The sequence below is a fragment of the Rheinheimera baltica genome (assembly GCF_030731985.1).
Lineage (GTDB): Bacteria > Pseudomonadota > Gammaproteobacteria > Enterobacterales > Alteromonadaceae > Alishewanella > Alishewanella baltica.
Genome location: NZ_JAPJDY010000001.1, coordinates 288,443 through 336,043 on the forward strand (window position 1 = coordinate 288,443; position 47,601 = coordinate 336,043).

Genomic DNA, 47,601 nt, shown 5'->3' on the forward strand with positions numbered 1-47,601 from the left:
GGTCATGTCTGAGCGGTAGCCTTCTACCCGGGCGCCAAAATCCAGCAAGATCCAGTCGCCTTTTTCAAAGCAACGTAAGCTTGGCTTACCGTGGGGCAGGGCACTACGCGCACCACTCAGTAATATAGTAGGGAACGCCAGTTCGTCCGCACCCAGTGCATAAATTTTTTGCTGTAATAAATTGGCGGCATCGCGTTCTGTCATACCTACTTGCAGTTGAGGTAGCAACCAGGCCAGTGCGGTATCGCCAATCCAGGCTGCCTGGCGAATACACGCCAGTTCGGTAGTGTCTTTTATCGCCCGTAATTGCTCTGTTAAGTTAGTAGTTGCGCTAACAGTACAAGGAAGCTCTTGTTGTAACTGTATAAACAGTTCGACAGATATATGGTTGTATTCAAGTTGCAAGCAGCTAATAACCTCATGCTGTAATAGCGTGGCAATACATTGTGGCAAACTTTGAACTGAGCGATCTCGACAAATAATCTGACAGTCTGGGCACTCTAACGTTGCTTGTTCGAGATAGCGATAATCGGTAATTAAATAGCGCTGTTGTGCGCTAATCAACAAACTGCCTGCACTGCCACTAAAGCCCGACAGATAACGAATATTGATGGGGTCGGTGATTAACATGGCCTGATAAGACAGGCTGGACATCATCTGCTGTAATTTGGCTAATCGCATAGTGCATCCTTGATTGTTTTGTATACAATATCCAAAATTGGAGGGCGTAGCAAGTCTCGTTTGTGTGTTGCGACTAAGTTATTGCTGCGCCGACAAAAGCATTTGATATACTGCATACCATGTTAATGAAAATCAGGCGCTGATATGGTCGTTGAATATAAAACCCGCACTCAGGTCGTGGTAGAAGCTATCCGGGAGAAAATACTTACCGGGTCGATTAAAGCTGGCGAGCCGCTGCGTCAGGCAGCACTGGCAGACGAATTAAAAGTGAGTCGCATTCCGGTGCGTGAGGCTTTATTGCAGTTAGAAGCTGAGGGGTTGGTAGAGTTTGAAGCACATAAAGGTGCAACCGCCACTAAGCTGTCGGCAGAGCAGGTAACCGAGTTATTTGAATTGCGTGCCATGCTGGAGTGCGAGCTGTTGCGTATGGCTATCCCTAATCTTACCGAGGCGGAACTGGCGCAAAGTGAACAACTACTGCAGCAAATGAGTATGGCCTATCAGGCGGCAGATACCTCTGGTAGCTGGAGCGAACTCAATAGCCGGTTTCATATGAGTTTATATCGGGCGGCCAACCGACCGTTAACCTATGAAATGGTGCAAAATCTCAACAGTAATTCTGATCGCTATATCCGGGTACATTTAATGTTAGCTGGTGGGGTGAAAAAAGCTGAGCCAGAGCATGCCAATTTATTAAAACTGGTACGGCAGAAAAAAGCTGACGACGCCTGTAAGTTATTAAAACAGCATATCCTGGGTGCTGCGGCAGAAATAAAAGCCTTAGTAACTAAACTGGATGCGCAGTAACCTTAATGATTAAACCGGCATTAGGCTTAAGCTAATGCCGGTTAGTTAAGTACGCCCGCTTAATGTAACTTATTCCACCATAAATACGTTTAAATCTACGTTATTAAAGCCTTCTAGCGTGTTCACCATAATATGGTAGTAGCTGCCGGCAGTAATATTTTGCAGTTGTATTTTCTGGCTGGTGCCGCGGGTAATGCTGGAAGCCGCATCATAGTTGTTTGGCGCAGGCCAGCCTTGACGTTTAAGGTATAATTGCGCATCGCCGCTGCCGTTCTCCAGGGTAACATACAACGCTTTTGCCTGTGCAGGCACAAATACCCACTTATACACAGCATGGTTGCTGCTTAGTCCAGGCCATTGCTGTAAAGAGGTAAGGGTGCCTTCTTGCCAGTTGGCGGTCAGACGCACGTCATTAAACGGGCTATAACCGTGCAACATAACAAACCAGTCTGGTTGCTGTGGTTGCAGTACTGCGACACGTTCATTGTTGCCAATTTTATAAGGCCTAAAATCCCAATCTGTTAAGCTGGCTGGAGCTTGCTGATTAACATAAAGGTCAACGTCTCCGGTGCCGCCACTGGTGGTGATGTTCAGATCATAAGCATTGGCCGGTAAACTAAAACTAAAGTGCTGCTGTGAATCTTTGTCACCATTGACCAGCACTGGTACGCCGTTTTGCAGCGTCGCGCCCGGACCGGTTTCATTACTGCAATCGTCGTTGCTGATTATGCAATCCAGCCAATCATGAAACTCTGTGTCATATTGCGTGCCCCAGCTGGCAATAATGTCGGCATACGGGGTGAAATCAGGTAACTCGGGTGTATTGCCATCGTTTACCTGACCACAGGTCCACACCCAATCACCACTGCTCCAGGCGCTGTCGTCGTATAACCAACTCCAGTTATTGGCAATAGCGTCGTTTTTGCTTTGCCAGCCCCAATCAAAACTGCACGGCGCATCTGAAATAACATATTTCGCTGCACGCATGTTGGGTAACAACACCGTATCAATTTGCTGACGTTGACGTTCAAACATAAAACGGGTGGCTAAGTAGCCCCAGTAATAAATTCTGGCAGTATCTGCATTGGAATATGTGGTTTGAAACAATTCACTCAGTTGGTACGTTTTATCGCCAGCAACGCCCAGTGCATTCGCGTTGCTATCGCCTTGCGATAAATATTCCGCTAACCCTTCACCCCACCACACCAGATTTTCCGGTTGGTCGCTAAAACTACCCCATTGGTTAAAGCGGGCATCAAGATAATGAACATACTCATGCTCTAAATTCCACACCACAAATTCTGGTTGTAACCAGGTTGCCTGATAGGCAATAAAGCGGGCTTGATTTTCAGGATCTGACGGGGTGCCCTCCAGGTACATTCCGCCGTTGTCGGTATTGATATTAAAAAAGGTACCGGCGAAATTTTGATAGTCGGTAGAAGAGCTAAATATCACAATTTCTAAATCGGTATTGTTGTCATTCGCTACCGGATTAGCGGCATTGGTGGCAAACTCCTGATGAAACGCTTGCTCCTGCTGGGTTAAATTACTACAAATTTGTTGCAGGTTTACATTTGAAACCGGCAGTTGAAACCGGACTTTTAAGGTGTCACTACAGGTATGCCGGCCGGCCAGAACGGTGCTTTCTAAATCAAAGTCACAGGCATCGCCGTAAAGGCTGCAGTTGGCACTGTCGTAAAGCTTTACCATCCCTTGTGCATTTACCCAGCCATTAGAGCCAACACCACCAAACTGGTAGTTTGCTAATATGCTTTGCATTGCAGGGCGGACAGACTGAGCAATGCTACCACCAAATTTCAACATCCTGCCCAGCTCGGTTACGGCATCGGCCCATTGATACTGCCGGGTGTGATTTACCAGCCACAAGCCATCTGTTAATACAAAATCTCGAAGATTACTGATGATCTCGGGCTCGTTTTGTAATAGTTGCTGTAATTCAGTGCCACCCGCATTTACCGCATTAAAATAATGCGTCAGTAATTGTGTCATGCCGTTTTCTTCATAGGCAACACCCCAGGTATCGGCACGAGATACCGTGGCAGAATAGCCTTTTATGGCCTGGCTAAAACGTTTTAGGTAACGCAGCGAGTCGGTGTTGGAACTGTTGACCAAAATCAACATTTCATAGCGCAGCATAAAGTTGCGTGAAACGGCACCATTAAACTGTACAAAATGTGCACCGGCAAAATACTGATCAAAAGCCTGCTGTAACGTGGTCGTGTAGCTGCTGGGGAACTGTCGGTTTGACCCGGCCTCAACCCAGTGCATGGCGCGCAGGTAACTAACCAGTTTTTCCAGTTCAGCGGCACCAGTGGCATTGCTGCCATCAAAGTTGGCCATTCTGCTGTTAATCGCTTGCACGATGGTGTTGATTTTAGCGTCACTAAAATGCGCACTACCAAGTAGCGCATTGTTATATAGGCCATACAGGCAGGATGTCAGATCCGCGCTTACTACTGCGTCAACCAGTTCTGAGCCGTACAGTGGCAATAGGCTTTGTGGGCTGCTGCAGGTATTTTGCAATTGCTGCTGGTCGCTATTGCGCAGCGTGCTTAGTTCGGCAGCACTTTGCAGGGTAGTAACATGTTGCAAAGTACTATTGGCTTTTTCAGCGTCGGTTAACAGCGCTGAAATTTGCGGAAGCTGATGCCGCTTGGCATAAATATTGGCTTGCTGCTTTTCAAACTCATGCGGTGACATTTGGCGAGGAGGCTTAGGTGCGTGCAGCATATCGTTATGCACATGACCGGCTAACCGTTGGCCGTCGGGTTGTTCGGGGGTCGCAGCAGCGAGCAATTGACCGCTCCACATTGGGGTACTGCTTAGTAAGAGGCTAAGCAGCAAGGTGCGCTTTTTCATGTTGGGCTGTTCCTTCTGGTAGTTATCTTGTTGTTATATGCCTTAAGGCTCCAATAAATTAGCATATTAAATAATGTATACAATATATTTATCAGTTGATTTTAGTCTAAAAACTATTCAGAAATAGCCTTTAGCTATATAAAATTTGGGGACTAATTACTTTTAGTATTTAATATATTGTATACAATAGTGCTGGTTGTTATGCTGGAGGCCCTATTTATAAAGCGGAGATGTTATGTTAAGCCATTATTATGTCGTGCTGTTGGCACTCAATGCTGTGCCTGTATCCGGGGCAGAACAAGCTAAGATGCAAGCTGCGTATCAGCAGGCCAGCCAATACTTTTATCCGAATGTGCGGCCACTGGTACTAAATGCTGAATTGCCTTTTAGTTGGCAGGGAGACGGATATTGGTTTAGCCGCCAGGAAGCAACGGGCACCCAGTTGTATTTTGCCGACAATATTCAGCAGTCACCTACTCAGGTTAACGTAGAGGCTCTGACAAAAGCATTAGCAGCAGACAGCTTGCTGTCATTGGCAACGCTGCGGCCACGCATGCAACACACCACAGGTCGCTGGCAGCTGACATTACAGTATCTGCAACAGCAGTGGCAATGCGACATTGAACGCTATACATGTCAGCCGCAAACAGAAAAGGCCAGTGAGGTAGTATCTGAAGATAAACGTTGGCAGCTGGATAGCGTGAACTACAACCTGCAGTTAACCGATGTTAGCAGTGGCAACACACAACAACTGACTACTGATGGTAGTGCCGATTATGCCTGGGGCGAGTTAAATGACTGGTATCAACTGGATGCACTTGACGGCGCAGCCGTTACACCTAAGCGCAAAACACAGTTTGTCTGGTCAGCTGATAGCCGTTACGCGGCGACCTTTTTGTTAGACCGGCGCAATATGCCAACGCTGCATATGCTGCAAAATATGCCAGCGCAGGGCCACCGCGCTGTTTTACATTCTTATAAGCGTGCCTTACCGGGAGATGACCAGCGGCCGCTATATCATTTGGCTATTGTCGATGCCGCAGCGGGCAAGGTAATCATGGCACAGCTACCCGCACTGGAGGCGACGCAAAATTGGGCCGACATTCGCTGGCACCCTGATGGTTTTTATTACCTGGTGGCGCGAGACCGCGCGATGCGGGCGTTGACGCTATGGCAGATTAACGTCGATGGCAGCACCGAGCAGATTTATCAAGAGCGCAGTAACACGTTTTTAGACTACGCGAAACATGGTTTGGCATGGGTAAGCCGCGATGCCTTTGTGTGGAGTTCTGAGCAGGACGGTTGGAACCATTTATATCTGCAACAACGTGATGGCACAACACGCCAAATTACCCAAGGGCAGTTTGTTGTGCGCGAGCTACATGGCTTTGATAGTAAAAACCAACAGCTGTATTTTTCTGCCTCTGGTCGCGAGCAAGGCGACCCCTATTTTCGTTATTTGTACCGGATAGACCTTGATGGCAGCAACCTTACCTTGTTAACGCCAGAGTATGCCGATCACCACATTAGCTTTTCCGCTGACTGGCAGCATTTTTATGACAGCTACTCAAGGGTGGATTTACCTACTGTCAGCACCATACGCCGAAGCCAGAATAGCCAGGTGGTGCATAAGCTGGCGGTAGCTGACGATAGCGCATTGCGCGCCATTGGCTGGCAGCCACCAGAGCCGTTTTCGGTGCTTGCCCGAGATGGTAAAACCACCTTGCATGGGCTGTTGTATAAACCGGCTAATTTTGATGCCTCGCTACGCTATCCGCTGGTGCAACATATGTATGCCGGCCCACATACTATTGTAACGGCCAAGCGTTTTTCCCGGGCGTTTGCCAACACTGAAACACCGATAGCGCAACTGGGCTTTATCGTGATGAATTTAGATCCGCTGGGCACAGCACATCGTTCCAGAGCATTTCAGTTACATAGCTATAAAAATCTGGGCGATATCGGTGGCCCAGACTATATCGGCGCTTTGCAGCAATTGGCGCAAACGCGGCCTTATCTGGACATCAGCCGTGTTGGCGCCTATGGCCATTCGGCAGGGGGCTATGACGCGGCAAGAGCGCTATTAAAATACGGCGATAGCTATAAAGTGGCCGTGTCCTCGGCAGGTAACCACGATCATCGTATGTCTAAAGCCTGGTGGCCGGAAATGTGGATGGGCTTGCCGCAAGAAGGTGAGCATTATGCAGCTCAAAGCAATATGCAACTGGCAGGCTCGCTTACAGGCCATTTGTTATTGGCAACCGGGGACTTGGATAATAATGTGAACCCAGCGAACAGCTTTAGGTTGGCCGCGGCCATTCAGGCAGCAGGCAAGGACGTGGATTTATTGCTGCTGGCAAATAAAGACCATGACTTACGCGAGGATGCTTATTTTACCCGGCGACGTTGGGACTATTTTATACGCCATCTGATGCAGCAAACCCCTCCGGCGTATTATCAGATAGCGGTTAAGTAAGCCTGGTTAAAGAGAGCAAGCTCGCGCGGTTAGCGCGGCTTGCTATCGTGCATCCAAAGCACTAATTTATCGGCCAATAAAAACAGCAATAGCGCGCAGCACATCGCGGTTAGTGCTAACCCCCCAAAAATAGCCAGAGTGTTTGCTAACATGGCTTGTTCACTGTCGGTGTCGGTGGTGCCCACCATGGCGCCAATAATACCCGCGACTTTATTCGCCAGCGCCATAAACAGATACCAGGCGCCCATTAACAGCGACACCATGCGAACCGGCGATAGCCGGGTGACCATTGCCAGCCCGATAGGGGATACACACAGCTCACCCAACGTAAAAAATAAGTACGCCGCAACTAACCACAACATATTGGCTTTGCTGCCATCTTGTTGTTGTAATGTGGCGGCGACCATCAGTAAAAAGCCGATACTGAGCAGTAACAGCCCTAAGGCAAATTTCACCGGTGTGTTGGGCTCTTTATCAGCCAGGCGTAGCCACAGTAAGGCAATAAGCGGCGCAAACACCATAATAAAAAACGGATTAAGCGACTGAAAATAAGCCGGGTTAAGCTCTACACTGCCCAGCGTGCGGTCAGTAAAGCGCTCAGCGTAGATATTAAGTAAGCCGCCTGCTTGCTCAAAACCTGCCCAAAAAATCACGGTAAGCAGCCCCATGATCAGTACCACTTTAAAGCGGTCGATTTCTTGTTGTGTTAACGGCGTTTTGTTTTCGCATTTACTGCGGCGTCGCTCGCGTTTCGCGGTTGGCTCTACGCCAATATCCCCCAGCAGGCGCTGCGCCAGAGTTATTTGCAACAACAGTGCGAGTAACATACCAATGCCTGCTAGCAAGAAACCGGCTTGATAATTGCGGATCAGTTGCGTTGTGCCGGCGTCGGTTTGGCTAAAACCAAATTGCTCTATCACTGTGCCCACGGCAATACCAGCTAAGAACATGCCACTATTGATACCCAGATAAAAAATGGTGAAGGCGCCATCGCGGCGGGGGTCGTCACTTTGGTACAACTCGCCAACCATGGTACAAATATTCGGTTTAAATAAGCCATTACCTAATACCAATAAGCCAAGCCCGGTATAAAAGCTGTATAGCTCAGAACCGGCTATCCAATGGTGCGGCAACGCCAGGCTAAATTGCCCCAGTGCCATTAGCAAACTGCCCAGCATAATCGCGCGGCGCTGGCCAAGAATGTTATCGGCCAACCAGCCACCAAACAGCGGGGTAACGTAAATAAGCATGGTGAAGGTGCCATACAGTTGTAACGCACTGGCTTGATCCCAGCCCAGGCCACCACCGCGGCTGTGGCTTTGATCTACCAAATACAGCACCAACAAAGCGCGCATAGCATAGTAAGAAAAGCGCTCCCACATTTCCGTGCTAAATAATAAAAACAGCCCTTTAGGGTGGCCTAACCAATCAGTCGTTTTATTGTTATACATAAATAGGATGTCCGACAGCGTCGCCGTGAAGGTAAAGCATCACAGCAAAAGCGCGAGGAAAAAGGGGCTTTTATGGCAAAAGCCCCAATAGGGTTTGAACGGTGCTATAGCAGTAAATTAAAACTGATAGCGCACCACCAATGATACCGTGCGGTTACTTTGCAGTGCGCTGGCGGTATTCCAGTCTGGGTTTGGTGCAAAACTGCCGTCTGTTTGGGTAATTTGCGCCACTTCGTTGACATTAATGGGCGTGTCGAAATTAAACAGGTTGTACACAGTGGCCTTCACTGACAAGTCACCGTCAGCAACAGTGGTGTGGTAGCTTAAGCTTAAATCAAACTCGTACAACCAATCTAAGCGCCCTGCAGAGCCACGCGGGGCGGGTGTGCCGTCCCAGTCATAAAACGAGCTTTCGTCATACCATTGGCTGGCACACCAATCGGCCCATAGGCTTGGCTCAGCACAACTGTCTACACCGGTAGGATGCAGGCTAAATTTATTCAATGGCGAGCCAGATGTGGCCCGTGCTACAAAGCCCAATCTCCATTGCTCGGTAAGATCATAAACCCCACTGAGTTTAAACGCATGACGATGATCGTTTGGCAGGTCACCTGCGCCATGGTCCATTAAATCAGCATAATCATACGAGGTGGTCCAGCCCGGATCGGCCTGACCATTGTCAGTGCGCACTAAACCTTCGGTCATGCCCCAGCTGTGTGACCAAACGTACGAAAACCACAGCTGCAGATCATCGGTCGGTTGACCTTCAAGGGTAAATTCCCACGCCAGATATTGCCGTTCAGGTTTTGGTAACTGCAAGTCGGCGGCACTTAACGACACATGCTCTTTTTCACCATCTAAATCAAAATCATACAAAAAGCTGACATTGCGACCAGGGTTAAGTAGGGTATAGAAGTAATATTCATTGGCGTTATTCTCGACACCATTTTGTTCCAACCACTGCGCCACAACCGGGCCTAAATCGCTATCTTCAATAGATTGCTTTAAATCACGATAAACAAAACGTACCCCGCCTTTTACCCTGTCGGTTAGCTGCTGCTCATAACCCAGGGTAAATTCGTCTGAATACATTGGCCCTAAATCTTGCGCGGCAATACGCTGCACATCAACTTCGCCACTTTGAATTACGTTGGTAGCGACTAAATCACCACGGCTGGGCGAGCCATCGGCGTTGAGTACCAAAGTACCGTCGGCATTGAGTTCACCGGGCTGATAGTAAAAATGTACATCGCGCTGACCACTGGCTTGCTTAATGTTCATATTGGCAGAGATGGGTTGGAAGTAGCGGCCCCAGGTGGTATACCACTTGCTGTCACCGGTGCCTGTTGGGTCCCAAATAAGCTGTAGCCGCGGGGCTAATTGGTTTTCCAGCTTGGCATAGTCTTCACCAGTCGTGGCGGTATTAGTGAAGTTGCTGTAGCGCAGGCCCGCATTAAGCACCAAGTTGTCGTTTATCTGCCAGCTGTCTTGCAGGTACAAGGCTTTTGAGGTGACGTCAGTTTCGCCGCCGGTATCGCGTTGACGTTGACGCACATAAGTGCCAGCGTCTAAATCAATACGGGGTATTGCGGTGTAAGTACGATACTCCCACCAGCCCCGGGCATCGTCGGCGCCATTTTGATACTCCAGATAGTTAACGGTCAGCTTTTCCGTATCGATACCAAATTGCAGCGTGTGGTTATCCAACAGGTAGGTAAAATCAAGCCGTAGCTGGTCGCGCTGATACGACTGGGTGATTAAATTACTGGTAGTCCAGTCACCGAAGCGCTGGCCATTGAGGTTAACGTAGTCCCAAATACCTGGCAGGCGGTTAGTTGGCAACGTATTGGCGTTGTCTTCTAACCGGCCAATAGTGGCCGATACGGAAAAGTCGTCACTAATAAAGCCTTGATAGCGGGCCGAGTACATTTTGCCACCCGATTCGCTGGTGGTAACGCCGCTGGCTGAGCCCTTGCCTTGTTCCTGGTCCCATTGGTAGTTGTCATAGCGATAATCGGCGCTGTTATCCAGTGCGGTGAAAGTGACCACGTGGTCATCGGTAATAAACCAATCTAAATTAACAAACCAGCGTTTATCTTCTTTTTCATACTCGGTAAATACGGTGGCGGCCGAGTTGGCATATTGTGATTCAAAACGTCTGGGGTTAAACAGTGCATAGAAAAACAGTTTGTCTTGCACCAGTGCGCCACTGGCCCATACATTTACTTCGCTAAAGCTGGCGTCAAAATCTTTATTGTTAATGGCAATGCCACCACTTGGCAGATAGACCGTGTCATGTGCCGAGTGCAGTGCTGCTGGGTCGTAACGTACCTCAGCGCCAAATTGCAGCTCGTTACCCCCGGTTTTGGCAACGGCATTCACCACACCACCAATAAAGCGGTCATATTCAGCAGAAATGCCGCCGGTTTTTACTTGCGTTTGTGCAATAGCTTCCCAGGGTAAATCAATTGAGCCAATACCGGTGCGCAGGGCGCTAATATTCATGCCATTTAAAAAATAGCCGTTTTCGGCTGAAGAGGCACCACCAAAACTGGACGCACCAAACGCTGAGCTACGTGCCACACCGGGAGTAAGCAATGCCACGTTTTCAAAACCAGTATTTACCGGCATTGCATCCAAAATGTCGGCGTCAAAGGTTAAGCCAGCGGTAGAGTCGCTGGTGTCAACTTGGCGAATCATGCTGCCCATCACGGCAATACGTTCAATCTTTTCGCCACTGCTTAATACCGGCGCAAACACAGCGCTTTGGCCCAACGAAATATTGAGTTTGTAGTCATCTATTACTGTGGTGCCATCACGACTTACCGTAACGTGGTATTCACCCACCGGCAAAGCGCGCAAAAGGTATTCGCCGCGATCGTTTGTGCTAACCGTACGGCTAAAACCCTGGCTTAAATGGCGCACGCTAATGGTCACATTTGCCATGTTCTGTCCGGCATCGGAGGTAACAACGCCGCGTAATAAACCGGTGGTATTGTCTTGGGCTAGCACGGGGGCTGAGCTTAGTGCCAGCGCCAACGAACTGGCTAATAGCGACAGTTTTAAGCGGTTTGAAGTAGTGCTGATGTTCATAATCATCTCTCTGGATTGTTATAAGATATATTGTATATTTTACGTTTTTGCCTACAGCTGCAAAAATTCCGCCGTAACAGGGCGGAAAAAAATTAGAAGCGATTAATTCGAAACGGCGTCAAATTAAGCGCGGGTGTTTGTTTTAAAACGCAACTGGTGAGTAGCTCAGCGCTAAAAGCGGCCTGCGTAAGCCCAAGATGTTGATGACCAAAGTTATAAAAAATCCCCTGGTGCTTCGGACATTGGCCCAAGACGGGCAGGGAGTCAGGTAACGAGGGTCTATTTCCAGCCCATACACTGTCGGTGTTAACCGGAGCAGTAAGCCGGCGCAGTAATTTATTGGCGTGTTGCTGCAATGCCCGGGCGCGGCGGTAATCTGGCTTAGCCTTTAAGCCCGCAAATTCAGCCGTACCTGCCAATCGCAGGCCGTGTTGCATTGGGGTCATAATACATTTTCGCTCTAGTGAGCTAACCGGACGGCTAAGTGCAACCTGCTGTAGCATCAAATGGTAACCACACTCCGCTTCAAGCGGCACCTGCCAACCCAATTGGCGTGTTAGCGTCGCTGAATGCGCCCCGGCAGCAATAATAATTTGCTCGCTGTATATATCCTTATCCGAGCAAATAAGCCGCTGTTGCTGTTTACCGGGTATGACGTGATGAACATCAGTTCTGTGATAGCGACCACCAGCGTGGCAAAACTGCTGATACAGCTGTTGGCACAGAGCCAGCGGGTTGGTGCTATGTGCCACTTCGGTAAAATCTATGGCGCCACTGAGTGATGGTGACAACAAGGGTTCAAGCTGATTCAGTTGGCCGCTATCGCACCAGCGCACATCAATACCGGCGGCACGGTAGGCATTATATTGTTGCTTTAATGGGGTTAAGTGTTTGCTCTCGCTAACCAGCAGTGCGCCTTGGTGCTCGATCTGCTGGCTCAGCTGGCAGCGCTGCAATAGGTTTTGCCAACTGGCCAGGCTGGCATGGTTTAAACCGCTTAGCGCGCGTTGATGGGCGTCACGCCTGGCTTTGGGCATATTGGCAACAAAGCGGGCAAACCAGGGTAGAGCTTGCAGTAGATAGTTGGCACGAATACGCAGTGGCCCGAGGGGGTCAAGCAACATTGCGGGCAATTTAAGCAGTAGCGCAGGGTGCGCTAGCGGAAAAACCTGCTCAGTGGCAAAGTGGCCGGCATTGCCTGCTGAGCAGCCTTGCGCAATGCCTTTGGCGTCGAGCAAAAGCACATCAAAACCGGCTTGCTGCAAAAACAGCGCATTGGTTAAACCAATAACACCTCCACCGATAATACACACTTGCTGCACAGGAAAACTCCAAAATCACTTGATAATGTAGATTGTATACAATATTCTTTATCCAACATCAATGATAGAGGTTAAAAAAAATGCAAGTAAACTGGCAAGGTGTTTATCCGGCAATCTCAACGCAATTCCATAATGATGGCAGTATTAACTTTGAAGCCAATGCCCGAATGCTGAATCAGCTTATCGACGATGGCATTGATGGCATTATTGCGCTGGGTACCGTGGGTGAAAATGCGTCTTTAACTGCGACCGAAAAACGTGAGTTTTTGCAACAGACCGTTAAAACCGTGGCCGGGCGTATACCGGTGATCACCGGTTGCACAGAAAACAGCGCGGCTGCCGCCATCGACTTTATTAAAGCCGCTGAGCTAATTGGCGCTGACGGTGTGATGCTGTTACCTGCAGTGGTGTACCGCGGTACAGAACGTGAAGTTTTAGTGCATTATCAAACGGTTGCACGCGCAACACGCTTGCCGATTATGATTTACAACAATCCGGTAAGTTATGGCGTGGACATTACGCTTGAAATGACAGCAATATTGGCCGAAGAGCCGAATATCGTCGCCATAAAAGAGTCGACGACAGATACCCGGCGTATTACTGAACTACAAAGCCGGTTTGGCAACCGTTTTCAGATTTTTTGCGGCGTTGACGACATTGCGCTGGAATCGGTATTGCTGGGGGCTACTGGCTGGATCTCAGGCTTAACCAATGTATTTCCGCGTGAGTCTGTCACCTTATTCCAGCTGGCGCTGCAAGGCCGTATTAGCGAGGCACGTGAAATCTATCGCTGGTTTATGCCGTTACTGCGCCTGGATACCATTCCCACCTTAGTACAGTGCATTAAACTGGCTGAGCAACTGCTGGAACGGGGCAGTGAAAACGTGCGTTTGCCCAGGCTGGCACTAGAAGGCACTGAGCGGCAATACGTTGAACGCACCGTACAACAGGCACTGGCACAGCGGCCTGATCTTGCCAAATATGGCATAGATATCATTGCAAAGGTGCCGGAGCAACACGCATGATGTTAAGCGGAACCTTTTTTTGTGTCGATGCCCATACCTGTGGCAACCCGGTGCGGCTGGTCACCAGCGGACATCCACTTTTGCATGGCAACACCATGAGCGAAAAAAGGCAGGATTTTATTGCCCGTTATGACTGGATACGCCAGGCGTTAATGTTTGAACCCCGGGGCCACGCCATGATGTCAGGCGCTTTTTTATATCCGCCATGTACCGAAGGCGCAGATGCTGCGGTGCTGTTTATTGAAACCAGTGGCTGCTTGCCGATGTGTGGTCACGGCACTATTGGCACTGTAACCGCGGCATTAGAGCAGGGGTTGTTAAAACCGCGGATCCCGGGCCAGTTGTTACTGGATGTGCCTGCCGGACAAGTTCAGGTGAGCTACCAACAACAAGGCGACAAAGTCACCGCCGTCACCATTCGTAATGTGGCGTCGTATTTAGCGATAAAACACGCGCAAGTGCAGGTTCCTGGCCTTGGCAACATTAACTTTGATGTGGCTTACGGCGGTAATTTTTATGCCATTGTTGAGCCGCAGGCCAATTTTCCCGGTTTAGAACACTGGGGCGCGGGCGAAATATTACGCTTTAGCCCCTTGCTGCGAAAGGCGGCAAATCAGGTTTATCAGTGTCAACATCCGCTGGATGCCAGCATCAATGGCATTAGCCATGTGCAGTGGACGGGCAAGCCAAAAACGGCTGGCTCTGACGCGGCAAATGCGGTGTTTTATGGTGACGGTGCTATTGACCGTTCGCCTTGCGGCACCGGTACCAGCGCCCGCATGGCACAGTTGTTTAGCCGTGGTGAATTAAAACTGGGCGACAGCTTTGTTCACGAAAGCATTATTGGTAGTCAGTTTCACGGCAAGCTTGAAGCGGTTACTGAAATTGCCGGTCAGCCTGCCATCATTCCATCTATTCAGGGCTGGGCCCATGTCTATGGTTTTAACCAAATCAGGGTAGATAACAGCGACCCCTATGCCACAGGTTTTGAGGTGAAATAATGATAACAGGACAACATTTTATTGGTGGCCGCTGGCAAGGGGTGCCAGTGGCTAAGCATACGAGCTTTAATCCCGCGACCAATCAGGCGTTACTTTGGTGCTTTGCTGAAGCCGATTCAGCGGAGCTGCAGGATGTTACTGAGCTGGCTAGCAGTGCGTTTTTACAGTACCGCCTAACATCGCGCGCTGAGCGCGCGGCGTTTTTACAGGCTATCGCGAAAGAAATTGAAGCGCTGGGTGAAAGTTTAGTGCATACCGTTATGGCAGAAACAGCCTTACCACAGGCCAGAGTAGAAGGTGAGCGGGCACGCACCTGTAATCAGTTGCGCTTATTTGCAAAAAACTTAATGCAGCCAAGCGCAGATATTATTGAAGCGGCCGAGCCAGAGCGTGTGCCGCAAGCTAAACCCGCACTGCATTTGCAGTCGGTTGCACTGGGGCCAGTGGTGGTATTTGGTGCCAGTAATTTTCCACTGGCGTTTTCTGTGGCCGGTGGTGATACCGCATCAGCCCTCGCTGCCGGTTGTCCGGTCATTGTAAAAGCCCATAATGCGCATCCGGCAACGGCAGAGCTCGTGGCGCGCGCTATTGATAAAGCTATTGTGCAATGTGGTTTACCCAAAGGGGTATTTGCGTTAGTTCATGCTCGCAAGCATGCGTTTTCTGAGCAGTTAATTCAGCATCCGGCTATTAAGGCGGTGGCGTTTACCGGTTCGCAGCAGTTAGGAATGCATTTTCAGCGCTTAATCTGGCAGCGCGCAGAGCCCATCCCGTTTTACGGAGAGTTAGGCTCGCAAAACCCCCTTTTTGCCTTAGCGGATTATTTGCAGCAACATACAGACAATTTTGCGCAAAGCTTACTGGCGTCAGTATTAATGGGGCAGGGACAGTTTTGCACCCGGCCTGGCTTGGTATTTTTACCGCAAACTGATGCCGCCAAACAGTGTGCTGAAACAGTAGCGGTATTGTGTGCTAAACAAGGCAGCGGTAGTTTGCTAACGCCTAAAATTGCCCAAAGTTACCGAGAACAATGTCAGCGTTTAGTGCAGCAGCCAGGCGTTGAGTTATTAGCTCAAGGCGAAGGTAATGAGCAAGGCTGTCAGGTGGTACCCCGTATTTTTGCTGTCTCTGCCCAAACATTTTTAACCGCGGCCATACTGCAAGAAGAAGTGTTTGGCCCCGCCACCATATTGGTGCGTTGTGCCGACAGTACGCAAATGCAGATGCTGGCAACCACTCTGGCTGGCCAGCTTACTGCTACCGTATATGCAAAAGACGAAGAGCTGTGCCGGGAGCAGGCGTTATGGCAACAGTTGGCGTTAAAAGCTGGGCGTCTTATTGTTAACCAGATGCCAACGGGCGTTGAAGTATGTCACGCCATGCAGCATGGCGGTCCCTTTCCGGCATCAACCGATAGCCGGTATACTGCGGTGGGCAGTCAGGCTATACAGCGTTTTGTGCGCCCGGTGTGTTTTCAAAATATGCCCGAACAATTGCTACAAGATAAGTAAGTATAATGCGCTAACAATGCTCTTTAGTTATTGTTAAATAGCAAGTTAGCGTGTTTCTAATGGTTAATTTGACATTACCACTCCACGCGGGTGGCAAAAATAGGAGATAACATGGCCCTGGGTGTTGGTGGAGCAAGTCAGCAGCAAGCATTAGATCAGTTGTCGGATATGACGGCAGGCGTAACCCCTATTCCGTTGGCTGAGTATCAGCAGCGTATTGATAAAGCCCTGCGCTTAATGGCTGAACAAAAGCTGGATGTGATGCTATTAAATGCGGGCACCAATTTACGCTATTTTACCGGGGTAGACTGGTACGCCAGCGAGCGGCTGGTTGCGGCATTATTATTTGCTAATGGCCGTTTGGTGTATGTATTACCGCATTTTGAAATAGGCAGTATTGCGCCGTTAATGCTGATAAAAGGTGACATCTTAAGCTGGCATGAGCATGTTGACCCCTATGCCTTATGTGCCAATGAAATTAACACTGTTGCTGGCAAACAAGCCACGTTAGCCATGGACGAAAGTGCACAGTTTTTTATTGCTGATGGTATACAGCAGCATCTACCGACAATACGTATTGTCAATGCGCGCCCTGTTACAGCCGAGTGCCGTATGCATAAGTCGGCCAATGAGCTGGCATTAATGCAAAGAGCCATGGATATGACATTAGCCGTGCATAAAGCGACGGCGAGCATGTTGTATGCGGGTATTAGTACTCAAGAGGTGACGGAGTTTATTCATCTGGCGCATAAAAAAGTCGGAGCATCTGCTGGGTCTTATTTTTGTATTGTGCTTTTTGGCGCCGATACAGCATTCCCGCACGGTGTGGCTAAGCCCAAAGCGCTGGACGAAAACGACATGGTACTGATTGACACCGGATGTCGTTTACACGGTTATTTGTCTGACATTACCCGCAGCTATGTGTTTGGCAGCGCAACAGCGCGCCAACGTGAAGTCTGGCAACATGAGAAACAGGCTCAGCTGGCAGCCTTTGCCGCGGCACAGCCTGGTCAGCCCTGTCAGCAAGTAGACCGTGCCGCCCGGCACTATTTGCAGCAACATGGCTTTGGCCCTGATTACACCTTGCCAGGTTTGCCGCATCGCACTGGCCATGGTATCGGCCAAGATATTCATGAATGGCCGTATTTGGTGGAGGGTAATACTACCGCCTTGGCTACCGGCATGTGTTTTAGCAACGAGCCTATGCTGGTGCTACCGGGCGAATTTGGTGTGCGCTTAGAGGATCATTTTTATATGACCGCTACTGGCCCTCGCTGGTTTACTAAGCCTGCCAATGATATTGAGCAACCTTTTTGTTAGCAAAACGGTGTTTTTTAACGCAGCATTACTGGGGAAAATGCTGCGCTCATGCTGGACTATCGCGTTACAATTAAGCTCTACACGTTAACAGAACGGTAAAGTTTACCCTCCTGTTGCCGATAACCTGTTACCGATAAAAAGGGGTAACGAGAGGAGAGGTTGATGGATGCTTTTATGCCCTTTGTGCAGCGTGTACCCGGAACGCCGGTTGAGCCTGATCCCAAACAGGTAGTACCGGTGTTTAAAGATGCGCGTTTAACACCGGTAAAGCCGCATGAACAAAAATACCTCATTTTATCCCGCCCAACGCGCAAACGCGATCGCCGCCAGCAGGAGTATCCTGAAGCACCTTACACTACTCCTGAAGACGACCAACACGTTGATAAAGACGGTCACCTTGATATTTTTGTCTGAATTTTTCTGCTGTTCAAGGCATAATAGCGCACTGATTTTTTAGCCGGTTGTATATGTGTTGATATCTTTTGGTCACCCCATGCGAAGTTGCTATGCGTAAGCAAGTGAGTTCTGCCTTCGCGCCAAACGGCGCACTAGCCCAGCACATTAGCGGTTTTAACGCCCGTGATGCGCAAGTAGAAATGGCGCAGGCCGTGGCCGATGTTATTGAAACCCCCAGCGCTTTAGTGGTTGAAGCCGGTACCGGCACAGGCAAAACCTATGCCTATTTGGTGCCTGCGTTACTCAGTGGCAAAAAAGTGGTGCTATCTACTGGTACTAAAAACCTGCAAGAACAACTGTATTTTCGTGATTTACCCAAGGTGGTCAAAGCGCTGGCAAGCCCCCTGCAACTGGCCTTGCTTAAAGGGCGCAGCAATTATTTATGTTTATTTCGCCTTGAACAGCATTACAACCATGTACCAATGCAAGACGATCAGCTTATTCAGGATCTTAGCCTGATAAAAAAATGGTCTGCAGAAACGCAAAGCGGTGATATTGGCGAGCTAAGCTATATTGCCGAGGATTCTAAAGCCCTGCCTTACGTTACCAGCACCACTGATAACTGTTTAGGCAAAGACTGCCCGGTGTACGAAGATTGCCACTTACTCAAAGCGCGCAAAAAAGCGCAGGCAGCCGATGTTGTGGTGGTTAATCATCATCTGTTTTTTGCCGACTTAGCTTTAAAAGACACTGGGTTTGGCGAGCTACTGCCACAAATGGATGTGATTATTTTCGACGAAGCGCACCAGCTACCGGATATTGCCAGTGATTATTTTGGTGAAAATGTCTCCAGCCGTCTGTTACTGGATTTATGCCGTGATATCGAAACCGCCTGTAAAACCGAACTTCGTGAACATCCGCAACTGGCAAAAACCGCTGATAAAGTAGCCCTGCTGATTAAAGATTGGCGCTTGCAATTTGGTACCGAACCCGCCAAAGGTAATTGGCGTGATGCTTATCAAAATCCGCAGATGCAAACGGCATTAAATCGCGTGAGTGAAGCCATAGATATGTTGTATCTGGTGCTGAAAAGCAGCTTAGGCCGCAGCGATTTAATCGATAATGCCTTTGAACGTTTGGCACAGGCCAAAGCCCGTTTACTCAAACTAATGGATACGCAACAAAGCGGTGTTAGCCTGTGGTATGAGACCACGCGTTTGCATGTTAGCTTGCATTTGACACCGCTGAGTATTGCCGACAAGTTTCGCGCTATTGTCGCCGCTGATGAGCGTAGCTGGATCTTTACCTCTGCCACCTTATCGGTGAATCATGGCTTTAGCCATTACACCGATCAAATGGGGCTGCAACAAGCCAAAACCTTATTATTAGAAAGCCCATTTGACTACGCTGAGCAGGCATTATTATGTGTGCCTCGCTTTATGCCAGAGCCACATGAACCGGCCATGGCTAACACCCTATTGCAAATTGCCTGTCGCTTAATTGAAGCTAATAACGGCAGGTGTTTTTTCTTATTTACCAGCCATCGCATGCTGCAAATGGTAGCTCAGCAATTACCCGATCTTATTCGTCAGCCGGTTTTAGTGCAGGGCAGTACCGGCAAACGTTTATTACTGGAACAGTTTGTAACATTAGACAATGCAGTGCTGTTAGGCACCGGTAGCTTTTGGGAAGGTGTAGACGTGCGCGGCGACACGCTAAGCTGCGTGATAATTGATAAACTACCCTTTGCTTCACCAGATGAACCGTTGCTACAGGCACGCAGTGAAGATTGTGTTATGCGTGGCTTGGATCCGTTTGCGCAGGTACAATTACCGCAGGCGGTTATCACACTAAAACAAGGTGTAGGCCGCCTTATTCGTGACGTTACTGACCGCGGCGTGATGGTAATTTGTGATAATCGCCTGGTAACCAAACCTTATGGCGAAGTGTTTTTAACCAGTTTACCGCCCATGCGGCGTACCCGTTGTTTAGATACCGCGGTCGATTTTTTACAACAGATGAAACAGGACAATCCAACGTGATGCCAACTGCCGTAAAGTTACTTGCCTTAGATACTTCAACTGAAGCCTGCTCTGTCGCATTGCAGATCGGGGCCGAGAGGTTAACGCTAGACGAGGTTTGCCCACAGCAACACAGCAAACGTATTTTACCGATGGTGCAACAGCTACTGTCTCAGGCGGATATTGGTCTTAGCCAGCTTGATGGCATTGTGTTTGGCCGCGGCCCGGGAAGCTTTACCGGTGTGCGCATTGGTGTTGGCGTAACCCAAGGCCTGGCATTTGGTGCTGACGTGCCGGTGTATGGTGTTTCTACACTCGCGGCAATGGCCCAGGCCGCACATAGGTTGCACAGTGCCGAGCAGGTTATTGGTGCAATAGATGCGCGTATGGCAGAGGTGTATATCGCCAGTTTTCACTTACAAAACGGCCTGATGCTACCAAGCTCGGGCGAAGTGGCAATAAAACCTCATGATTTACCTGCTTTTGATATCGGTGGTGAAGTTTACGCTGTCGGCACCGGCTGGCAAACTTATGCACAGCAACTGCAACAAAAGCAAAACGCAGTTATCCTCAATGATGTGTTATACCCGTCAGCGCAGGATATGCTAAGTCTGTCACTGCCGGCACTGGCCGCCGGACAGTTTATTGCCGCCGAACATGCCGAACCGGTGTATGTGCGGGATGATGTTACCTGGCAAAAACTACCGGGCAGAGATAGCCGTCCTACTTGAAGCTGCAGCGGTGTTGGCTGCGCTAACAAGCTGGAGCGCCAGTCCGACCCGATCACATAGAGAACTATGCTCATGGGGACTAGTTAACTTGCCGCTTACCTGCAACTTCAATTAGTTTGGCTATCAGCTTATAAAATGCTTGGTTTGTTGGCTGCACTGGCTATAATTAGCGCTATGTCTGGATGAGTTTTGTACTATGACACTGAATATCAACTCTGCTGCTAATTCTACCCAAAGTATCAGTACCGTATTTAACGGTGCTGAGCCTCGTCGTGCGCTGCCGCGCAACGAAGAAGCAACAGAGCTGCCTAAAGGCAGAGGTATTCGTGCCAGCGCTGAAGTAACAGACCGGCTGGATGACGAGCGCCGTCAACAAACAAATTTCCGCTCTGCTACCGACAAGCGTAGCCAGCAAGCTATAGAGGCTTATCAAAGCCAGGCGAACGAGCAACGCCGTAGTGAAGTGCAATCTATGCTGGGTGTCGATCTTTACGCCTAAGCAAAAACGGGCTCTTAGCAAAACCCAGTTTATTTCTAAATCCAAACCACACCCTGCATCGTAGTCTTAAAGGTAAATTACTGTTAAGAGACGGTTATGACTTCTACCTGTTTAATTACCGGTGCCAGTTCAGGCATTGGACACGCGCTAGCGCTGTATTATGCCGCCAATGGCTGGACAGTTTATGCTGTGGCGCGCTCTGAAGATAAACTGAATCAACTTGCCCAGCACACTGGCATTAAAGCATTACCGCTGGATTTAACGGATACCGCAGCGCTTTGTTCGGCAGCTGAGCAATTGCTTGAAGAGGGAGTAGTGTTAGATCTGGTGTTGTTAAATGCGGGTACTTGCGAGTATGTTGACGCAACCGACTTAGATTTAGCCGCGTTTGAGCGCACCTTCGCCATTAACTTCCATGCCGTGGTTGCAGCAAGCAAATACTTTATGCCGTTGTTAAAGGCTTCTATGTCGCCACAATTAGCTATTGTTAGCTCAATGGCACATTTTTTCCCGTTTACCCGCGCCCAAGCGTATGGTGCCAGTAAAGCGGCAGTAAGTTATTTTGCTGACAGTTTACGCATAGATTTAGTCGACAGCGGTATATCGGTAAGTTTAATTGAACCGGGCTTTGTCGACACCCCTTTAACGCAGAAAAACGACTTTAGCATGCCCTTTTTAGTTAGCACTGATACCGCTGCAAAGCGTATATACACCGGTCTGGCTGCTGGTAAACAGCGTATTCGTTTCCCGCGTCGGTTAAGTATTATGTTGAAACTGCTGGCACTTTTGCCGTATCGGTTACGTAACAATGTGGCTGCCAGGATGAAACAATGACAACATCGCTAAGCACATTTCATTGGCGGGCCTTTATTGGTTTCCAACTAAGCTGGTTTGCATTGATAGGCTGGCAATACATCGCCATGTTGCCGGTGGTGGGATATTTTATATATGCCATGTTTAAGTTAACGTCGAAAGCACGAATCGCGGTTGGCGGTATTTTGCTGTTAGGAGTAAGCGTTGATGTCATCTTGCTGTTAACTGGCGTATTGCAGTTTGAGGGCAGTATGCTAATGCCATCATGGTTTGTGCTACTGTGGGCTATGTTTGCCTTGGCTTCAGTCGAATTTATGGCGTCAGTGCTAACCCGCCCTTGGGTTGCTGCAGTGCTGGGCGGCATTGGCGGGCCAATGTCGTATTGGGGCGGTGCAAAGCTAAGTGGTGGCCTATTGCAGTTTCCGCTGGCGGAATACTCAGCCATCGTGCTGGTAGTGGTATGGGCGGGTATTGCTATTGCTTTGGGACAAAGCAGGAGGTTTTATGCGCCGGCGTTGTAGTGCTATTTTGGCGTTGTTGTTTAGTTTTAATTTACTTGCCATGCCAGATTTCACTACGGTAGGGCAAGGCAGTTATCGCTACTTGTTTTGGCAGCTTTATGATGCGCGCCTTGCAACCACAGATGGCAAATTCATCGATTACGCTACCAGCAGCCCATTATTGTTAGAGCTAACGTATAAGCGTGATATCAGCAAACAGCAGTTTATTGATGCGACCGTAGATGAGTGGCAAAAACTTGGCTTTACCAGTACCGAACAACAACAGCAGTGGGCAAAGCTATTACAAACGCTATGGCAAGATGTTACAGAGGGCGATACCTTGGCTGCGCTGCTACAACCAGACGGTAAGGTGACATTCTATTTAAATGGTGTTGAGACCGGTGTCGTAGACGATGTCACTTTTGGAGCGGCATTTTTTGATATCTGGTTGCACCCTGATACCAGTGCACCCAAACTGCGCCGCGAACTTATCGCGGCGCCATAACAGCCTACTTGGTTTGTTGAATAAACTGGATAAGTTTTTTAGCTATCTCGGTATTGTCTTGAAAACCGCTAAAGTCATCACGCCATTTGCCATATGCTAGCACCGCCACATCTGTAGCGGTGTGCCCACCCGTGGTCCAACCGGTGTAAGAGTATTTGGCAACCAGCTGGTTAGACAAAACACGTAATGTCTTTTCATCTTGTTGCCGCGCCGCCAGTAATGCGGCTTGTTCTTCTTCGGTTAAGGTTATCGAGGTTAAATCAGCCCAAAGTACGAGTGCTGCAGTGTCAGACTCAGCCTGTTTTAATTGCGTAGCAATGCTTCTTCCCGTCGCCTTTACCTTTTGAACTACTTTGGGTAGCCACAGATATTCGCCTGCAGCACCCAATGTCATACCGCCGGTTTCGTGATCAGCAGTTATGATCAACAACGTATCCGGATGCTGATCAACGTAAGCTTTGGCTACAGCAATCGCTTTGGCAAAATCGTCCATTTCGGCCATGGCGCAGGCAATATCGTTATCATGGCCACACCAATCAATTTGGCTGCCTTCTACCATCAGCACAAAGCCTTTTTCTGCTGGGGTTAACAGCTTTAATGCCTTTGTCGTAAGCGTAGCCAACTGAGCGTTTTGTGAACTATTAAGTGCCGCCGGTAGCGCTGTTTCAGCGAGTAAGGCTAAAGCCGGTAATTGGGTTAGGGTATCCAGATGCTGCCAACTGTCGGTATATTGAAAACCCAGTTGTTTAAATTCACTGACTAAATCGCGGTCTTTGCGCTGAAAATATTTAATGCCGCCGCCCAGCATCACGTCAGCCACCGGCCTACCGTTAATCTTGTAATCGACATACATATTGGCAATATCATCGTAGTTACTGCGGCTTTTATTGTGTGCTAAGAATGAGGCTGGCGTTGCATGGTTAATTTGAGAGCTCGCAACTATACCGTTAGCTTTACCAAGGCGCTTGGCAAGCTGCATCATGGTACCTATAGGAATATGTTGGCGGTTTACTGATATTGCACCGTTATAGCTTTTTTCACCGGTAGCTAATGCGGTAGCACCTGCGGCCGAGTCGGTAACATAGGTATCATCATCTGGATAAGTACTGGCCATGCCTTGCCACAACTCATCAAAAATGGTGCTTTCAACCACTTTAGTACTGCTATCGTCCTGGTAATAGCGATATGCTGACAAATAGGTGGGGCCCATACCATCACCTATCATATAAATAATATTTTTTGGTGCTGCCAGAGCAAGAGAAGGGGCTAGCAACAATGACAACGATAACAAATGCAGGCGCATTCAGGTTTACCTTATTAGAGCTTGATGTTCTGGGTTGCTAGTGTACTTTATAGCGTTGTTATGACAAAGCGATGTCGACAAAGCGCTAAATGCATGCGCTCAATGTTTTACTTTGCGTTCGCTCGTTAGTGTGGCTAAATTAGGTGTAAATGGAACTGAATTAAAACTGAACAATCAAACGAATAATTCAGTTCCTTTTCCGGCATTAAACGCCCTGACGTCGTAGAGTCAGTAATCAGTAAGGTTTGAAGTATGTCAATTACAATTAGAACAAAGACAATAATTTTACCTTTATTTTTCAGCTGCTTATCTTTCGCTTCTGTACACATTTCTGCTGAGCAGTCGTTAACCAAGCTTGAACAGCTGGCGGCCGCACCACAGCGTAGTGAGCTTAATATACAACGTAATCAATATCGTAATCCGGTTGAAACGCTCGCGTTTTTTGGTATACAGCCGAATATGTCCGTGCTGGAGATATGGCCAGGACATGGTTGGTACACCGAAATACTGGCGCCATTTTTGAAAGATCAGGGGCAATTAACCCTGGCGCAGTTTAAGCAAAACGATGGTTCTTTCAAAGATGAACGCAGCATTTTTTGGGCGCGGGTAAGTGCACGTTTAGCTGAACGTTTAATTGAAGAAAAAGCCTATTTTGGTGAACCTGCATTGGTAGAGCTGGAACCGCCATTGCTGTACCCACAACAGAATGACCAGTTTGATATGGTGCTAACGTTCCGTAATGCCCATATTTGGAATGAAGACGGCAATTTATTTGCTACCTTGCAAAGCCTGTTTCAAGTGCTTAAACCCGGCGGCGTGCTGGGGATGGTTGAACACAGAGCGGCAAGGTTATCTGATATTTCAAGTTCAGCGGTTGATGGCTATCTTGATGAGTCTTATTTAATTCAGGCAGCTGAGCAAGCGGGCTTTAGCTTAGTTGCCAGCAGCGAAATTAATGCAAACCCGGCCGACACCAAAAATTACCCTAAAGGGGTGTATGCACTGCCACCAACACTTGCTATGGGCAATTACAATAAACAAGAGTATCTTGCTATCGGTGAAAGTGATCGGATGACACTAAAATTTGTTAAACCATTACAAGAACCAATACAGTAACTATTTTTGCAATAACTACGGCTAATTGTACATTGTTTACAATTATGGGATGATTAGCCGTTAGAGTAAAAACTCCAATATAGCCACAAACGGATAAAAGCGCAGCAACAGATTGCGTGCCGGTGGTTTTATATCTATACAATAATAACCTTAGACAAAAGGAGAGGACGGTGGATAGAGTTTGGTTAAAACGTTACCCGTCAGGCGTACCCGCAGAAATTAATGCCGATCATTACCCGTCATTATTAGATATTTTTGAACAAAGCATTGCGCAGTACCCAGATAAAGTGGCTTTTATCAATATGGGTAAGAGCATCAGCTATCGCGAGCTGGATCAGCAAAGCACGGCTTTTGCTGCGTATTTACAAACTATTCTTGGGCTGAAAAAAGGCGATGCGGTTGCCATTATGATGCCTAACTTGCTGCAATATCCTATTGCGTTAATGGGCGTTTTGCGTGCTGGCTGTGTAGTGGTTAATGTTAACCCGCTATATACGCCACGCGAACTTGAGCATCAGTTAAACGACTCTAAAGCTAAAGCTATTGTTATCGTTGAGAATTTTGCCCATACCTTGGCTGCTGTAGAAGATAAGGTAAAACTTGACCATGTGATATTGACCAAAATGGGTGACCGTTTGGGCGCGGTTAAAGGAACCATCGTTAATTTAGTTGTTAAACATATTAAAAAGCTTATCCCTGCTTACAAGCTAAAGGCTTTCACGCGTTTTAACACCACGTTAGAGCAGGGGGCTAATCTTAGCTATACCAAGCCCACGCTGAGTGGTAGCGATATCGCCTTTTTGCAATACACCGGTGGTACCACGGGGGTATCAAAAGGGGCTATGCTTACGCACCGTAATATGGTGGGTAACCTGGAGCAGGTCAGTGGTTGCCTTGATAGCTTCTTAAATAAAGGTGCCGAGTACGTTGTTACCGCGTTACCGCTTTATCATATCTTTGCGTTAACGGCGAACTTCTTCACGTTCTTTAAGTACGGCGGTACGAATTTACTGATCACCAATCCGCGTGATATGAAAGCCTTCGTTAAAGAGTTATCGCAATTCCCGTTTACCGCCATTACTGGTGTAAACACGTTGTTTAACGGGCTATTAAATACACCCGGCTTTGCAGATTTAGATTTTACCAAGCTTAAGTTGTCGTTAGGTGGCGGTATGGCAGTGCAGCGCCCGGTAGCAGAGAGATGGCAAAAAACCACCGGCACACGTTTAGTTGAAGGTTACGGCCTGACAGAGTGTTGCCCGTTAGTGACCATTAGCCCTTACGATTTAGACAGTTTTAACGGCAGCATTGGTTTACCTGCACCGTCAACGGATATTCGGCTGGTGGATGAAGACGGCAAAGATGTGGCACCAGGTGAAGCCGGCGAAATGCTGGTAAGAGGCCCGCAGGTTATGCTGGGCTACTTAAACCGGCCAGAAGAAACCGACAAAGTATTAAAAGATGACTGGCTATATACCGGCGATATTGCCCGTATGGACGAAGAAGGCTTCTTTTACATTGTTGACCGCAAGAAAGACATGATTTTGGTATCCGGTTTTAATGTATACCCAAATGAAATTGAAGAAGTGGTCGCAATGAGTGAAAAAGTATTGGAGGTTGCCGCCGTTGGTGTGCCAAACGATGCCAGTGGTGAAAGTGTTAAAGTGTTTATTGTGAAAAAAGACGCCAGCCTGACAGAGCAGGAAGTGATCCAACACTGTCGGCAACATTTAACGGGCTATAAAGTGCCTAAACTGGTAGAATTTCGCTCAGAGTTGCCCAAAACCAATGTGGGTAAAATTTTACGGCGAGAACTTCGCGGTTAACGCGTACCACTATACGCGTAACACGACAAAAGCCGGCTCTCATGCCGGCTTTTGTTTGCACAGCAATAGAACAGGTAACAGATGACAGGGTTAATCACCGATAACGACGCGCTGGCAGCATATTGTCAGCAGGTTTTAAACAGTAAAGTATTGGCAATGGATACCGAATTTATTCGCCAAAGTACCTTACTGCCAAAACTGGGATTAATTCAGTTGTTTGATGGCCACACGTTGGCCTTAGTCGACCCGCTTAGTATTACCAACTGGCAGCCACTGCAACAAGTAATGGCGAATACGGGCATAGTAAAATTACTGCATTCTTGCAGTGAAGACATCGAAGCCTTAGCCACCATTGGCATTAACGACATTAGCCCGTTGTTTGATACGCAGTTAGCCGCAGAGCTAATAGGCTGGGGCGGCAGCATGGGCTATGCGCGGTTAGTCGAACAACTTAGCGGTGAAGTACTGGATAAAAGCGAGTCTCGTACAGACTGGTTAGCCCGGCCCTTAACGCCCACGCAGCTAACATATGCCGCCAATGATGTACACTTTTTGTATCCGTTATACCCAAAACTCTTAGCGCTTATGTCGGAACAGCAACATAGTTTGTTGTTGCAAGAAGGCGCGCAATTAATGCGTCGGCGCGAGCAGCAGTTACCGCTGGAATTTAAGTATCTGGAAATTAAAAATAGCTGGCAGCTTAGCCCGCGTGAGTTGTCGGTTTTACGTGAGTTGGCAGCCTGGCGCTATCGTTATGCCCAACAGCGCGATCTCGCACTGGGTTTAGTGCTTAAAGACATACATTTGGTAGAGTTGGCTAAACGCCGGCCATCGACTGCGGAAAGTTTATTGAATATTCCGGGGCTGTCGCCCAGAGAAATACGCCGCCATGCCAAATTGTTGGTGGAAATGATCGCGCAGGCTAAAGAGTTGCCTATTACCGCCTGTCCACAGCGCTTTTACCACGAAGCACAGTTTGCTGGTCACAAAGAAATGGTGAACGAGCTAACCAAAGCCGTTAAATCTGCAGCGGCCGAATTGTCCATTCCGGCTGAATTTATGTCAGTGAAACGCCAACTGAACGAATACTTAAATTGGTGCTGGCGGGTGTCAGATGAACAGCGGGCATTGCTGCCTGTGCCAGAGTACTTAAAGGGCTGGCGCGCACAGTATTTATTGCCTTTTCTGCCATGGCCTGAGCATATTCCGGGCAAAACTGGTTCTTAACGTAATAATAGCTGCTTTGGATCAGTCTATTTTTTACTTAAAAAGTTACGATTTTTTTACTAAAAAAGCTTTGATCGTTTACTAAATCGCAGGCGTAACAATTCAGCAACTAATAACTGAAGGGTTACAACAATGAAGGGAATAAAAAACTTTGCTTTGCCTGTTGTTTTGTCTGTATCACTTAGCGGCTGTTTTTTAGACGGCGATTCAGATCCTGCGCCAACACCGCCACCACCGCCTCCACCACCAGCAGTTGTTAATGCCACAGTGCAGGTAGTGCACAGTGCCATAGATGCGCCAGATGTTAACGTGTTAGCTAACGGTGATGCAGCTGTTGAAGGGCTAATGTTTGGCCAGGCTTCAGACGTACTCTCCTTACCTCCGGCCACATACAGCATTGCAGTTGATGGCATTTTGCCGGGCGCTGATAACACTGCCACGGTTATTGGGCCTTTAGATCTCACCTTAGAAGAAGCCACACGTTACACCGTGTTTGCGGTGGGTAGTGTTGCTGCCCAAACTCTGGAGCCTATAGTGGTTACCGGCACGGTAAATGAGGTTGCAGCAGGTAAAATTCGTTTGCAAGTAGTGCATGCCGCCGCCACTGCACCTGAGGTAGATATTCACGTAACTGCGCCAGATGCTGAGCTAGGTTCACCATTAGCCACCTTAATGTACAAAGACGCTACCGACTATGTTGAAGTGGACCCGGGTACATACCAGGTGCGCATTGCTTTGCCTGGCACTGACACCGTAGTGTTTGACAGCGGTAGCCTGGATTTAAGCACCGCAGGTACAGATTTAGTGGTTGCCGCTATTGATAGCCGTTTCTCTGGTATGTCGCCGGTGTCTTTACTGGCTATTGGTCAGGATGGCAGCGAGATGGACATTCTTGACGCGTCTGCAACCGCATCGGTGCGCGTAGTGCATAACGTATCTGACGCGCCGGCGGTAGATGTTATTGTTAATGATGCTATTACTCTGGTAGATGCGTTGTCTTTCCCTGACTTTACCGGGTATGACACCGTCGCACCGGATACGTACAATGTTAAAGTTGCGGCTGATGCGGACAACAGCGTAGTGGTTATAGATGCTGATTTAACCCTGATGCCTGGCGCATTTTACAGCGTGCTGGCAGTGGGTTCATTGGGCGAAAACAGCATTGAACCGCTGGTATTAGCTGATATGCCACGTCGCATCGCAACCGAAGCGCAAGTGCGTATAGTGCATGGTTCAACCTTAGCGGGTAATGTGGATATCTATGTTACTGCAACCGAAGACATTACCGATGCCGCACCTGCCTTTGCTGCTGTACCGTTTAAAGCTGAAACCGGCTATGTATCACTGGCTGCAGGCGACTATGTGGTAACGGTAACGCCCGCTGGCAGCAAAACTGCCGCTATTGGCCCGGTAGCCTTAACACTGGAAGCCAACAGTATTTACACCGCTATTGCCCGCGACGGTGCCGGTTTAACCGCAGATGTAGGGTTAATTTTAATGGACGACTTTGTCCAACCTTAAAATCAAATAACAGAAGGTCCTGTTACGCCAAAGCCCGCTTCGTGCGGGCTTTTTATTCAGTAACATTCTTTGTTAACATCAAAATAATATTTTGCCATGTTATTAATGTTTTGCTACTTTGCTGCAGCAAAAAATATGATAACAGGAACGTTAGCCCGATGAAGTTTTACTCTGTGTTAGTGGTAGTGCTAACTACTATGTTCTGCAGCGCCATTAGCGCAAAAGAGTTACCGGTTGAAGCCTTTGCCAGTGCGCCTGGTATCGACAAACTCAAAATATCACCAGATGGTACCAAGCTGTCGATGATCCAAACTTTGGATACCGACAAAGAACAATTAGTACTGGTTTCGTTAATAGACTTAGAAACAGATGAACAGAAGTTTTTAGTTAAAGCGGACAGCCGTGACTTAACCATTTACTCGGTAATTTGGGCTAACAATAAACAGCTTTTAATGCGGGCAGCTTACGCATCAAAACGTTATGGCATACCGGTAACCGAAACCCGTTTAATGGTGATTGATGTTGAAACAGGTAAAAACCGCAGTGTTGTTAATGGTCAATTACTACGAAAATTAGTTCGTGCGCCGCAGTTTCAGTCAAATATTGTCGATTTAATGCCTGCCGATGAGCAGCACTTTTTGCTGGCATTAGATGGTTTTAACTTCGGCACTGGCACCAGCGTGGTTAAAATCAACCTAAATGGCGAGCTATATGAAATGGTTGCGACCAGCCGTGAAAACCTCTACGACTGGATAGCTGACCGCCAGCACCGGCCACGTATAGCTATGTTTCGGGATGACACCCGCTTTGAAGTGAAAGAAAAGCTTATCGATAGCGGCGATTTTCGCACCCTTTGGCAGTTTGAACGTTTTTCAGAGCAAGAGGTGTGGCCGATTGGTTTTGACGCCGATCCAAACATACTTTACGTGTCGGCCTACCATGACGGCCGGCTAGCCATTTTTAAAACCAACTTGTCTGAACCACAACCGCAATTACACCTAGTTAAAGCCGACGATAACTACGATGTTCCGGCTGATATGAGTTATTCCTGGCAAGACAACAAAGTAATTTCTATTGGCGGAGACTATGTAGACAGCGAGTACCAGGCGTTTCAAAAAGCGCTTGATTTGGCTATACCAGACGCAGATAACCACATTGTGAGCATGAGCCACGACAAAAACCGCTATATCGTCGAGTCTAGCAGTGCTACGCATGCGGGGAGCTACCTGCTTGGCGATCGCAAAGACAAATCGATGATGTTTTTGCTGGATAAATACAGTGAACTTAAGCCCGAGCTGATGGTGGCCAAGCAGAAAATTCAATATAAAGCGCGTGATGGTTTAACCATTGAGGGGTTTCTTTCCACCCCTTTGGGTTACAAGCAGGGCGCTATTCCTACCATTATCTTTCCACATGGTGGGCCTATTTCTTTTGATGACGACGGTTTTGACTACTGGACGCAGTTTTTTGCTAATCGCGGTTATGCCGTGTTGCAAATGAACTTTCGTGGTTCACACGGCTATGGTTTCGATTTTAAGCAAATGGGCTTGCAAGGCTGGGGCTTACAAATGCAGGACGATGTAGAAGATGGCACACGCTGGTTAATTAACGAAGGCATAGCGGATGCTAAACGTATTTGTATTGTAGGTGCCAGTTACGGCGGCTATGCGGCGCTGATGAGCGCAGTAAAAACATCAGATTTATATCAGTGTGTGGTTAGCTTTGCCGGTGTTACCGATGTTGAAGCCTTAGTGAAATCACACCGCCGTTACACTAATTATGAAGTGGTAAAAAAGCAGGTAGGCGACGATTTCGACTTGCTTGAAGAGCGCTCTCCAATTACGCATGCCAAAAAAATTAACGTGCCGGTACTTCTGGTGCATGGCACCAAAGATCGCAGCGTGGGGGTAGCGCAAAGCCGTGACATGCACAAAGCACTGCGTCGGCATGACAAGAACGTGCAGTATATCGAGCTGGAAGACGGTGACCATTACCTCAGCACCAACAGCCACCGCTTGCAAATGTTTAAGGCCATGGACGACTTTTTAAAGCAGCATCTTAACGCGGCGAAGTAATTGTAAATTTACATGTAGCTGATTTTTGCAGCCCGCGTAAAGCGGGCTTTGTTATTGCGGTTATATCGATACTCAGTTCGGATGAATCTCGCTTTTTATTAACGTCAACTTTATACTGCCGTTGTGTTAGTCAACTGGAGTGTTATAACCAACATCTATGAGCCTTTTAATTGCATTTGCGGTGTTGTCAATTGCGGTATCCTTTATCTGTTCAATTCTAGAAGCAGCGTTGTTGTCTATTACGCCAAGCTATATTGCTCAACAAAAACTTACACGGCCTTTGCTGTATGAAAAGTTAAAAATGTTGAAAGATAAAATTGATCAGCCCTTAGCGGCTATATTAACGCTTAACACAGTAGCCCATACCGTTGGCGCCACTGGTGTAGGGGCGCAGGTTACTATCGTTTTTGGTGATGGGTATTTGGGTATTGTCTCTGCGGTAATGACCTTCCTTATTTTGGTATTTTCCGAAATTATGCCAAAAACTATTGGTGCCCGTTATTGGCCGCAGCTAGCGCCAATGTTACCGGTAGTGCTGTATGGCATGATTACACTGTTAAAACCGTTTATCTGGTTGTCGGATCAAATTATGAAACTGTTTGGCGGCGCTGAGCAACAACATGATTTACGTCAGGAAATAAAAGCGCTAACCGTATTGGGACGTGAGCTTAATAAGCTTGATGAAGACGAGCAGCGTGTTATTTCTAATATTCTTGACCTGCACGATATCAAAGTTCGCGATATTATGACGCCTCGTACCGTGTGTGAAATTGCCAGCCCCAGCGAGCCGTTAGCCGACTTTGCTGAGCGTGTTAAAGTGGGGCAGTTTTCACGTTATCCGGTGTTAGACAAAGATGAAGCCCCACTGGGGATCGCGTTTCGTTACGATATGCTGAATATTACTGATCAAAAAACCGTTGCCGACTTAATGAAACCCGTCAAGGTGATTTCAGACAAGATAAACGTCGAGCAACTGATGTCTCAGCTAATGCATGAACGTCAGCACCTGTGTTTAGTGTACGATGAATATGGCAGTTGGCTTGGGTTGGTAACGATGGAAGACGTTATAGAAACCATTATTGGGCAACCCATTATGGACGAGACGGATGATATTCCTAATATGCGCCGTTTTGCAAAGCGGCGCTGGGCGCATAAACTTAAAAACCTGACGGATGATTAAAAAAACAGGCCGCAATAGCGGCCTGTTTTATAGCATCTGCTGTTAAACCTTACCCATAGGGCGTTTATTGCAACTAGCGCTTATCATCCGGGAAGGTGATATTCAGCTCTAACACAGACAATTCGTTGTCACGTTTCTCAAGAGATACGGCGATATCTTCGGGTGAAATATCCACGTACTTGCGGATCACTTCTAAAATGTCGCGCTCAAGCTGTGGCAGGTAATCCGGGCTGTTACGCTTTCTGCGCTCGTGCGCCACGATGATCTGCAGCCGCTCTTTTGCCGTGTTAGCGGTGGTCTTTTTACTTGAGCGAAAATAATCCAGTAACGACATGCGTTAACCTCCAAATATCCGTTTTAACAGGCCCTTTTTCTCTACTGTCAGAAAGCGGAAAGGCACTTCTTCACCCAGCAAGCGCTCGACAGTATCTAAATAAGCTTGGCCGGCATCGCTGTCAGTATCTAAGATCACCGGTTGGCCTGAGTTAGAGGCATTAAGCACGGCTTGAGATTCAGGGATAACGCCGAGCAGGTCTATTGATAAAATTTCTTTTACGTCTTCAACACTGAGCATTTCACCTTTTTCAACCCGCTCCGGGTTGTAGCGGGTTAAAAGCAAGTGCTCTTTAATCGCATCCTGGCCATTTTCGGCACGGCGTGATTTGCTGGACAACATACCTAAAATACGGTCTGAGTCGCGTACAGATGACACTTCCGGGTTGGTAACCACCACAGCTTCGTCGGCAAAGTACAGTGCCATCATGGCACCGGCTTCGATACCAGCGGGTGAGTCACACAATATAAAATCAAAATCTTTCGCCAGCTCGTTTAATACGCGCTCTACGCCTTCTTTTGTCAGGGCGTCTTTATCGCGGGTTTGCGACGCAGGCAAAATAAACAGATTATCGGTGCGCTTATCTTTTATTAATGTTTGTTTGAGATTCGCTTCGCCGTTAATCACGTTTACAAAGTCGTAAACTACCCGCCGTTCACAGCCCATAATCAGGTCCAGGTTACGTAAGCCGATGTCAAAATCGATAATTACGGTTTTATGGCCTTTTAAGGCCAGCCCGGTACCAATTGCTGCGCTGGACGTGGTTTTGCCCACGCCCCCTTTTCCTGAGGTGACAACAATAATTTTTGCCATCAAACATTCCTTATACTAAATCTGCTAATACCAATTGGTCGTCCTGCAATTTAACGCAGGCTGCCTTGCTCCAAAACTCGCCTTGCAGGCTTTCGCTAAGCCAGTAATTACCGGCAATAGAAACAAGCTCTGCTTGTAAATTGTTACAAAAAATACGTTTGCTGGTGTCACCGCTGGCCCCGGCAATGGCTTTGCCACGCAAGGTACCATAAATATGAATATTGCCATCGGCAATCACTTCGGCGCCGGCGCCCACGGTGCCCTTTATAACCAAATCTGTGCCTTTGGCATAAACCTGTTGGCCAGAGCGCACGGTTTGCTCAACAATTTTGGTATCCATGGGTACCGACACATTATTAGTTACCACAGTAGTTTGGCGTGTGGCATTACTGTTTTCTGCTGATGTTATCGTTTCGGCCGTTTTAACGGCTTTACTATCTTTACCCAGCTGTAATGCTGCTAAACCCGCCTGTTGCGCCTGCTGTTTAATATCATTACTGGCGCCACATACGCCCACTAACACCAGGTTTAATTCAACAAACAGCGTTTTTATTGCAATAAAATCAGGTGTTTGTTGGCAACCAGTGAGGTTGAGAATAATAGGGGCCTGATAAAAAAACGCTGGCGCTTGTGATAGCTTCTGGCTTAACTGCTGTTGTAACGCCGCAACACTAAGATCCGGGCACGAGAGTACCGATAAAGGAAAGAGACTGCCTTTTAATTCCAAAGTTTGTTCTGACATAACTTCTACTTTGCGCACTTATTATAATTTGTCGCTACTGCGGCTTTGGCAGTGCCAGGCCGCGCATTTATTTGCTTTGCCGCGGGTTGGCGGGTACGCAATAACAAGGCTTCATGTTATAGTTTAGGCCTTCGTTAAGCAAGGTTGAGGCGTGGTTTTATTCGATGCTGTGTGCGGTATATAAAAGTCTGAAAAAAGAGGGCACCTTTCTTTATGTTAAGCAGCGGGATGACTTCTCGGCTGTGCCTGATGCCTTGCTTAACACCTTTGGTTCGCCAGTGTTGGTTACGCTACTTAATTTAGCCAAGCGGGAACATTTAGCCTTGGCGGATATCGATAAGGTAAAGCAACAGTTAAGTCAGCAAGGGTATTATTTGCAACTGCCACCTCCGGTAGAAAATTTACTGGCGCAGCATAAAGCGCAATCGCGCTAATCATTAGTTAATTCAACGGGCCTTAATATGTTTAGAAAGCTTTTATCTATTACTGTGGTAGCGGTATTGAGTCTGTCTGCTTCTGCCAATGATGTGAAACCCAGTTTTGCCGATTACACTGCAACCTTAAAACAAGAGGCGTTAGGCAAGGGCTATACCACCGAGTTGGTCGACGCCGTGTTTGCCTCGTTAACGTTCCACGAGCGCATTGTTAGTGCCGATAAATCCCAGCCGGAGTTTGTTGAAACCTTAAGCACTTATTTACCTAAACGCGTTAGCGAAACCCGCATAAAAATGGCCCGCGAGCGGTATCAGCAATATTTACCTGAGCTGAAAATCATTGGCGAGAAATATGGTGTGCAACCGCGGTTTATTGTGGCTTTGTGGGGGCTGGAAAGTAGCTTCGGCCGTATTATGGGCGGGTATTCAGTGCCATCAGCTCTGGCAACGCTGGCCTATGAAGGCCGACGGGAAACATTTTTTAAAGCTGAGTTTTTTCATGCTCTGGATATTTTAGCGCAGGGACACATTGTGCTGGATGATATGAAAGGGTCTTGGGCCGGTGCTATGGGCCAAAGCCAGTTTATGCCCAGCTCGTTTATGGCGTATGCGCAAGATGGTGACGGTGACGGTAAAAAAGACATTTGGACCAATCAGTTAGATGTGTTTGCCTCTGTTGCCAACTATTTAAAGCAACAAGGCTGGGACAGTAATAAAACCTGGGGCCGTGAAGTGTTGCTGCCAGAGGCGTTTGACAGTAGCCATGCTATTGCCCGCGGCAGTCTGGCGCGCAGCGAATGGCTGGGCCGTTGGGCGCAGTCTGAACGTAGTTTGGCCGATTGGCAGGCTTTGGGGGTAAAGCGGCTTAATAATACGGCGTTACCCAAACGTGATCTTACCGCAGCATTGATACTCCCCGATGGTGAAGGCGGCCGGGCCTTTTTAGCTTACGACAATTACAAAGCACTTATGCATTGGAACCGTTCATATTACTTTGTCACTAGTGTGGGGTATTTGGCTGATCTTATCGTAGCGGCGGAGCAATAAGCATGAACTATCAACACCAGGATGTGCAGGGCAATGTTATCGACCTGCCGCAGGGTAAAGTGGTGTGTATCGGCCAAAATTATCAAGACCACATTGCTGAAATGCAAAGTAAAACAGCACCAGAAGCGTTGTTTTTTATAAAACCGTCTACGGCACTGTGTGCCTTGCAATCTGGCATCACTATACCGCAGCAACAAGGTGCGGTGCATAATGAAACTGAATTGGCTGTGCTGATTGCTAAACCACTTAAAAATGCGGATATCGCAACCGTGATAGACGCGATTTGGGGCTACAGCTTAGCGTTGGATTTAACCTTACGGGATGTGCAGGCCCAACTGAAACAATTAGGCCGGCCATGGGAAATAGCCAAAGGCTTTGACAACGCCTGCCCGGTTGCCGGTTTTGTTGCCAAAGCCCAGGTAAGCGACCCTCAACAGCTGGATTTTAGTTTACGGGTGAATGGCGAAGTACGGCAGCAAGCGAATACAATGCTTATGATTCGCCCTGTTTATCAGCTTATTAGCGAAATGAGCCAGCATTTTACCCTACTGCCTGGCGACATCATTCTTACCGGCACGCCCGCTGGCGTGGGGCCATTACATTCTGGTGACGAGTTACAGCTGCAGTTGGCTAATGTTCTCACCGTTAACAGCAAGGTACACTAAGCATGGCGTTAGCAGAACGTTATTGGGAAACCAAATCTCTGGATGAAATGAACAAAGAAGAGTGGGAAGCGCTGTGTGATGGTTGCGCTAAATGCTGCTTAAATAAGTTTATTGACGATGAGGAAGAAGAAGGGCCAACGGCGGTGTTGCATCAGGATGAACAGGTGCATTTCACCAATATTGCCTGTCGTTACCTTAACAGCCATAAATGTGAATGTACTGAATATAGCCAGCGCACCGTGTTAGTACCCGATTGCATCGCGCTGACAAAAGAGAATTTAAAAGACATTTTCTTTATGCCTACCAGCTGTGCCTATCGGCGTTTACATGAAGGGCGTGGTTTGCCGCAGTGGCACCCGTTGCTAAACGATGGCAAAAAAAGTCTGATGCATAAAAAGCAGATGTCGGTGCGAAATAAAACCATTTCAGAGTTGGATGTGAACTTAGATGACTTTGAAGATTTTATTGTTCGCTGGCCACTAAACGATCTGGATTAACCTTTACCCGTACCTGGGGATATTATCTTGTCATTTTCACAATATTTTCAGCAGTTTATGCAGCACTTTAGTCCAACTACCGTGCAAATTCTTATTAGTGTGTTCGCCGTGTCGCTGTATTTTATGATCAGCCGTCGGTTAGCGCCTTTATTGGCAACGGTTGTCTCACGCAGCAGACTTAAGGCCGATTTGCATAAGCGTGCACAGGTGGTTACACATATATTACTGGCTTTGTTGCTGGTGGTGGTGCTTAGCGTAGTGTGGGGCGTCGATATTCGCGGCTTGCTGGTGTTGGCATCCTCTATGATTGCCGTTATTGGCGTGGCGCTGTTTGCTGCCTGGAGTTTACTGAGTAATATCACCGCTTTTTTTATTCTGCTGGGGCAAAAAGCCTTTGCCGAGGGGATGGAAGTGCGTGTTATTGATGGCGGCAATTACCTGGAAGGGCGAATAGTAGAAATTAACTTATTTAGCACCGTACTGCGTACCAAAGATAATGAGCAAGTGATTTACCCTAATAACCTGTTAGTGTCGCGTCCGGTAGTGGTGTTTGCTAAAAAAAACCGCAAGGTGGTACAACACACCGTGGTAGAGAAAGCCCAGCGCTGGCGGCGTAAGACCTTGATTGGTCACAAAAGTGATTGATTATTCCGTGACAGCAACGCTAGGCGCTGATACATTCGGCTACAGGCAATAAAATTATAATTCTATGTTGCACTGATGCGCTTAAAACACATTAAACTGTCTGGCTTTAAGTCGTTTGTTGACAGTACCAGCGTACCGTTTCCACAGCAAATGACCGCGGTTGTTGGCCCCAACGGCTGTGGCAAATCAAACGTCATTGATGCCGTGCGCTGGGTGCTGGGCGAAAGCTCAGCTAAAAATCTGCGTGGCGATGCGATGACCGACGTTATTTTCAATGGCTCATCACAACGTAAGCCGGTGTCGCAAGCCTCTGTTGAACTGATGTTTGAAAACACTCAGGGACGGCTGGCAGGCGGCATGGCCGATCGTAGTGAAATTTCTATTAAGCGTATTGTTACCCGCGAGGCGCAATCTAATTACTATCTCAATGGCAGCAAATGCCGTCGGCGTGACATTACCGACATCTTCCTGGGTACCGGTTTAGGGCCGCGTAGTTACGCCATCATTGAACAAGGCATGATTTCACGGCTTATTGAGTCTAAACCCCAAGAACTCAGGGTTTTTATTGAAGAAGCGGCGGGCATTTCTAAATACAAAGAGCGCCGTCGTGAAACGGAAAACCGTATTAAGCATACGCGGGAAAACCTCGACAGACTGGCCGATGTACGTGAAGAGCTGGGTAAAAACATTGAAAAGTTAAAACGCCAGGCCAGCGCAGCGCAGCGTTATAAAGAATTAAAAGCGCAAGAGCGCAAACTAAAAGCGCAGCTTACTAGCATTAAGTGGTTGTATTACAGCACAAAACTCAGTGCGCTGGATCAGCAATTACAGCAGCGCCTGACAGAGTTAGAGAAATACCAGTCACAAGAGCTTGGCGATCAACGCGTACTGTTGGAACTAAAGCAGCAAGCGCAGGATAGCCGGGCGGAGTTAGAGCGCGTTCAAGCCACGTTTTACCAGCTAGGCAGCAGTATTAGTCGCTTAGAGCAGCAAATATTAAGTCAACGCCAACATCAGCAAACCCTTAGCGCCCAGTTGCAAACGGCAAAAACCACCTTGGCACAAGCACAGCATTATATGCAGGCGGAGCTGGACCAACAGCAAGAGCTTAGCCAGCAACTGGAGCAGGACGAACCAGAGCAGGCATTGGTTGAAGAGCAGTTGGCCGAGCTTAGTGAGCAACTGCAATTAATGGAAGATCAGCAGCAAGCACAGCTTCACGCCCAGCAACAGTGGCAGCAGCAACAATTTCGCTTGCAACAACAACAGCAACAAGCCCAACTAAAGCAGCAAAATATTCAGCAACAGTTACGGCAATATACCCAGGCCCAGCAGCAACTAGAGCACGAGTTAACTGAGCTTGCCATAATGCCGTTGCAGCAGCAGCTGGCACAACTTACGTCAAACTATGCCGATTTACAGCAACAACTCAGCCTGGCGCAGCAGCAATGCGACACCGCCCGGCAACAACTACAACACAGCGAAGCGCTGTGCCAACCGCTACGCGAGCAACAACAACATTTAAGCAACGAGTTGCTGTTGCTTGAGCGTGAGCAGCAGCGTTTGCAGCAGTTGCAACAGCAACAAACGGGGCAGCAATTATTGGCTCAGCTTAAGGTGAAAACCGGCTGGGCTAATTCGGTGGGCCTGGTGCTTGGCCAATTACAACATGCCCGCATTGAGGCAGACATGCCGTCCACTATTGGCAGTGTGGTGTGTACTAATACGGCAACACCGGTGCCGGGTAGCCTTAGTGAGGTGATAGTAGAGGGAATTTACCCCGAGTGCTTCAACCACATTATGTTGTGTCCATCAATTGAACAGGCGCAAGCACAACGTTTGCAAATGCCAGGCACTAATACGGCGCAATCCTTCATTACGCCGCAAGGCTATTGGCTGGGTAGCAACTGGGCATTGCAAGCCGGGGCCGAGCAGCAAGATAACTATCTTGCCCGCACTGAACGGCTTAGTGAATTAGCCAAAGAGCAAGAGACACAGCAGAGCGCACTTACTGCACTGCAAACCCAGCTTAGTGCAGAGCTTTTGCTGCAGCAGCAGGCCGAAACCGCTTTACAACAGGCGCTGCAACAGGCAAGCACGCTGGAGCGGCAGGCGCAGCAATTACACACCACGGTGTTATTGCACCAGCAAGAACTGCAACAAGCGGAAAAACAGCAAGTTAAGTTACAGGCCGCTATTGAGCAGTACGCATTACAACAGGCGCAAGCCGAAGAGATGTTGTTGCAGTTAGAGATTGAACTTGAGTCGGCACTAGACGCACTAATGCAACATGAAACTGAACAGGTGGACTTAAACCGTGCCAGCGGGCAACAGCAACTGCAGTTACAACAGCTTAAAGCGCAGTATGAACAAAAACGCACACTATTGCAGCAGCTAATAACACAGGTAAAGCTTACCGCGCAGCAGTTAACCAGTGTGCAGCAGAATATAAAACGGGCGCAGGCACAACAGCAACAATTACAGGAGCAGGTGCAACAGATAACGCTTCAGCTGGAACAAGATGACGCACCGGAAATACTGCTGCAGGAACAGTTGCAACAAGCTTTGCTAGAGCGGCAAGATGCCGAGCAGCTAATGGTAACTCAGCAAGAAACGGTTGCCGCTGTAGAGCAGCGTATTCGCGAATTGGAACAAGGGCAGCACGGCGTACTGCAAGTAGTAAATAAAAAACGCAGTGAAATTGAAGACTTACGCCTTGATAGCGAAGGTTACCGGGTGCGCGCTAACAACATGCTTGAACTTTTGCGTGAGCAGCAAGTTAATATGAAGGACATTTTGGCCGAGCTGCCAGCCGATGCCGAAGAAGCATTGTGGCAACAGCAGTTAGATAAAACGGTTGAGGCGGTCGGGCGACTTGGGCCAATAAATTTGGCAGCCATTGAAGAATACGAGCAGCAAGCCGAGCGTAAACAGTATTTAGATGCACAAAATGACGATTTAACTTCGGCAATGGACACGCTTGAAACGGCAATCCGTAAAATTGATAAAGAAACGCGGCAAAAGTTTAAAGAAACCTTTGAACAGGTTAATGATGGGTTAAAGACATTGTTCCCTAAAGTGTTTGGTGGCGGCAGTGCATACCTGGCATTAACTGAGGATGACATGCTGGAAACCGGTGTGACGATAATGGCCCGACCACCGGGCAAAAAAAACAGTACAATACATTTATTATCGGGTGGTGAAAAAGCCTTAACCGCTTTATCATTGGTGTTTTCGATTTTCCGGCTTAACCCGGCACCATTTTGTATGTTAGATGAAGTAGATGCGCCACTGGATGATGCAAACGTTGGCCGGTTTTGTAATCTGGTGCGGGAAATGTCGGAAACGGTACAATTTATTTATATTAGCCACAATAAAATTGCCATGGAAATGGCGGCACAGTTAATGGGTGTGACGATGCAGGAACCTGGGGTATCGCGCGTAGTTGCTGTAGATGTGGATGATGCTGTTAAAATGGCAGCAGCCTCTTAATTAAAGGTAAACTTATGGCTGACGAATTACGTTTGATTTTTATTATTATCGGAGCCCTGGTATTAGGTGCACTGTTATTGCATGGTCTGTGGACAGTGCGTAAAAATGCGGGCCAGCCCAGACACCGTTATTATGAAGAAACAGCAAAAGATAGCAGTGAAAAGGCCGAAGGGTTTGACGATTTAGGCGTAGGCCCGGTGCGGGTAGTGAAAAAAAACGCGACTGATGTTGACACTAATACAGCATCTCCGGCGAAGGCTGAGCCGGTTGTGCGCCACACCACTCGGGTACAAGCTACTCCGGTAAAGGCTGCGCCAGTAACCTACAAAGAACCCGTGAACTACAAAGAAGAAGTGCAAACTGAACTGCCGTTTGATGATGCTAAAACACCCGAGCTGAATTTTTCTGCGATAGAGGATGATGAAACACCTTCACCGTCTTTTGATACTGGAGCAGTAGAGATTGATAATGATCAGCCTGCCGCTAAAAGTGAACCGCGACCGGCAGCTGAAGAACCAGCAGAAGTGCTGATCTTGTACGTATTACTGCCAGAAACTAAAGAAATGAAAGGCCCGGATTTATTGTCGGCCTTACTCACTCTTGGCTTTAAATATGGTGATATGGACATTTTTCACCGTCACTTAGACAGTGCCGGCTCGGGCGCGGTGTTATTTAGTCTGGCGAATATGTTTAATCCGGGCACCTTTGATTTAGAGAATATTGACAAACTTGCCACCCGTGGCGTGAGTTTATTTATGACATTGCCTGGCCCTGGCGAACCACTACAAAACTTTAATCTGATGCACAATGCGGCAAAAAAGCTGGCTGATGAATTTGGCGGCCAGGTACTGGATGGGCAACGCAGTGTGTTAACGGTTCAAACCGTGCGGCATTATGTCGATAAAATTCGTGAATTTCAGCGTCAGCAGCTTATTCACGGTTAATCGTTAAAATATTAGCAGCTAAAACGGCAGGCAATAGGCCTGCCGTTTTTGTTATGGCAAACTAAAACAATCTATTTTTCAGGCAACAACCCTATGAGTCAGTCTGTTTTACAACAAGTACAGCAGTTGCGTCAGCAGCTGGAACAATATAGCTATCAGTATTATGTGTTGGATGAACCTACCGTTCCTGACGCCCAGTACGACACACTTTATCGCCAGTTACAGCAAATTGAGCAGGAGAACCCAGAGCTTATTACTGCCGACTCACCGACACAGCGTGTTGGCGCAGCGCCGTTGAGTAAGTTTGGTCAGGTTGCTCACACCATTCCTATGTTGTCGCTGGACAATGCGTTTGATGCTGCAGAGTTTCATGCTTTTTGTAAACGCATGGCAGATCGCCTGGATACAGTGCAGGCATTTAGTTTTTGTTGTGAGCCAAAACTTGATGGTTTAGCGGTCAGTATTCGTTACGAAAATGGCGTGCTTGTGCAAGCGGCTACGCGGGGAGATGGCTACACCGGCGAGGATATTACCAGCAATGTGCGAACCATACGCGCGGTGCCATTAAAGCTTAAAGGTGACAAGGTACCCGCTGTGCTTGAAGTGCGTGGCGAAGTGTTTATGCCGTTGGCAGGTTTTAATGCCATGAACGAAAAGGCGCGGCAAAGTGGCGAAAAGATTTTTGCCAATCCGCGTAATGCTGCTGCGGGCAGCTTGCGCCAACTTGACCCGAAAATTAGTGCGCAGCGGCCGCTGATGTTTTATGCCTACGCCGTTGGCGCAATTGATGATGCTACCGGCTTGTTAGATAGCCAAAGTCATTATCAACGTTTAATGCAGTTAAAAGACTGGGGGCTTCCTGTTTGCCCTGAAATTCGCTTAGTCAGCGGCGCTGAAGCCGCGCTGGATTATTATCAGGATATCTTGCAGCGCAGGGCCAGCCTTAGCTATGAAATTGATGGCGTGGTGATTAAAGTTGCAGACTTGGCGCAGCAACAAGCGCTGGGTTTTGTTGCCAGAGCGCCGCGCTGGGCTATTGCTTTTAAGTTTCCAGCACAAGAAATGCTAACCACCTTGCTTGATGTAGAATTTCAAGTGGGCCGAACCGGCGCTATTACGCCGGTGGCCAGACTGGAACCTGTGGTTGTTGGCGGTGTTACGGTAAGTAATGCCACACTGCACAATCGCGATGAAATTGCGCGTTTAGGCGTGAAAATTGGCGATGCGGTAATCGTGCGCCGGGCAGGTGACGTTATTCCACAAATTGTGTCGGTAGTACAAGAGCAGCGCCCGGCTGATGCGCGGGATATCGAGTTTCCGTCTGAATGCCCGGTTTGTAGCTCTGCTGTCGAGCGGGTAAGCGGTGAAGCGGTAGCGCGTTGCAGTGGCGGCTTATTTTGTCCGGCGCAGCTAAAAGAGTCAATTAAGCACTTTGTGGCACGCAAAGCCATGGATATAGATGGCTTGGGCGATAAATTAGTCGACCAGCTGGTGGAACAAAAGCTGATTGCGAGCCCGGCAGGAATTTACCAGCTTGATATGGCGGCGCTGGTTGGTCTTGAGCGCATGGCAGAAAAGTCAGCCCTCAAACTGTTAGCGGCGATAGAGCAATCTAAACAAACCACCTTGGCGCGGTTTATTTATGCATTAGGTATTCGCGAAGTGGGCGAGGCGACAGCGCTAAATATTGCCAATCATTTTACCGAGTTATCCCTGTTACAACAGGCCGATTTAGCGCAGTTAGTTGCCGTTTCGGATGTTGGTGCCGTTGTAGCAGAGCATGTGCTGGGCTTTTTTGCTGAACCTCATAACCAAGACGTGATTGCGCAATTGCTAAGTTGCGGTATTCACTGGCCGGCGATTGAGCAGCAGGCGGCGACTGAGCAACCTTTTGCCGGGCAAACACTGGTACTTACCGGCACGTTAACCAGTATGGGCCGCGATGACGCTAAAGCGCGGTTGCAACGCTTGGGGGCTAAGGTTTCGGGCTCTGTATCGGCTAAAACCCATGCCGTTATTGCCGGTGACAATGCCGGATCTAAACTGGCTAAGGCAACTGAGCTTAATGTGCCCGTGTGGACAGAGCAGCAGATGCTGGATGTGTTTGCAAAGTATGGGGTGCAATAAATGCCTGATGTTATTTATCAATTATTGCTGGAGTGGGGCGGGGTATGCTGGCGCAGCGCAGACGTCAGCTATGAGTAAAGCCCCGCTGTGGCCTGTACTAGACGACTATGGCCTGCACAAGGTGCCACTGCGTTTTTACTGGTTGTTATTGTTGTTACTCCGGCCATACATAAGCTGGATATTGGTATTAACACTGCCACAGGATCAGCGCTCAATGCTGGCACTGTTTTATCCATTGCAGCGCGATTTTATTATCGCCTGCGCAGTTGCCGCTCCGCTGCTGTTATTGATTGCCGCGTTAAGCCAGCGTAAACCGAAAGGCAGACGTGGCTGGCGCCATATTTGGCGCTACGGTGGCCTAATTATGCTCAGTGTTGCTGTGGTTGATTTGGTGGTGAGTGTATCGCATTTACCCTCACAGGTTATGTTAGATGCACCATGGCGGATTGTGTCGCCGTTACTGCTAATTATTGGGTGTATCTGGTTGCTAAGGTCCAGAACGTTAAAAGCGGTTTTTGCTGAGTGGCCAGAGCCGATAGCGCCGGTGACAGAAACCAATACTAATTAAGCCAGTATGCTAAGTTTTTTTTGTTTTAGTTGTTCGTAACGCAGCATTTGTTCTGGTTTTAAATTACTGTTTTCTATCAGCTGTTGGCATTGGTTAAGCAGTTGCTGTTTTTGCTGAGCCGAACAAAGTGGGCGAGGGCTGGTAAGCAGTGTTTGCCATAAGTTGAGTGCAATGCCGGCGTTTTTCGGCATCACTTGCCACGCCAGTGTGAAAGCAGAGAAGGCTTCTTGCCAGTTACCATGTTGATATAAATGTACAGCATTGTTATTTAGTTCTCGTGGGCCATGTGCCATGGCAGCGCGTTCTTGCTGTTCTTGGTTAAGGTAGGCAGCAAATAAGGGTTCTGGTTGTTGTTGGCGGCAATGCTGGCTAATACGATTAAACAAGCTTTTAGAGGCGTCACTCAACCCCACTTCGTGCAGTGCTTTGGCCTTATCCAAGGCATTTTCTAATGAGTCTATTTCTATTTCTTCGCTAAGCTCAACTAATAACTGGCGAGCTTTATCTCTGTGGTCTTGCAAATACAAAAGACGCGCCTGCAATACTTGCTGCGCCTCTGTCAGATTTTGCAAACCATACTGGCGTTGCACCGTATTAAGCGACATGGTTGCCTGGCGACTTAAACGGGTTTGTTGTTCACTGTCTTCACTGCTAAGGGCGAAATCAATACTGGCTCTTGCCAGGTTCAGGTATAAATCTGGCTGTTCGTACATTGAATAGCGGGCAAATTTAACCATGTCTCTGGCGGCCCGGTATTGCAGTTCATAGTCATGGTTTAGCCGGGACAATTGCAATAGTTTTTGCTGGCGCAATAAATTTCGCGGTGCTATATCTGCAGCAGCCAATATATGCTGCTGTGCTTGTTGAAAATGCTGCTGGCGAAACTCTAGTTCAGCCAGGCAATCCAAAGCATACAGCCGTGTTTCAGTACGCGATAACATTTGCTGTAATTCCGCAAAGGCCTGATCTTCTGCATTTTGTCTTAGCAGGCAAAACACCCTGCCAATTCTGGCCCAGCTAAACGGCTGAATTTGTAACATGGCATTGAAAAATACCAGAGCATCAGAATAGGCATGCTGTTGTAGCATGATATCGCCTTTTAGCTTAAGAAATAGCGGGTATAGCTTGTGTAGTTCAGGTTGTGTCAGTTGTTGATTAAGCCAATCGAGCGCTTTGTCATGCTGTTTTAGTTCGAGTAATTCGTATACCGGCCGCAGCTGTTGTTTACGCTTTAACACGCGCTCTATGCGTTGCTGTAAATCACGAATAACATACGGCTTGGCCAGAAACTCGTCTGGCTGCAATTCCAACACACTGTGCACCAATGCGGGTTCGGTTTCGGCACTAATAAAAATTACGCCGCAATTGAGTTTATGTAAGCCGGTTGCTTTGAGCTCTTCAAACAGTTGGTAGCCGTCTTTACCGTTGGGTAGGTTATACGCGCAGATAATTAGATCATAGTTATTCTGCTTGCAAAAATTCAATGCCGATTGCGCGCGACCAGCATAGCTAATGTTTTGATATCCCAGCTGTTCCAGCGCGTAACGCAAATAACTTTGGCTTAAGCTTTGATCATCAATAATTAAAATACGTTCATCGCGTTTAACAGCGGGTTCCATAGCTTACGGCTGTTCCGGTGCAGGTAATATTGGTTTTACTATAGCAAGCTTTGAAGAAAAAATAACAGGTAATTAACGGCGACCGTGTTGTCGAAGAGAGCGGGCGGTGCTTTGCTATGGTTTTTGTATTAAGAAGTGGTGGATTGTACTGTGATTGAATCAGTGGCAACCGTGTCTAAGTAAAGAGAGGGCGGTGCTCAGCTATGTATGTGTATTAAGAAGTGGTGGATTGTACTGTGATTGAATCAGGGGCAACCGTGTCTAGGTAAAGAGCGGGCGGTGCTCAGCTATGTATGTGTATTAAGAAGTGGTGGATTGTACTGTGATTGAATCAGTGGCAACCGTGTCTAAGTAAAGAGAGGGCAATGCTCAGCTATGTTTGTGTACTAAGAAG

38 protein-coding genes (1 of these 38 running past the window's edge) are annotated in these 47,601 nt (G+C 48.0%); 28 read left to right on the forward strand and 10 right to left on the reverse strand.

Translation table 11 applies throughout. The features are described from left to right. On the reverse strand, positions 1–681 hold the 5' portion of the coding sequence (locus ORJ00_RS01425; protein WP_306138762.1) for a M24 family metallopeptidase. The gene continues 393 nt to the left of window position 1, outside the view; 681 of the gene's 1,074 nt are visible here — the first part of the coding sequence; its start codon is at positions 679–681; its stop codon lies beyond the left edge, outside the window. Between the two features lie 144 nt (positions 682–825). Here ORJ00_RS01425 and ORJ00_RS01430 point away from each other — a divergent pair, with 144 nt between their 5' ends. Further along, a complete protein-coding gene (locus tag ORJ00_RS01430) occupies positions 826–1,488 on the forward strand; it encodes a GntR family transcriptional regulator (protein WP_027669597.1) in 663 nt (220 codons plus the stop codon). A 69-nt stretch (positions 1,489–1,557) separates the two neighbouring features. Here the strand turns inward: ORJ00_RS01430 and ORJ00_RS01435 are convergent, their stop codons facing one another. Beyond that, complete coding sequence (locus tag ORJ00_RS01435; RefSeq protein WP_306138763.1) at positions 1,558–4,368, reverse strand: M9 family metallopeptidase; 2,811 nt, start codon at positions 4,366–4,368, stop codon at positions 1,558–1,560. Between the two features lie 235 nt (positions 4,369–4,603). Here ORJ00_RS01435 and ORJ00_RS01440 point away from each other — a divergent pair, with 235 nt between their 5' ends. Then, positions 4,604–6,844: a S9 family peptidase gene (locus ORJ00_RS01440; RefSeq protein WP_306138764.1), complete on the forward strand. Its 2,241-nt coding sequence runs from the start codon at positions 4,604–4,606 to the stop codon at positions 6,842–6,844. A 29-nt stretch (positions 6,845–6,873) separates the two neighbouring features. Here ORJ00_RS01440 and ORJ00_RS01445 read toward each other — a convergent pair whose 3' ends face one another. From ORJ00_RS01445 to ORJ00_RS01455, 3 genes are all read right to left on the reverse strand, one after another. Beyond that, the gene (locus ORJ00_RS01445; protein WP_306138765.1) at positions 6,874–8,295 is read right to left on the reverse strand and encodes a peptide MFS transporter; all 1,422 of its coding nucleotides are present in this window, start codon (positions 8,293–8,295) and stop codon (positions 6,874–6,876) included. Positions 8,296–8,412: 117 nt separating this feature from the next. Further along, positions 8,413–11,388, reverse strand: a complete 2,976-nt coding sequence (locus ORJ00_RS01450; protein ID WP_306138766.1) for a TonB-dependent receptor — start codon at positions 11,386–11,388, stop codon at positions 8,413–8,415. A gap of 92 nt (positions 11,389–11,480) precedes the next feature. After that, positions 11,481–12,710 carry an NAD(P)/FAD-dependent oxidoreductase gene (locus ORJ00_RS01455; protein WP_306138767.1) on the reverse strand — a complete coding sequence of 410 codons (1,230 nt, stop codon included), beginning with the start codon at positions 12,708–12,710 and terminating at the stop codon, positions 11,481–11,483. A gap of 80 nt (positions 12,711–12,790) precedes the next feature. Here ORJ00_RS01455 and dapA point away from each other — a divergent pair, with 80 nt between their 5' ends. The 11 genes from dapA (at position 12,791) to ORJ00_RS01510 (ending at position 23,032) form a co-directional block, all read left to right on the forward strand. Further along, a complete protein-coding gene (gene dapA, locus ORJ00_RS01460; RefSeq protein ID WP_306138768.1) occupies positions 12,791–13,735 on the forward strand; it encodes a 4-hydroxy-tetrahydrodipicolinate synthase in 945 nt (314 codons plus the stop codon). Beyond that, on the forward strand, positions 13,732–14,736 hold the full coding sequence (locus ORJ00_RS01465) for a 4-hydroxyproline epimerase (RefSeq protein ID WP_306138769.1): 1,005 nt from the start codon (positions 13,732–13,734) through the stop codon (positions 14,734–14,736). Before dapA ends, ORJ00_RS01465 begins: the two co-directional genes overlap by 4 nt. Next, complete coding sequence (locus tag ORJ00_RS01470) at positions 14,736–16,247, forward strand: aldehyde dehydrogenase (NADP(+)) (RefSeq protein ID WP_306138770.1); 1,512 nt, start codon at positions 14,736–14,738, stop codon at positions 16,245–16,247. The genes ORJ00_RS01465 and ORJ00_RS01470 overlap by 1 nt, the downstream gene beginning before the upstream one ends. Positions 16,248–16,358: 111 nt before the next feature. Continuing rightward, positions 16,359–17,567: a M24 family metallopeptidase gene (locus tag ORJ00_RS01475; protein ID WP_306138771.1), complete on the forward strand. Its 1,209-nt coding sequence runs from the start codon at positions 16,359–16,361 to the stop codon at positions 17,565–17,567. Between the two features lie 162 nt (positions 17,568–17,729). Then, complete coding sequence (locus tag ORJ00_RS01480; protein WP_027669588.1) at positions 17,730–17,981, forward strand: hypothetical protein; 252 nt, start codon at positions 17,730–17,732, stop codon at positions 17,979–17,981. Positions 17,982–18,073: 92 nt separating this feature from the next. Continuing rightward, the gene (yoaA, locus tag ORJ00_RS01485) at positions 18,074–20,005 is read left to right on the forward strand and encodes a DNA repair helicase YoaA (protein WP_306138773.1); all 1,932 of its coding nucleotides are present in this window, start codon (positions 18,074–18,076) and stop codon (positions 20,003–20,005) included. Further along, positions 20,005–20,715: a tRNA (adenosine(37)-N6)-threonylcarbamoyltransferase complex dimerization subunit type 1 TsaB gene (tsaB, locus tag ORJ00_RS01490; protein ID WP_306137130.1), complete on the forward strand. Its 711-nt coding sequence runs from the start codon at positions 20,005–20,007 to the stop codon at positions 20,713–20,715. The genes yoaA and tsaB overlap by 1 nt, the downstream gene beginning before the upstream one ends. A gap of 196 nt (positions 20,716–20,911) precedes the next feature. Beyond that, positions 20,912–21,214 carry a hypothetical protein gene (locus tag ORJ00_RS01495; RefSeq protein WP_306137129.1) on the forward strand — a complete coding sequence of 101 codons (303 nt, stop codon included), beginning with the start codon at positions 20,912–20,914 and terminating at the stop codon, positions 21,212–21,214. Between the two features lie 96 nt (positions 21,215–21,310). Next, positions 21,311–22,048, forward strand: coding sequence for an SDR family NAD(P)-dependent oxidoreductase (locus tag ORJ00_RS01500; protein ID WP_306125267.1), 738 nt, complete (start codon positions 21,311–21,313; stop codon positions 22,046–22,048). Then, positions 22,045–22,548, forward strand: a complete 504-nt coding sequence (locus ORJ00_RS01505) for a DUF2878 domain-containing protein (RefSeq protein WP_306138774.1) — start codon at positions 22,045–22,047, stop codon at positions 22,546–22,548. Before ORJ00_RS01500 ends, ORJ00_RS01505 begins: the two co-directional genes overlap by 4 nt. Further along, complete coding sequence (locus tag ORJ00_RS01510) at positions 22,532–23,032, forward strand: chalcone isomerase family protein (protein ID WP_027669582.1); 501 nt, start codon at positions 22,532–22,534, stop codon at positions 23,030–23,032. Before ORJ00_RS01505 ends, ORJ00_RS01510 begins: the two co-directional genes overlap by 17 nt. Positions 23,033–23,036: 4 nt before the next feature. Here the strand turns inward: ORJ00_RS01510 and ORJ00_RS01515 are convergent, their stop codons facing one another. After that, complete coding sequence (locus tag ORJ00_RS01515) at positions 23,037–24,335, reverse strand: alkaline phosphatase (protein WP_306138775.1); 1,299 nt, start codon at positions 24,333–24,335, stop codon at positions 23,037–23,039. 252 nt (positions 24,336–24,587) lie between these two features. Between ORJ00_RS01515 and ORJ00_RS01520 the strand changes: the two genes are divergently transcribed. The 6 genes from ORJ00_RS01520 to ORJ00_RS01545 all read left to right on the forward strand — a co-directional run bounded on the left by ORJ00_RS01520 (position 24,588) and on the right by ORJ00_RS01545 (position 33,280). After that, positions 24,588–25,451, forward strand: a complete 864-nt coding sequence (locus ORJ00_RS01520; RefSeq protein ID WP_306138776.1) for a class I SAM-dependent methyltransferase — start codon at positions 24,588–24,590, stop codon at positions 25,449–25,451. Positions 25,452–25,621: 170 nt separating this feature from the next. Next, positions 25,622–27,277: a long-chain-fatty-acid--CoA ligase FadD gene (gene fadD / locus ORJ00_RS01525; protein ID WP_306138777.1), complete on the forward strand. Its 1,656-nt coding sequence runs from the start codon at positions 25,622–25,624 to the stop codon at positions 27,275–27,277. A gap of 81 nt (positions 27,278–27,358) precedes the next feature. After that, positions 27,359–28,504 (forward strand): ribonuclease D, encoded by a 1,146-nt coding sequence (rnd, locus tag ORJ00_RS01530; RefSeq protein ID WP_306138778.1) that lies wholly within the window; start codon positions 27,359–27,361, stop codon positions 28,502–28,504. A gap of 132 nt (positions 28,505–28,636) precedes the next feature. Then, positions 28,637–30,025, forward strand: coding sequence for a DUF4397 domain-containing protein (locus ORJ00_RS01535; RefSeq protein ID WP_027669577.1), 1,389 nt, complete (start codon positions 28,637–28,639; stop codon positions 30,023–30,025). Between the two features lie 158 nt (positions 30,026–30,183). Continuing rightward, the gene (locus tag ORJ00_RS01540; RefSeq protein ID WP_306138779.1) at positions 30,184–32,100 is read left to right on the forward strand and encodes an alpha/beta hydrolase family protein; all 1,917 of its coding nucleotides are present in this window, start codon (positions 30,184–30,186) and stop codon (positions 32,098–32,100) included. A gap of 157 nt (positions 32,101–32,257) precedes the next feature. Continuing rightward, entirely contained in the window at positions 32,258–33,280 is a 1,023-nt protein-coding gene (locus ORJ00_RS01545; RefSeq protein WP_305974753.1) for a CNNM domain-containing protein, read from the forward strand. A 73-nt stretch (positions 33,281–33,353) separates the two neighbouring features. Here the strand turns inward: ORJ00_RS01545 and minE are convergent, their stop codons facing one another. The 3 genes from minE to minC are packed head-to-tail and all read right to left on the reverse strand — an operon-like array spanning position 33,354 to position 35,169. After that, on the reverse strand, positions 33,354–33,614 hold the full coding sequence (gene minE / locus ORJ00_RS01550; protein WP_027669574.1) for a cell division topological specificity factor MinE: 261 nt from the start codon (positions 33,612–33,614) through the stop codon (positions 33,354–33,356). A gap of 3 nt (positions 33,615–33,617) precedes the next feature. Further along, entirely contained in the window at positions 33,618–34,427 is an 810-nt protein-coding gene (minD, locus tag ORJ00_RS01555) for a septum site-determining protein MinD (RefSeq protein WP_306138781.1), read from the reverse strand. Positions 34,428–34,437: 10 nt separating this feature from the next. Continuing rightward, complete coding sequence (gene minC, locus ORJ00_RS01560) at positions 34,438–35,169, reverse strand: septum site-determining protein MinC (protein ID WP_306138782.1); 732 nt, start codon at positions 35,167–35,169, stop codon at positions 34,438–34,440. A 164-nt stretch (positions 35,170–35,333) separates the two neighbouring features. On the opposite strand from minC, the gene ORJ00_RS01565 reads away from it, so the two are divergent. The 9 genes from ORJ00_RS01565 to ORJ00_RS01605 all read left to right on the forward strand — a co-directional run bounded on the left by ORJ00_RS01565 (position 35,334) and on the right by ORJ00_RS01605 (position 45,588). Continuing rightward, positions 35,334–35,603, forward strand: a complete 270-nt coding sequence (locus ORJ00_RS01565) for a YcgL domain-containing protein (RefSeq protein WP_306138783.1) — start codon at positions 35,334–35,336, stop codon at positions 35,601–35,603. Between the two features lie 27 nt (positions 35,604–35,630). Further along, the gene (locus ORJ00_RS01570) at positions 35,631–36,650 is read left to right on the forward strand and encodes a lytic murein transglycosylase (protein ID WP_306138784.1); all 1,020 of its coding nucleotides are present in this window, start codon (positions 35,631–35,633) and stop codon (positions 36,648–36,650) included. A gap of 2 nt (positions 36,651–36,652) precedes the next feature. Next, positions 36,653–37,315, forward strand: a complete 663-nt coding sequence (locus ORJ00_RS01575) for a fumarylacetoacetate hydrolase family protein (RefSeq protein ID WP_305974747.1) — start codon at positions 36,653–36,655, stop codon at positions 37,313–37,315. A 2-nt stretch (positions 37,316–37,317) separates the two neighbouring features. Next, entirely contained in the window at positions 37,318–37,812 is a 495-nt protein-coding gene (locus ORJ00_RS01580) for a YcgN family cysteine cluster protein (RefSeq protein ID WP_027669568.1), read from the forward strand. Positions 37,813–37,839: 27 nt separating this feature from the next. After that, the gene (locus tag ORJ00_RS01585) at positions 37,840–38,457 is read left to right on the forward strand and encodes a mechanosensitive ion channel domain-containing protein (protein ID WP_027669567.1); all 618 of its coding nucleotides are present in this window, start codon (positions 37,840–37,842) and stop codon (positions 38,455–38,457) included. A gap of 75 nt (positions 38,458–38,532) precedes the next feature. Next, positions 38,533–41,949, forward strand: coding sequence for an AAA family ATPase (locus ORJ00_RS01590; protein WP_306138785.1), 3,417 nt, complete (start codon positions 38,533–38,535; stop codon positions 41,947–41,949). A 14-nt stretch (positions 41,950–41,963) separates the two neighbouring features. Continuing rightward, on the forward strand, positions 41,964–42,893 hold the full coding sequence (gene zipA, locus ORJ00_RS01595; RefSeq protein ID WP_305974741.1) for a cell division protein ZipA: 930 nt from the start codon (positions 41,964–41,966) through the stop codon (positions 42,891–42,893). A 93-nt stretch (positions 42,894–42,986) separates the two neighbouring features. After that, positions 42,987–45,020 (forward strand): NAD-dependent DNA ligase LigA, encoded by a 2,034-nt coding sequence (gene ligA, locus ORJ00_RS01600; RefSeq protein WP_306137682.1) that lies wholly within the window; start codon positions 42,987–42,989, stop codon positions 45,018–45,020. 70 nt (positions 45,021–45,090) lie between these two features. After that, entirely contained in the window at positions 45,091–45,588 is a 498-nt protein-coding gene (locus ORJ00_RS01605) for a DUF2919 family protein (protein ID WP_027669562.1), read from the forward strand. On the opposite strand, the gene ORJ00_RS01610 is transcribed toward ORJ00_RS01605, so the two are convergent. Beyond that, on the reverse strand, positions 45,585–47,207 hold the full coding sequence (locus tag ORJ00_RS01610; RefSeq protein ID WP_306138786.1) for a response regulator: 1,623 nt from the start codon (positions 47,205–47,207) through the stop codon (positions 45,585–45,587). The two genes, ORJ00_RS01605 and ORJ00_RS01610, sit on opposite strands and share 4 nt — an antisense overlap. Positions 47,208–47,601: the final 394 nt, after the last annotated feature.

Excerpts from the sequence above, each read along its gene's own strand:
- ORJ00_RS01430 (WP_027669597.1), top strand. The coding sequence starts at position 826 with ATGGTCGTTGAATATAAAACCCGCACTCAGGTCGTGGTAGAAGCTATC.
- ORJ00_RS01435 (WP_306138763.1), bottom strand. The coding sequence starts at position 4,368 with ATGAAAAAGCGCACCTTGCTGCTTAGCCTCTTACTAAGCAGTACCCCA.
- ORJ00_RS01440 (WP_306138764.1), top strand. The coding sequence starts at position 4,604 with ATGTTAAGCCATTATTATGTCGTGCTGTTGGCACTCAATGCTGTGCCT.
- ORJ00_RS01445 (WP_306138765.1), bottom strand. The coding sequence starts at position 8,295 with ATGTATAACAATAAAACGACTGATTGGTTAGGCCACCCTAAAGGGCTG.
- ORJ00_RS01450 (WP_306138766.1), bottom strand. The coding sequence starts at position 11,388 with ATGAACATCAGCACTACTTCAAACCGCTTAAAACTGTCGCTATTAGCC.
- dapA (WP_306138768.1), top strand. The coding sequence starts at position 12,791 with ATGCAAGTAAACTGGCAAGGTGTTTATCCGGCAATCTCAACGCAATTC.
- ORJ00_RS01465 (WP_306138769.1), top strand. The coding sequence starts at position 13,732 with ATGATGTTAAGCGGAACCTTTTTTTGTGTCGATGCCCATACCTGTGGC.
- ORJ00_RS01470 (WP_306138770.1), top strand. The coding sequence starts at position 14,736 with ATGATAACAGGACAACATTTTATTGGTGGCCGCTGGCAAGGGGTGCCA.
- ORJ00_RS01475 (WP_306138771.1), top strand. The coding sequence starts at position 16,359 with ATGGCCCTGGGTGTTGGTGGAGCAAGTCAGCAGCAAGCATTAGATCAG.
- ORJ00_RS01480 (WP_027669588.1), top strand. The coding sequence starts at position 17,730 with ATGGATGCTTTTATGCCCTTTGTGCAGCGTGTACCCGGAACGCCGGTT.
- yoaA (WP_306138773.1), top strand. The coding sequence starts at position 18,074 with ATGCGTAAGCAAGTGAGTTCTGCCTTCGCGCCAAACGGCGCACTAGCC.
- tsaB (WP_306137130.1), top strand. The coding sequence starts at position 20,005 with ATGCCAACTGCCGTAAAGTTACTTGCCTTAGATACTTCAACTGAAGCC.
- ORJ00_RS01495 (WP_306137129.1), top strand. The coding sequence starts at position 20,912 with ATGACACTGAATATCAACTCTGCTGCTAATTCTACCCAAAGTATCAGT.
- ORJ00_RS01500 (WP_306125267.1), top strand. The coding sequence starts at position 21,311 with ATGACTTCTACCTGTTTAATTACCGGTGCCAGTTCAGGCATTGGACAC.
- ORJ00_RS01505 (WP_306138774.1), top strand. The coding sequence starts at position 22,045 with ATGACAACATCGCTAAGCACATTTCATTGGCGGGCCTTTATTGGTTTC.
- ORJ00_RS01510 (WP_027669582.1), top strand. The coding sequence starts at position 22,532 with ATGCGCCGGCGTTGTAGTGCTATTTTGGCGTTGTTGTTTAGTTTTAAT.
- ORJ00_RS01515 (WP_306138775.1), bottom strand. The coding sequence starts at position 24,335 with ATGCGCCTGCATTTGTTATCGTTGTCATTGTTGCTAGCCCCTTCTCTT.
- ORJ00_RS01520 (WP_306138776.1), top strand. The coding sequence starts at position 24,588 with ATGTCAATTACAATTAGAACAAAGACAATAATTTTACCTTTATTTTTC.
- rnd (WP_306138778.1), top strand. The coding sequence starts at position 27,359 with ATGACAGGGTTAATCACCGATAACGACGCGCTGGCAGCATATTGTCAG.
- ORJ00_RS01535 (WP_027669577.1), top strand. The coding sequence starts at position 28,637 with ATGAAGGGAATAAAAAACTTTGCTTTGCCTGTTGTTTTGTCTGTATCA.
- ORJ00_RS01540 (WP_306138779.1), top strand. The coding sequence starts at position 30,184 with ATGAAGTTTTACTCTGTGTTAGTGGTAGTGCTAACTACTATGTTCTGC.
- ORJ00_RS01545 (WP_305974753.1), top strand. The coding sequence starts at position 32,258 with ATGAGCCTTTTAATTGCATTTGCGGTGTTGTCAATTGCGGTATCCTTT.
- minE (WP_027669574.1), bottom strand. The coding sequence starts at position 33,614 with ATGTCGTTACTGGATTATTTTCGCTCAAGTAAAAAGACCACCGCTAAC.
- minD (WP_306138781.1), bottom strand. The coding sequence starts at position 34,427 with ATGGCAAAAATTATTGTTGTCACCTCAGGAAAAGGGGGCGTGGGCAAA.
- minC (WP_306138782.1), bottom strand. The coding sequence starts at position 35,169 with ATGTCAGAACAAACTTTGGAATTAAAAGGCAGTCTCTTTCCTTTATCG.
- ORJ00_RS01565 (WP_306138783.1), top strand. The coding sequence starts at position 35,334 with ATGCTGTGTGCGGTATATAAAAGTCTGAAAAAAGAGGGCACCTTTCTT.
- ORJ00_RS01570 (WP_306138784.1), top strand. The coding sequence starts at position 35,631 with ATGTTTAGAAAGCTTTTATCTATTACTGTGGTAGCGGTATTGAGTCTG.
- ORJ00_RS01575 (WP_305974747.1), top strand. The coding sequence starts at position 36,653 with ATGAACTATCAACACCAGGATGTGCAGGGCAATGTTATCGACCTGCCG.
- ORJ00_RS01580 (WP_027669568.1), top strand. The coding sequence starts at position 37,318 with ATGGCGTTAGCAGAACGTTATTGGGAAACCAAATCTCTGGATGAAATG.
- ORJ00_RS01590 (WP_306138785.1), top strand. The coding sequence starts at position 38,533 with ATGCGCTTAAAACACATTAAACTGTCTGGCTTTAAGTCGTTTGTTGAC.
- zipA (WP_305974741.1), top strand. The coding sequence starts at position 41,964 with ATGGCTGACGAATTACGTTTGATTTTTATTATTATCGGAGCCCTGGTA.
- ligA (WP_306137682.1), top strand. The coding sequence starts at position 42,987 with ATGAGTCAGTCTGTTTTACAACAAGTACAGCAGTTGCGTCAGCAGCTG.
- ORJ00_RS01605 (WP_027669562.1), top strand. The coding sequence starts at position 45,091 with ATGAGTAAAGCCCCGCTGTGGCCTGTACTAGACGACTATGGCCTGCAC.
- ORJ00_RS01610 (WP_306138786.1), bottom strand. The coding sequence starts at position 47,207 with ATGGAACCCGCTGTTAAACGCGATGAACGTATTTTAATTATTGATGAT.